The sequence below is a fragment of the Agromyces cerinus subsp. cerinus genome, from assembly GCF_900142065.1.
Taxonomy (GTDB): Bacteria; Actinomycetota; Actinomycetes; order Actinomycetales; family Microbacteriaceae; genus Agromyces; species Agromyces cerinus.
In genome coordinates, this window is the sequence record NZ_FSRJ01000006.1 from 114,602 (window position 1) to 157,464 (window position 42,863).

General features: G+C 69.0%; 33 protein-coding genes (1 of these 33 cut by a window edge). 8 read left to right on the plus strand and 25 right to left on the minus strand.

Features of this window, described 5'->3' with window-relative positions:
* From mmsB to BUR99_RS19270, 11 genes are all read right to left on the minus strand, one after another.
* Positions 1-1,330, minus strand: the 5' portion of a protein-coding gene (mmsB, locus tag BUR99_RS19220; RefSeq protein ID WP_074262011.1) for a multiple monosaccharide ABC transporter permease. 29 nt of this gene lie to the left of the window's left edge; the window shows 1,330 of its 1,359 coding nt (coding positions 1-1,330); it begins with the start codon at positions 1,328-1,330; its stop codon lies off the left edge, out of view.
* On the minus strand, positions 1,327-2,868 hold the full coding sequence (mmsA, locus tag BUR99_RS19225) for a multiple monosaccharide ABC transporter ATP-binding protein (protein WP_074262012.1): 1,542 nt from the start codon (positions 2,866-2,868) through the stop codon (positions 1,327-1,329). The genes mmsB and mmsA overlap by 4 nt, the downstream gene beginning before the upstream one ends.
* 156 nt (positions 2,869-3,024) lie before the next feature.
* The gene (locus BUR99_RS19230; protein ID WP_074262013.1) at positions 3,025-4,113 is read right to left on the minus strand and encodes a LacI family DNA-binding transcriptional regulator; all 1,089 of its coding nucleotides are present in this window, start codon (positions 4,111-4,113) and stop codon (positions 3,025-3,027) included.
* Positions 4,114-4,208: 95 nt separating this feature from the next.
* A complete protein-coding gene (locus BUR99_RS19235) occupies positions 4,209-5,681 on the minus strand; it encodes an MFS transporter (protein ID WP_234980930.1) in 1,473 nt (490 codons plus the stop codon).
* A gap of 88 nt (positions 5,682-5,769) precedes the next feature.
* Complete coding sequence (locus tag BUR99_RS19240) at positions 5,770-7,119, minus strand: phytase (RefSeq protein ID WP_074262014.1); 1,350 nt, start codon at positions 7,117-7,119, stop codon at positions 5,770-5,772.
* 84 nt (positions 7,120-7,203) lie between these two features.
* The gene (locus BUR99_RS19245) at positions 7,204-8,034 is read right to left on the minus strand and encodes an aldo/keto reductase (RefSeq protein ID WP_074262015.1); all 831 of its coding nucleotides are present in this window, start codon (positions 8,032-8,034) and stop codon (positions 7,204-7,206) included.
* Between the two features lie 80 nt (positions 8,035-8,114).
* Complete coding sequence (locus BUR99_RS19250) at positions 8,115-9,038, minus strand: cyclase family protein (protein WP_074262016.1); 924 nt, start codon at positions 9,036-9,038, stop codon at positions 8,115-8,117.
* On the minus strand, positions 9,035-10,444 hold the full coding sequence (locus BUR99_RS19255) for an APC family permease (RefSeq protein ID WP_234980931.1): 1,410 nt from the start codon (positions 10,442-10,444) through the stop codon (positions 9,035-9,037). The genes BUR99_RS19250 and BUR99_RS19255 overlap by 4 nt, the downstream gene beginning before the upstream one ends.
* Before the next feature lie 76 nt (positions 10,445-10,520).
* On the minus strand, positions 10,521-11,312 hold the full coding sequence (locus tag BUR99_RS19260) for a slipin family protein (RefSeq protein WP_074262017.1): 792 nt from the start codon (positions 11,310-11,312) through the stop codon (positions 10,521-10,523).
* 135 nt (positions 11,313-11,447) lie between these two features.
* Positions 11,448-12,644 (minus strand): cystathionine gamma-synthase, encoded by a 1,197-nt coding sequence (locus tag BUR99_RS19265; protein WP_074262018.1) that lies wholly within the window; start codon positions 12,642-12,644, stop codon positions 11,448-11,450.
* Between the two features lie 148 nt (positions 12,645-12,792).
* Positions 12,793-14,160, minus strand: a complete 1,368-nt coding sequence (locus BUR99_RS19270) for a cystathionine beta-synthase (protein WP_074262019.1) — start codon at positions 14,158-14,160, stop codon at positions 12,793-12,795.
* A 239-nt stretch (positions 14,161-14,399) separates the two neighbouring features.
* Here BUR99_RS19270 and BUR99_RS19275 point away from each other — a divergent pair, with 239 nt between their 5' ends.
* Positions 14,400-15,083 carry a DUF3105 domain-containing protein gene (locus tag BUR99_RS19275; protein ID WP_074262020.1) on the plus strand — a complete coding sequence of 228 codons (684 nt, stop codon included), beginning with the start codon at positions 14,400-14,402 and terminating at the stop codon, positions 15,081-15,083.
* A complete protein-coding gene (locus BUR99_RS19280; protein WP_234980932.1) occupies positions 15,080-15,835 on the plus strand; it encodes a DUF305 domain-containing protein in 756 nt (251 codons plus the stop codon). Before BUR99_RS19275 ends, BUR99_RS19280 begins: the two co-directional genes overlap by 4 nt.
* A 10-nt stretch (positions 15,836-15,845) precedes the next feature.
* Here BUR99_RS19280 and BUR99_RS19285 read toward each other — a convergent pair whose 3' ends face one another.
* The 6 genes from BUR99_RS19285 to BUR99_RS19310 all read right to left on the minus strand — a co-directional run bounded on the left by BUR99_RS19285 (position 15,846) and on the right by BUR99_RS19310 (position 25,112).
* Positions 15,846-17,273 (minus strand): mechanosensitive ion channel domain-containing protein, encoded by a 1,428-nt coding sequence (locus tag BUR99_RS19285; RefSeq protein ID WP_074262021.1) that lies wholly within the window; start codon positions 17,271-17,273, stop codon positions 15,846-15,848.
* A 3-nt stretch (positions 17,274-17,276) separates the two neighbouring features.
* Complete coding sequence (locus BUR99_RS19290; protein ID WP_074262022.1) at positions 17,277-19,517, minus strand: adenylate/guanylate cyclase domain-containing protein; 2,241 nt, start codon at positions 19,515-19,517, stop codon at positions 17,277-17,279.
* Positions 19,518-19,630: 113 nt separating this feature from the next.
* Complete coding sequence (locus tag BUR99_RS19295; protein ID WP_074262059.1) at positions 19,631-21,568, minus strand: ABC transporter ATP-binding protein; 1,938 nt, start codon at positions 21,566-21,568, stop codon at positions 19,631-19,633.
* A 118-nt stretch (positions 21,569-21,686) separates the two neighbouring features.
* Positions 21,687-22,676, minus strand: a complete 990-nt coding sequence (locus tag BUR99_RS19300; RefSeq protein ID WP_074262023.1) for a carbohydrate ABC transporter permease — start codon at positions 22,674-22,676, stop codon at positions 21,687-21,689.
* Positions 22,673-23,638, minus strand: coding sequence for a carbohydrate ABC transporter permease (locus BUR99_RS19305; RefSeq protein WP_074262024.1), 966 nt, complete (start codon positions 23,636-23,638; stop codon positions 22,673-22,675). Before BUR99_RS19305 ends, BUR99_RS19300 begins: the two co-directional genes overlap by 4 nt.
* A gap of 115 nt (positions 23,639-23,753) precedes the next feature.
* On the minus strand, positions 23,754-25,112 hold the full coding sequence (locus tag BUR99_RS19310) for an ABC transporter substrate-binding protein (protein WP_074262025.1): 1,359 nt from the start codon (positions 25,110-25,112) through the stop codon (positions 23,754-23,756).
* Between the two features lie 268 nt (positions 25,113-25,380).
* Here BUR99_RS19310 and BUR99_RS19315 point away from each other — a divergent pair, with 268 nt between their 5' ends.
* On the plus strand, positions 25,381-26,403 hold the full coding sequence (locus BUR99_RS19315; protein ID WP_074262026.1) for a LacI family DNA-binding transcriptional regulator: 1,023 nt from the start codon (positions 25,381-25,383) through the stop codon (positions 26,401-26,403).
* A 20-nt stretch (positions 26,404-26,423) separates the two neighbouring features.
* On the opposite strand, the gene BUR99_RS19320 is transcribed toward BUR99_RS19315, so the two are convergent.
* Complete coding sequence (locus BUR99_RS19320; RefSeq protein ID WP_074262027.1) at positions 26,424-27,701, minus strand: MFS transporter; 1,278 nt, start codon at positions 27,699-27,701, stop codon at positions 26,424-26,426.
* Positions 27,698-28,171 (minus strand): MarR family winged helix-turn-helix transcriptional regulator, encoded by a 474-nt coding sequence (locus BUR99_RS19325; protein ID WP_074262028.1) that lies wholly within the window; start codon positions 28,169-28,171, stop codon positions 27,698-27,700. Before BUR99_RS19325 ends, BUR99_RS19320 begins: the two co-directional genes overlap by 4 nt.
* 177 nt (positions 28,172-28,348) lie before the next feature.
* Here BUR99_RS19325 and BUR99_RS19330 point away from each other — a divergent pair, with 177 nt between their 5' ends.
* Positions 28,349-28,795, plus strand: coding sequence for a DUF805 domain-containing protein (locus tag BUR99_RS19330; protein WP_074262029.1), 447 nt, complete (start codon positions 28,349-28,351; stop codon positions 28,793-28,795).
* 116 nt (positions 28,796-28,911) lie between these two features.
* On the opposite strand, the gene rplL is transcribed toward BUR99_RS19330, so the two are convergent.
* Both rplL and rplJ read right to left on the minus strand, forming a co-directional pair.
* On the minus strand, positions 28,912-29,289 hold the full coding sequence (rplL, locus tag BUR99_RS19335) for a 50S ribosomal protein L7/L12 (protein WP_047412741.1): 378 nt from the start codon (positions 29,287-29,289) through the stop codon (positions 28,912-28,914).
* A 49-nt stretch (positions 29,290-29,338) separates the two neighbouring features.
* The gene (rplJ, locus tag BUR99_RS19340) at positions 29,339-29,824 is read right to left on the minus strand and encodes a 50S ribosomal protein L10 (protein ID WP_074262030.1); all 486 of its coding nucleotides are present in this window, start codon (positions 29,822-29,824) and stop codon (positions 29,339-29,341) included.
* Between the two features lie 333 nt (positions 29,825-30,157).
* Between rplJ and BUR99_RS19345 the strand changes: the two genes are divergently transcribed.
* The 3 genes from BUR99_RS19345 to BUR99_RS19355 all read left to right on the plus strand — a co-directional run bounded on the left by BUR99_RS19345 (position 30,158) and on the right by BUR99_RS19355 (position 32,868).
* Positions 30,158-30,547: a RidA family protein gene (locus BUR99_RS19345; protein WP_074262031.1), complete on the plus strand. Its 390-nt coding sequence runs from the start codon at positions 30,158-30,160 to the stop codon at positions 30,545-30,547.
* Positions 30,548-30,623: 76 nt separating this feature from the next.
* Entirely contained in the window at positions 30,624-32,423 is a 1,800-nt protein-coding gene (locus BUR99_RS19350; RefSeq protein ID WP_084184172.1) for an MDR family MFS transporter, read from the plus strand.
* 1 nt (position 32,424) lies between these two features.
* Complete coding sequence (locus BUR99_RS19355) at positions 32,425-32,868, plus strand: MarR family winged helix-turn-helix transcriptional regulator (protein ID WP_074262032.1); 444 nt, start codon at positions 32,425-32,427, stop codon at positions 32,866-32,868.
* 109 nt (positions 32,869-32,977) lie between these two features.
* On the opposite strand, the gene BUR99_RS19360 is transcribed toward BUR99_RS19355, so the two are convergent.
* The 4 genes from BUR99_RS19360 to BUR99_RS19375 form a co-directional block, all read right to left on the minus strand.
* A complete protein-coding gene (locus BUR99_RS19360) occupies positions 32,978-34,825 on the minus strand; it encodes a Xaa-Pro dipeptidyl-peptidase (RefSeq protein ID WP_074262033.1) in 1,848 nt (615 codons plus the stop codon).
* Positions 34,826-34,993: 168 nt separating this feature from the next.
* The gene (locus tag BUR99_RS19365) at positions 34,994-36,259 is read right to left on the minus strand and encodes a PucR family transcriptional regulator (RefSeq protein WP_143231732.1); all 1,266 of its coding nucleotides are present in this window, start codon (positions 36,257-36,259) and stop codon (positions 34,994-34,996) included.
* Between the two features lie 29 nt (positions 36,260-36,288).
* Complete coding sequence (locus BUR99_RS19370) at positions 36,289-36,897, minus strand: TetR/AcrR family transcriptional regulator (protein WP_074262035.1); 609 nt, start codon at positions 36,895-36,897, stop codon at positions 36,289-36,291.
* A 105-nt stretch (positions 36,898-37,002) separates the two neighbouring features.
* Complete coding sequence (locus BUR99_RS19375) at positions 37,003-37,914, minus strand: sugar phosphate isomerase/epimerase family protein (RefSeq protein ID WP_074262036.1); 912 nt, start codon at positions 37,912-37,914, stop codon at positions 37,003-37,005.
* A gap of 223 nt (positions 37,915-38,137) precedes the next feature.
* On the opposite strand from BUR99_RS19375, the gene BUR99_RS19380 reads away from it, so the two are divergent.
* Positions 38,138-42,574: a ThuA domain-containing protein gene (locus tag BUR99_RS19380; protein ID WP_074262037.1), complete on the plus strand. Its 4,437-nt coding sequence runs from the start codon at positions 38,138-38,140 to the stop codon at positions 42,572-42,574.
* Positions 42,575-42,863: the final 289 nt, after the last annotated feature.

Sequence of the window (42,863 nt, forward strand, 5' to 3'; positions counted from 1 at the left end):
AGGACACGTTGGCCTGGTTGGTGGGGGCGACGGTCGGAGCCTCGTCGGGGGCCTGGGTCTCGAGGCGCGCCTTGCGGCGGCCCGACCAGAGCCCGAGGATCGACGGGCGGCCCTGGCGCTTGCTCCAGACGTCGACGCCGACGGCGAGGAGGAGCACGAGACCCTTGATGATCTGCACCACGTCGGCGCCGGCGCCGATGAGCTGCAGGCCGTTGTTGAGGAAGGCCATCACGAGACCACCGACGATCGAGCCGATCACGGTGCCGATGCCGCCGGAGACCGCCGCGCCGCCGATGAAGACGGCCGCGATGGCGTCGAGCTCCCAGCCGTTGCCGTCCTGGGGGCCGGAGGCCGTGGCGCGCGCCACGTAGATCATGCCGGCGACGGAGGCGAGCACCGACATGTTCATCATCACGAAGAAGTCGACCCGGCGGTCCTTGACGCCCGAGAGCGTCGCGGCGAGGCGGTTGCCGCCGACCGCGTAGATGTGGCGGCCGAAGATCGTGTTGCGGGTGATGAACGAGTAGAGGATGACGAGCACCACGAGGATGATGCCCGAGATCGGGAAGCTCGTGCCGGGGCGGCCGGTGGCGAAGAGCCACGCTGCCCAGAGGATGACGCCCGCGAGCACGATGACCTTGACGACGCTCACCCAGAGGGGCGCCGAGTCGGAGCCCATCTTCTTCTGCTGACGGCGCAGGTGGATCTCGTTCCAGACGATCCAGCCGGCACCCACGAGGCCGAGCAGCATCGTCAGCACGTTGAAGTTGAATGGCAGCGCGAGCTCGGGCAGGTACCCTGCGCCGATCATGCCGAACTCCTGCGGTACGGGCGTGGTCGTCGACTGGCCGATGAGCTGGTTGCCGCCGCGGAAGATGAGCATGCCGGCCAGCGTCACGATGAACGCCGGCACTCCGACGAACGCGACCCACATGCCCTGCCAGGCACCGATCAACACGCCCACGCCGATGCCCAGGAGGATCGCGAGCGGCCACGGGAAGTTCCACTCCGCCATGGACTTGGCCACGATGATGCCCGTGAACGCCGCGACCGAGCCGACCGACAGGTCGATGTGGCCCATGATGATGACCATCACCATGCCGATCGCGAGGATCAGGATGTAGGAGTACTGGTTGACGACGTTGATCAGGTTCGTCGGCGAGAGCGTCAGCCCGTTCGTCCAGATCTGGAAGATCACGATGATGACGATGAGGCTGCCGAGGATGCCGAACTGTCGGAGGCTGGACTGGCCGCCTCCGAAGATCTTGCGGATGTCGGAGAGCCCGCCCTTCTTCTTCTGGGCGGCCGGGTCGTTCGCCGTCGTGCTCATGCGTTCGCCTTCTTCTTGGCGGAGGTCATGCTGCGCATGAGCGCCTCCGGGTTGGCTTCGGATGCGGGGATGTTGTCGGTGATCTGGCCTTCGAACACCGTGTAGATGCGGTCGGCGATGCCGAGCAGCTCGGGCAGCTCGCTCGAGATGAGGATGACGCCCTTGCCCTGCGCCGCGAGCGACTGGATGATCGTGTAGATCTCGTACTTGGCGCCGACGTCGATGCCGCGGGTGGGTTCGTCGAGGATGAGCAGGTCGGGGTCGGTGAACATCCACTTCGCCAGCACGACCTTCTGCTGGTTGCCGCCCGAGAGCTTGGAGACGCCCGCGTCGACGCTCGGGGTCTTGATGCGCAGCTGCTTGCGGTAGCCCTCGGCGATGCCGAACTCCTGCGAGTCGTCGACCACACCGCGCTTCGCGATCTTCGAGAGCTTCGCCGACACGACCGATCGCTTGATCGTGTCGAGCAGGTTCAGCCCGAGCTGCTTGCGGTCTTCGCTGACGTACGCGAGACCGTGGTCGATCGCCGATTCGACGTCCTTCAGCACGATCTCCTGGCCGTCCTTCACGATCGTGCCCGAGAGGTAGGTGCCGTAGGAGCGCCCGAAGATGCTCATCGCGAGCTCGGTGCGCCCTGCGCCCATGAGCCCGGCGAGGCCGACGATCTCACCGCGCCGCACGTTGAGGCTCGAACCCTTGACCACGAGCCGCTCGGCCACCTGCGGGTGCTGGATCGTCCAGTCCTTCACCTCGAAGAACACGTCGCCGATGTGCGGCGTGCGGTCGGGGAACCGACTCTCGAGCGAGCGGCCCACCATGCCCTTGATGATGCGGTCCTCGTCGACGCCGCCGGCGTGCACGTCGAGGGTCTCGATCGTGTGACCGTCGCGGATGATCGTGATCTCGTCGGCGACCGCTTCGATCTCGTTGAGCTTGTGCGAGATCATGATCGACGCGATGCCCTTGCCCTTCAGGCCGCGGATCAGGTCGAGCAGGTGCTGCGAGTCGTCTTCGTTGAGTGCGGCCGTCGGCTCGTCGAGGATCAGGAGCTTCACGTCCTTGACGAGCGCCTTCGCGATCTCGACGAGCTGCTGCTTGCCGACGCCGAGGTGCTTGATCTGCGTGTCGGGGTCTTCGTCGAGTCCGACTCGTGCGAGCAGGTCGATGGCCCGCACCTTCGCCGCGCGCCAGTCGATGCGACCGCCGTGGTTGATCTCGTTGCCGAGGAAGATGTTCTCGGTGATCGACAGCTCGGGGATGAGGGCGAGCTCCTGGTGGATGATCGCGATGCCGGCATTCTCGCTCTGGCGGATGTCGCGGAACTGCACCTCCTCGCCCCGGAAGATGATCTGCCCCGTGTACGTGCCGTGCGGGTAGACCCCGGAGAGCACCTTCATGAGGGTCGACTTGCCTGCGCCGTTCTCGCCGCAGATCGCGTGGATCTCGGCGGGCATCACGGTGAGCGAGACATCCGACAGCGCCTTCACGCCGGGGAACTCCTTGGTGATGGAGCGCATCTCGAGAATCGGCTGCGGCATCATCGGGTGCCTCCCGACCTGCGGGAGTCCGCAAGGGGTGTCGTCGGCGACTGGTTCACGTGCGACCTCGATGTCATTCGTTCGGGGGCGGTACCTGTGTGCGATCCGTGTGACCGTTCACATCGAGACCAATGGTGCATCCGAGATGCGGCGCTGTCAAGCCGAGTCAGTCACGCTTGTGTAACGGGGGCGGTGACCGGATGCCTGGGCCGACGAGCCGCGCACGACGAGCCGCGGCACGATCTCCTCGACCTCGAGCACCTCGCGCCCGTGCACCTGGTTCAGCAGCAGGGCCACTGCGCGGCGCCCGACCTCGCGGAAGTCCTGGTGCACGGTCGTGAGCGGCGGCCACACGTGCTGGGCCACGGGGATGTCGTCGAATCCGACCACGCTGATCTCACCCGGCACGTCGAGGCCGGCGTCGCGGAACGCGTGCATGAGGCCGATCGCCATCTGGTCGTTCGCCGCGAACACCGCGGTGAAGTCGCGGGTGCGACTGAGCTCGCGGCCTGCGAAATAGCCGAAGTCGGCGCTCCAGTCGCCGAGGATCGGCGGGTGCAGGGTGAGGTCGGCATCGTAGACCGCATCGAGGAATCCGCGCATGCGCGCCTCGGCCTCGATCCAGTCCTGCGGGCCGGCCAGGTGCACGATCTCGCGGTGCCCGAGGCTCACGAGGTGCTGCGTGGCGCGGCGTGCGCCCGTCACCTGATCCACCGAGAGGGCGAGGTGGTCGCTCCGCCCGGTCGACTGCAGGCTCACGAACGGCACGCCGATCGGCGCCGCCGCGAGCACGTCGAAGACCCGCACCTGCGGGGCGATGACGACGAGCCCCTCGATCGCCTGCAGCATGAGGTGCTCGAGGGCATCGGTGATGGCCTCCGGCGTCACGGTGGCGAGATTCGCGGTGTTGACGTAGTACCCGTGCTCCCGCGCGGCATCCTCGATCGCGGCGATGCTCGTCGCTGGGCCGTACTCGGAGCTGCGCGCCGCCAGCACCCCGATGGTGTGCGAACGGCTCGTCACGAGGGCTCGCGCCGCGCGGTTCGGCCGGTACTGCAGCGTCTCCATGGCGAGGAGGACGCGCTCCTTGGTCTCGGGCCGGATGCTCGGATGGTCGTTCAGCACCCGCGAGACGGTCTGGTGGGACACCTCGGCCAGGCGCGCGACATCACGGATGCTGGGCGCCCGCCCTTTGGGAGTCTCAGGAGTCACTGCCAACCCATTCACCCCGATGTGCACGTTCACATCAGCGGCGCTTCCATTATGCACGGGGAGGTCGTTTCGCGCGCCATCGAGACGTGTGACAGTCACATGGCGGGATCGGCGCACGGCCCCGAGGCTCAGCTCGCGACCGAGGACGCGCCGAGCGGTCGCACCCGACCGGCGAGCAGCACGGCGACCACCGCGATCGCGACGGTCACGGCGAAGTCCGCGGCGAACATTCCCGAACCCAGCGCGCTCGAGACGAGCGCCGTGATCGCGAGCGCGATAGCCGCGCCGAGCGACTCGGAGATGGTGAGGGCCGCGCTGTTGAAGCCCTGCGCGGAGACGGGCGAGAGGGCGAGCACCGCGACCGAGAACCGCGGGTACATGAAGCCCATGGCACCGCCCGCGAGCGTCCACGCCGTGAACGCGATCGCCGGCGCCAGCGTGAACAGGGCGACGACGAACACGACCGCGAGCGAGATCGCGAGCAGGATCGTGCCGATCACGACGGCCTGCGTGTTCGACACCCGAGTGAGCCGCCCCTGGAGCCACGACGCGGCCGCCCACGAGACGCCGGCACCGGTCAGCACCGCGCCGGCGAGGCTCGGCGAGAACTCGTAGCGCTCGATGAAGAGGTACGGCAGGTAGATCTCGCTGCCGAAGAACGCGCCGGCCACGATGAGCTTCAGCAGCACCGTCGCCGGCATGCCGCGCGCCGCGCGCAGGGTGCCCGGCGGCAGCAGCGGCCGCGCCGCCCACGCCGCGAGCGCGATCGCGGCGATCGCGACCACCCAGCGCCACGGGTCGCCGAGCTCCTTCGCGAGCGAGACGCCGAGTGCCGCGGCGGCCACGAGCACCGCCCAGCCCATGCGGCTGATGCTCCACTGCACCGAGGGATCACCCTGCACCTGGTCGCGCACGCGCAGCACGGGCGGCAGCATCATCGCGGCGGCGGGCACGACGAGCGCGATGACGCCGAGGAACACCCAGTGCCAGCTGAACGTCTCGGCGACGACACCGGCGAGCGCCGGGCCGATGATCGACGGGATCACCCAGGCCGCGGCGAAGCCGGCGAAGACCCGGGCCCGGAGCTCCGCCGGGTACACCCGGCCCACGATCACGTAGAGCGGCACGATGACCGCAGCGCCCGAGAGGCCGTGCACGAACCGGCCGACGATGAAGACCTCCATGTTCACCGCGGTGCCGGCGATCACGAGGCCGACGACGAACAGTGCGGCCGAGACCAGGAGCGACGGGATCGGCCCCGAGCGGTCGGTCCAGTTGCCCGCGATGACCATGCCGATGATGCCGGCGGCGAGCGGCACGGCGAAGGCGAGCGCGAAGAGCGATGCGCCGTCGAGCTGCTCGGCCACGAGCGGCATGATCGTCGTGACCGCCATCGCCTCGAACGCGGCGAGGAAGATGAGCGAGAACATGCCGATCGACAGCCACCGGTACGGCTTCGACAGCGGACCGGCGGCGGGCACGGGCGTCACCGGTTCGGCGATCGGCGCAGCGGATGCCGCGGCGCCCGCCGCGATCGCAGCGCTCGTCGCCTCGGGGTCGGTCGAGGGCGGCGCTGGCGTCTCTGCGGTGGGTTCGGTCACCCTGTCGAGCCTACGACTTCAAGCACGCTTGAACTCAAGGGGATGCCCCGGGTGGCGAAACCGCCGCCCGGGGCATCCGAACCGTCGACTACCGGAAGCGCGGGTCGTTGCCCGCGGCGGTGCTCACCTTCAGCTGCAGCGCCTCGGCGATGTCATCCCAGTCCACGTAGGAGAAGTTCGTCGCATCGCGGTCGCCGTCGACGCCCTCGCCGGTCTCGGGCTCGTCGTGCGTCACGAGCAGTCCCTCGCGGTAGTCGCCGACGACGCGATTGGTGACGGCGAGCCCGTCGGAGCCGTTGATCTCATCGGCACCCTCGACACCGTCGACGCGGAACGTGCCGACGAGGCGGTTGCGTCCCTGCCGTTCGTAGACGGCGAAGGTGTCGTCGCCCTGGCTCGAGACGATGAGGTATCCGGTGGCGCCGGGCCCGTAGTAGAGGTCGACGCCCTCTGCGTCGGCCTCGAGCACCGGGCCTCCGAAGCCTTCGTCACCCGCGTCGACGGGCGCGCATTCCTCGGTCTCGGGGTCGTACGCGTCGTGGACGCCGAAGTCCTTCACCCGGTCGATGAGCCGCGGCTCGGCCGCGCCGAAGGGGAGCTGCAGACGCCAGAGGCCGACATCCTCCTGCGCCGCGTACAGCACGCCGGTGCGCTGGTCGACGGTGAGACCCTCGAGGTGCGGTTCGATGCCGGGTTCGTCGCACGGCGTCCAGGTGGTGCCGTCGGGCAGCGGGAACGAGGCCGGCATGTCGGTCGTGGCGACGTCGGCGTACCCGAGCGCACCGTCGATCTCGACGATGCGGGCGGTCGCGAGGGTCGTGGCGCCCTCCTGCGTGACGACGGCGTACGCGTCGCCACCGCCGGCCGGCTGCCACATGGCGAGGCCGTAGGCGGTGTGCCCCTCGTCGACCGTCGCCCGGTCGGCACTGAAGAGGAACGGCTGTTCGGCCGCGGTGACCTCGACGAGCGGGGTCTCCGCCTCCGTGCCGGCGGGGTCGATCGTGAAGAAGCGCAACTGATCGTTGTAACGGTCGGAGACGACGGCGACGTCGACGCGCTCGCCGTCGAGCTCGACGCCGTAGGCGATGTCGACGTTGTTGTACCGGCCCTCGGTGCCGTCGGCGCGGGGCGCGACCGTGGCGGGCAGCGACTGCAGCTCGTCCGACTCGAGGTCGTAGACGCGGAGGCCGCCCTCCTTCGCCGTGACGATCACGATGGACTCGTCGGATTCGCCCGGGTGCACCCAGATCGCCGGGTCGTCGCCGACGGCGTTGCCGCCCGCCTCATCGTCGTAGAGCACGGGCGTCTCGTTGTCGGTCGTGACGACGGCCGGGGCGTCACCGGCGTGGCGAGGTGCGGCGGCCCACGCAGCGGGCGCGGTTGCGAGGAGCAGGGCGGCGACGGATGCCGTTGCGGCACCCTTCAGCAATGGGGTCATGCGACGAGACTCGCGGACACCGCGGAACAGCGGCTGGACGCCAGGTGAATTCGGCCCGACGAGGAGACCCCGCCGTGCCGCCGCTCAGAACTCCTCGTGCGTGTCGGGGTCGCCGCCCCAGATGCGCCCGCGCGACAACGCGGAGATGGCGTCGACCTCTTCGGTCGTGAGCGCGAACCCGAAGACGTCGAGGTTCTCACGGCGGCGCGCGGCATCCGACGACTTCGGAATCGGCACCGCCTCGAGCTCGACGTGCCAGCGCAGCACCGCCTGCGCCGGAGTGACGCCGTGGGCCGCAGCGACCTCGGCGACGACCGGCTCCTGCAGCAGTTCGGTGCGCTTGGCGAGCGGACTCCAGCTCATGGTGCGGATGTCGTGCTCGTCGTGGAAGGCGCGGAGCTCCTCCTGCGGGAAGTAGGGGTGCAGCTCGACCTGGTTCACGACGGGCACGATGCCCGTGCTGTCGATGAGTCGCGTGAGCATCTCGGCCGTGAAGTTCGAGACGCCGATCGCCCGCACGAGCCCCTTCTCACGCAGCGAGATCATCGCCCGCCAGCTCTCGAGGTACTTGCCGAGGCGCGGCAGGGGCCAATGGATCAGGTACAGGTCGACCCAGTCGAGGTCGAGCCGCAACCGCGACTGCTCGAAGCTCGCGATGGTCTCGTCGAAGCCATGGTGCTTGCCCGGCAGCTTCGTCGCGATCACGAGGTCGCTGCGGTCGACGTCGGTGCGACGGATCGCCTCGCCGACGGCCTCTTCGTTGCCGTAGTTGAAGGCCGTGTCGATGAGGCGGTAGCCCTCGGCGATGCCCGAAGTGATCGCGTCGATGCCCGCCTGGTCGTCGAGCCCGTACGTGCCGAGTCCGATCGCGGGAATCGTGTTGCCGTCGCGGAGTGCATACGCGGGAGCGATCATCTGTCCATCCTCACGCACACGAGCGCCTGATGCCAGATACGACGCCCCGCGGATTGCGGACGTCGGCGCTGCGGGCCACCTCAGTTCGGGGGGAGCTCCGCGAATGCGCGCACCGGGAAGGTGCCGAATCCGGCGACGCGCGGCGGCACCGCCGTGAAGCGGGCGCCGCGCACCGGCACTTCGGCGAGCGCGGTGAGGTGCTCCACGACGTGGATGCCCGCCGCGAGCAGGATCGAGTGCGCCGGGCGCTCGCCCGCCGACTCGGCGTCGTCGATGTTCAGCGAGTCGATGCCGACGATCGCGACGCCGGCGTCGGCGAGGTGCTGCGCGCCCGCCTCGGTCAGGAACGGCGCACCGTGGCCGTACTCGGGCGTGCCGAAGTGGCGGTTCCAGCCGGTGTGCAGCAGCACCGCCGTGCCCGCGAGTTCGCGGTCGAAGAAGACCTCTGCGGGAATGCCGCGCTCCGCGGCATCCGTCAATCTGAAGACCTCGGCCGGGATGCCGACGAGCGTCTCGAGCGACAGGCTCGCGAGGTCGCCGCCGTCGGCGTAGCGGTGGAACGGGCTGTCGAGGTAGGTGCCGGTGTTGCCCGCCATCGCGATGATGTCGATCTCGAACTCGGTGCCCGGTGCGTAGTGCTCACGCGAAGCCTCGCGCGTGAGGTGCGGCGTGATCACCGGCGCCGGGATGCCCGGGTAGGTCACGAGCCCCTCGCTGATCGTGTGGCTGAGGTCGACGAGTCGCCCGCGCTGCGTGCTGCCGGAAGCAGCGGATGCCTCGGCGCCGACGCCCCGCGAGCCCTTGTGCGCCTCTTCGACGATCTCGAGGTTCGAGAGCTCGACGCTGCCGACGAGCGCGAGCCCGAGGTGGCGCACGAGCAGCTCGCCGATCTGCGTCTCGGTGAGGTGCTGCGACGGCAGGTCGAGCCGGAACGCCTCGGCGCGCAGGCCTCCCCCGTTGACGAAGGCGATGTCGGCGTCGAAGTGGGCGCGGTACTCGGTCATTCGGTCTCCTGTGCGACGGGCTGGGCCGGGTGGGCGGCGGGTGTGGACTCGGCAGCGATCGGTTCACCACGGCGGCGGGCACGCACCCGGCGCACCACCGTCACGAGCACCGCGGCGGCGGCGAGCACGAGCGGCACGAGCAGGTTCGCCCAGGCCAGCACGAGGAGTCCCATGGTCATGACCGTCGCGACGACCGCGAGCCACCAGCCGAACGACCAGCGCTTCAGCAGGAGGGTCGCGGCGAGCATGCCCACGGCGTAGATCGCGACCATGTTGCTCGTGTGGACGAGGATGAACCCCGTGAGATCGAGGTCGTTCAGCAGCATGAGGCCGAAGTAGGCGACGATGAGCACCCCGGTGAGGGCGAGCGCGCGACGCGGCACCTCGCCGTCGGCGGCGCCCTTGGCGAAGAACTTGGGCAGGTCGCCGTCGCGCCCGAGTGCGGCGCCCAGCTTGCCGAACGCCGGCATGTAGGCGTTCATCACGCCGAGCGTGACGATCGCCGCGACGATCGCGACGAGCACGGGGCCGATGCCGGGCGCGGTCGTCTCGACGAGGTCGAGCAGCGGCACCTGGCCGTCGCCCGCCCGGTCGCCGAGCACCGCGACCGTGACGAACTGCAGGGCGAGGTAGCCGGCGCCGACCACGACGACGGCGATGCCCGTCGCGAGCGGGATGATCTTGCGCGGGTTCCTGAACTCCCCGGCGATGTGGGTGCCGACCTCCCAGCCGGCGAAGGCCCAGACGAAGAGGCTGATGGCGACGCCGACGCCGCCCCAGCCGTTCGGCAGGAACGGCGTGAAGTTGGATGCCTCGGCGGCCGGGAACGTGACCGCGACCACGCCGACGACCACGGCGATCAAGAGACCGGTGAGCACGAACTGCACCCAGCCCGCGACCCGCACACCGAACCAATTGACGATGAACGGGGGCACGAAGACCGCGAAGCCGATGATCGGCACCGCCGAGCGATCGATGCCGAGCACCGCGACCACGTACTCGCCGCCGAGCACGGCGAGCACCGGGGCGCCGATGCAGACGCCGAAGTAGAACCAGTACCCGGCCATGCGGGCGGCGGTGTCGCCGAGCGCACGGCGCGCGTAGCTCGCGACGCCGCCCGCATCTGGGTAACGCGAGGCGAGCGCTGCGAAGGTGCCGGCGAGCGGGATCGACAGCACGAGCACCACGGCGACCGCGACGACCGAGGCCGGACCGGCGGCCGAGGCGGCGAGGCCGGGCAGCACGAGGATGCCGGTGCCGAGTACGCTCGCGATATAGAGCGCCGTGCCCTGCACGAGCCCGAGGCTGCCGCGGTGCGGCTCGGAATCAGCGGTCGCCGCGGTGCCGGATGCCGGGTGCAGGGCAGGTGCCGCGCCGGCTGCCACGGCGGTCTGGTTCGAAGTCACCCGCTCATTCTGGGGCATCCCACCGTCATGCACCGCTGGCAGGATTGACACACTTCGTCGAAATACTGCCAGCCACTCAGCCGTGACGAACCTGGGCGACCGCTGCCTCCCGATCGATGAAGTTCGTGAGCTCGCCGATCGAGGCCATGAGCGGCGCCGGGAAGAGGACGAGCGTGTTCTTGTCGACCCCCACCTCGACGAGCGTCTGCAGGGTGCGCAACTGCAGGGCGAGCGGATGCGACATCATCGTGTCGCTCGCCACGCCGAGCTGCACGGCCGCGAGCGATTCGCCCTCGGCGGCGATGATCTTCGCCCGCTTCTCGCGCTCGGCCTCAGCCTGCTTCGCCATGGCGCGCTTCATCGAGTCGGGAAGGAGGATGTCCTTCAGCTCGACGAGCGTGACCTCGACGCCCCAGTCGAGCGTCGTGACATCCAGGATCTCGCGGATGTTGACGTTCAGCACAGCGGTGTCGGCGAGCGTCTCGTCGAGGTGGTGCTGGCCGACGACCCGTCGCAGCGTGGTCTGCGCGATCTGCTCGATCGCCGACTTCACGTTCTCGATGGCGATCACCGACTTCACCGCGTCGGCCACCCGGTAGTACGCCACGGCCGACACCCCGACGGTGACGTTGTCCTTCGTGATGATGCCCTGCGACTGGATCGGCAGCGTCACGATGCGCAGCGACACCTTGGTCATGACGTCGACGATCGGGATGATGAACCGGATGCCCGGCTCGCGCACACTGTGCAGCCGGCCGAAGCGCAGCACCACGCCGCGCTCGTACTGCTTCACGATCTTCACCGACATGAAGAAGAGGACGATCGCGAGGATTGCGACGACGACCACGGTGATCCAGAACCAGATCATGGGAGCTCATCTCCTGCGGCGCCGGTGACGTGCCGCGCGCCTGCTCCCATTCTCCCACCGTGGACGCCGGTCGAGCCTGCCGTCGAGGCAGCTCACAGCGAGCTGACGAGCAGGTGGCGCGACCGGCGGCTGCCGCTACAGGCGGGCGAGCGCCCCGTCGATGTCGGCGAGCAGGTCGGCGACGTCCTCGATGCCGACCGACAGACGCACGATCGACTCGGGCACCTCGGCGTCGGTGCCCTTCACCGAGGCGTGCGTCATCTCCGAGGGGTAGTTGACGAGCGACTCGACGCCGCCGAGCGACTCGGCGAGCTGGAACAGCTCGGTCGACTCCGCGAACCGGCGTGCCGCCTCGCCGCCGCCGGCGAGCGAGATCGAGAGCATGCCGCCGAAGCCCGACATCTGCCGGGCGGCGAGCTCGTGCCCCGGGTGCGACTCGAGCCCCGGGTAGTACACGCGCTCGATGCCGGCGTGCTCGTCGAGGCGCCGGGCGATCGCCATCGCGTTGCTGCTGTGGCGATCCATGCGCACCCCGAGCGTCTTGATGCCGCGCGAGGTGAGGAACGCGTCGAACGGACCCGAGACCGCGCCCGCCGCGAACTGCGTGAACGTCACGCGCTCGGCGAGGTCGGCGAGCTCCGAGCGACCGGCGCCCGCGCCCGCACCGTCACCGAGACCGGCGGCGAACACGAGCGCGCCGCCGACGACGTCGGAATGACCGCCGAGGTACTTCGTCGTCGAGTGCACGATGACGTCGGCACCGAGGGCGAGCGGCTGCTGCAGCGCGGGCGAGGCGAAGGTGTTGTCGACGACCACGAGCACGCCCGCGGCGCGGCCGAGTTCGGCGAGCGCCGCGACATCCGAGATCTTCATGAGGGGGTTCGACGGCGTCTCGATCCAGAGCACCTTCGTCGACGGCTCGATCGCGGCGCGCACGGCATCGAGGTCGCTCGTGTCGACGGTCGTGTGACGCACGCCCCAGGCGCCGTGCACGCGGCGGATCAGCCGGTGCGTGCCGCCGTAGACGTCGTTGCCGATGACGACGTGGTCTCCGGGGACGAGCACGGTGCGCAGCAGCGCGTCTTCGGCGGCGAGGCCCGAGGCGAACGAGAGCGCGCGTTCGCCGCCCTCGAGCGCGGCGAGCTGCGTCTCGAGCGCGGTGCGCGTGGGGTTGCCGCCGCGCGAGTACTCGTAGCCGCCGCGGAGCCCGCCGATGCCGTCCTGCACGTAGGTCGAGGTCTGGTAGATCGGCGGGATGACAGCGCCGGTGGTGGGGTCGAACTCCTGACCGGCGTGGATGGCGAGGGTGTCGAAGCGTGCGTGGTCGTGCATGGGATGGATCGCTTTCTGTGGTCGTGGTTCAGGAGGAGGTCGCGAGATCAGGACGACGTCGCCGACATCGGCCGAGCTCCGCGACGATCTCCTGAATCGATGACGACGGCGGGACGGCGGGCTGCGAGGAACGCATGAGTCGAGCCCGTCAGGCGGAGAGGTAGGCGAGCAGGTCGGTGCGTGTGATCACGCCGAGCGCCCGGCCGCCGTCGGTCACGAGCATCGCGGGCGTCGATGCGAACGACGAGCGAGCGGATGCCACGGGCTCATTGACCCCGATGAGCGGCAGCGACTCCCCCACGACCCCCGAGACCTTGTCGGTGAGCTTGACCTGACCCGAGAAGACGAGGTCGAGCAATGCCTCTTCGTGCAGCGCACCGAGCACCTCGCCGAGCACGACGGGCGGCTCGGCGGTCAGCACGAGCAACTGCGAGACCCCGGTCTCGGTCATGCGGTCGATCGCCTCGCGCACGGTGTCGTTCGGGTGCACGTAGACGAGCGGCGCCGTGCGGTCGGCCTTCGCCGCGAGCAGCTCGGCGATCGTGTGGCCTGCCGGGGCGTTCGAGAAGCCGTAGGCACGCATCCACTTGTCGTTGAAGATCTTGCCGAGGTAGCCGCGACCGCCGTCGGGCAGCAGCACCACGAACACGTCGTCGGGCCCGGCGGATGCCGCGGCCTTCAGCGCAGCGACCACGGCCATGCCGCTCGAGCCGCCGACCAGGATGCCCTCTTCACAGGCGAGGCGGCGGGTCATGTCGAACGACTCGGCGTCGGAGACGGCGATGATCTCGTGCGGCACGGCGGGATCGTAGGCGGTCGGCCAGAAGTCCTCGCCGACGCCCTCGACGAGGTACGGCCGACCGGTGCCGCCCGAGTAGACCGAGCCCTCGGGGTCGGCGCCGATGATGCGCACGCGATCTCCGGACACCTCACGCAGATACCGGCCGGTGCCGGTGATCGTGCCACCGGTGCCGACTCCCGCGACGAAGTGCGTGATCTCACCCTCGGTGTCGCGCCAGATCTCGGGACCGGTGGTCTCGTAGTGCGAGCGCGGCCCGTTGGGGTTGGAGTACTGGTCGGGCTTGAACGCCCCGGGGATCTCGCGGGCGAGCCGATCGGAGACCCCGTAGTACGACTCGGGGCTGTCGGGCGCGACGGCGGTCGGCGTCACGACGACCTCGGCGCCGTAGGCGGTGAGCACGTTTCGCTTGTCTTCACCGACCTTGTCGGGGCAGACGAAGATGCACTTGTAGCCGCGCTGCTGGGCCACGAGCGCGAGCCCGACCCCGGTGTTGCCCGAGGTCGGCTCCACGATCGTGCCGCCCGGCTTCAGCTTGCCCTCGCGTTCGGCGGCGTCGATGATGCGACCGGCGATGCGGTCCTTCGACGAGCCGCCGGGGTTCAGGTACTCGAGCTTCACGAGCACCGTCGCCGACGTCACGCCCTCGGTGACGTGGTGCAGCTTCACGAGCGGTGTGTCGCCGACGAGGTCGACGATGGTGTCTGCGTACTTCATGGCGGTGTCCTTGCTGTCGGCTCGTTCCGCTCGGTCTGCGGACGGGAGCGGCGAACGATCGTGGCGTGCGTGGGGTCGGTCGACGTCTTCGTCAGCGACAACACAGCGAGAGGATCACGAGGCCACTCTATCCGTTCGGGCGGCCATGGCGAAGAGCCGAGCGGATGCCTCGACCCGGCGTTCTCCCAGCGTGTACGTTCATATGATTGAAGCGACAACCATGCGAGAGAGGCCTACGTGTGAGCGCGACCCCGCCCGTTCCCCCCAAGGTGAAGCAGCAGAACACCGTCAAGCAGCAGCGCGCGGCTGAACGCGAACGCAAGCTCGCCGAGTTCAAGAAGCGCGAGGCCAAGGCCAAGCGCAACCGGCGCATCGGCATCTGGTCGGCGGTCGTCGGCGGCGTCGCCGTGGTGGGCGTCATCGTCGCGGCGATCGTGCTGACTCCGCAGCCGGCCTCGTACGGCGCCGGCGGCGAGGGCGCGAAGATCGAGGGCGTCGAGACCTTCGACAACGGCGCCGGTCACGTCGAGGGCGTCGTCGACTACGCGCAGACCCCGCCCACCGGCGGCGAGCACAACCAGATGTGGCTGAACTGCGGCGTCTACGAGCAGCCGGTGCCCAACGAGAACGCCGTGCACTCGCTCGAGCACGGAGCGATCTGGGTCACCTACGACCCCGAGCTGCCTGCGGCCGAGCTCGAGGCGCTGAAGGCGCACCTGCCGTCGACCTACGTCGTGCTCTCGCCCTTCGAGGGGCTTCCCTCCCCGATCGTGCTGAGCGGCTGGAACTCGCAGCTCGCGCTCGACAGCGCCGACGACGAGCGCATCCCCGCGTTCTTCGAGGAGTACTGGCAGAGCCAGAACGTGCCGGAGCCCGGCGCGCTCTGCACCGGCGCGTACGACGCCCCGGGCAAGGTGTCGTGACCCGAGACCCCGAGCGTTCGACCGCCGACATCGTGACCGATGCCGGCGACCCGACCGACCCGGTCGACCCGCCCGTCCCCGCCGCGCCCCGGCAGCGCCGGGGCGGCCGGGCGGCCGTCATCGCCGTGGCATCCGTGGCGCTCATCGTCGTGGCGGCCGTGGCCTTCTCGATCGGTCGCCTCTCGACACTCGCCGAGCCGACGCCCACGACGACGAGCGCCGAGGCCGGGTTCTCCCGCGACATGCAGGTGCACCACCTGCAGGGGGTCGAGCTCGCCATGATCGTGCGCGACGCGACCGACGACCCCGAGGTGCGGCTGCTCGGCTACGACATCGCGACGACGCAGGCGCAGCAGGCCGGCCAGATGTACGGATGGCTCGCCGAATGGGGCCTCCCGCAGGCCGGCTCCGAGCCGTCGATGACCTGGATGACACGCCCGGCGCTCGATGGCGCAGCGGGTCACGGCGACCATGCGGCCTCCGACCCGGACGCCCATGTGCCCGGTGCCCCCATGCCCGGCCTCGCGACACCGGCTCAGGTGGAAGAGCTGCGCGGCATGACCGGCATCGAGGCCGAACGCCGGTTCCTCGAGCTCATGATCGCGCACCACCAGGGCGCCGTCGAGATGGCCGACGCGGCGCTCGCGCGCTCGACGGACGACGTCGTCACGGCGCTCGCGCAGTCGATCGTCGACAGCCAGACCTCGGAGATCGAGCTCATGACCGGGATGCTCGCCGAACGCACCCCGTAGGCGCGGGCCGCTAACCGCGGCCGCCGAGTGCCCCGCGCACGATGCCGGCGGCGGCGAGCGCGTCGGATGCCGCGCGCCGGCGATTCTCGATCGCCTGACCGATGTCGCGCGCCACGGCGGGGTTCGAGCGCACGATCTCGTCGATCACGGTGAGCGGCATCACCAGGAGCGTCGTGACCTCGGCCGCGACGGCGCGCACGAACGACGGCTCACGGGTGAGCACCGTCTGGCCGACGGATTCGCCGACCTCGGCCCAGCCCGCGTCGATGGCTCCGCGATCGGTCACGATCGAGAGGGCGAGTCGGCCGTCGACGACGACCCGCAGCATGTCGGGCACCCGATCGGGCTGCTGCACGACCTCGCCGGTGCCGAAGCGCTCGAGATGGCACGCGGGCGCGAGTCTCGCCCGGTCCTCGGCACTCAGCCGGAAGGCGGGTGCGATCAGCTCGAACGCGGCGTCGAGCTGCGCCGGCTCGGCGACGGGGTCGGTCGAGTCGCCGTCGAGCGAGAGGCCCCGGCGCCTCGCGGCGTACCAGAGCCAGGCGAGCAGGAGCGACACCGCGTCATCCGCTGCCGCCGGCCCGGAGACCGGCACCTCGACCTCGTACTTCGCCGCGCCCAGGTATCGTGCTGCCGGTTGCTCGCCCGTTGCGGCCATGGGCAGGCCTCTCGCGACGTCGACGACGAGGTCGATCACCTCGTGCGGCGGGTCGTCGGTGGAGAAGGTCACGGTCGCCATGGCGCGGTGCAGTTCGGTCGGCAGGCTCAGGTTCGTGAAGGAGGCGTTCGCGAGCGAGGCGTTCGGCACGATCTGCACGCCGGCGCCGGTGTCGATGTGCACGGCTCGCCAGTTCACCTCGATGACCCGGCCCCGGACGCTCCCGGTGTCGAGCCAGTCGCCGAGCTTGAACGGCTGTTCGAAGAGCAGCAGCAGACCCGAGATGATGCCGCCGACCGCGTTCTGCAGCGCGAGGCCGATGACGATCGACGTGACGCCGAGCGCGGCGATGAGCCCGCCGACGTCGGCGTCCCACACCCAGGAGAAGAGGATCGCGAGGCCGACGACGATGAGCACGAGCCGGCCGAGGTCGACGAAGATCGACGGGATGCGCTCCCGCCAGCTGCCGGGCTTCGCGTTGGCGAAGAGGGCGACGTTCAAGGCGCTCAGCACCAGGAGGATCACGAGGAAGCCGAGCACCGTGGCGACGACCCTCGCCCACACCTGGTCGGCCGGCGACTGGAACGCGAAGATCAGCAGACCGAACAGCGCCCCGACCGGCACGACCCAGTTGCGCAGCAGCCGCACCGGGCCCGCCGCGGCGCTGCCCCGGCGGGTCAGCCAGCCGAGCACCTCGGTGAGCACCACGAGCAGCACCGGCACGCCGATGGCGAGCACGACGCCCCAGAAGAGCCATCCCTCGCCGAAGAGCTCATCCATGGGCTACTCCACCCGCCACACGGTCTCGGAGCCCTCTGCCGTCTCGATCCTGCCGGCCGACACGATGCGCACGCCGTCCTGCAGGCGGTCCTTCACCGCCTGGCTCACGTAGATGCCGGGCCGGCCGTCGACACTGCGCACCCGGTAGGCGAGGTTCACCGCGTCGCCCCACAGGTCGTAGGCGAGACTCGTGCGCCCGACGAGGCCGCTCGTCACGGTGCCGGTCGCGATGCCGGCGCGCAGTTCGACGGATGCCTCGTTCGATGCGTTGAACCGCTCGATGACGGTGCGCAGCTCGGTCGCGAACTCGACCGCACGTCGCACGTTGTCGACCCTCGGCACGATGAGGCCGGAACTCGCGAGATAGCCGCCGTGGAGCGTGCGCACCTTCTCGACGCCCGTGCGCTCGGCGGCCTCGTCGAAGCCGCGCATGAGCGCGTTGAGCTGCGCGATCTCATCGTCGCTCGACAGCGATTCCGTGAAGTCGTCGAAGCCGATGAGCTCGGCGAAGATGACCGAGACGTCCTGGTGCACCTCGGCGATCGTCTCCTCGCCGTCCTGATAGCGCTTGGCGACGGCCTCGGGCATGAGGGTGTGGAGCAGGCGTTCGTTCTCGACGCGCTGCTGCTCGATGAGCTCCTGCTTGATGCGCAGGCTCGAGCTCATGTCGTTGAAGGCGTTGCCGAGGTCGCCGAACTCGTCACGCGCCCCGGCCGGCACCTGCACCGTGAGATCGCCGCCGGCGACGCGGCGCACGGCGTCGGAGAGGCGCCGCACCGGCCGGGTGAAGACCTGCGCGAGCAGCATCGACAGCACGCTCACCGCGAGCAGGATGGCGAGCGTCGAGATCACGAGGTTGCGCGTGAAGTCGGCCACCGGGGCGAACGCCTCCTCGGTGTCGATGCGTGCGACCGCGACCCAGTTGAGTCCGTCGATGTCGACCGGGGTGTATGCCGTGATGTTGTCGCGGCCCAGATAGCCCCTCGAGATCGTGGTGCCCGACTTGCCCTGCTGCGCCAGCCGCACCGAATCCGTGGTGACCGGCTGCAGCAGCACCGTGCCGCCGACCTCGACCTCGCGCTCGACGAGGTCGGATGGCGTGCCGTTCGCCACCGCGAGCTTCGCGTACGCCTCGGGATCCTCGACGAGCAGGCGCGAGGTGCTGCGCATGAGGTCGTCGCTGCCGACGATGTAGACCTCGCCGGTATCGCCGAGACCCTGCTCCTTCCAGCGCTCGTCGCCCGTGAGCACGTCGTTGATGATGTCGATGGGAATCTGCACCGCCAGGGCGCCGGTGATCCGCTCCGAGTTGCCAACGGGCGAGACCACCCAGATCGCGGGCACATTCAGTGACGGGATGTACCGCTCGTAGTCGGTCGTCGCGAGCGCGTTGACCGAGTTCGTGGCCATCACGTCGCGGTAGGCCTGCGCAAGCCCGGAGTCCTTGAACGGCCCCGTCATCACGTTCATGCCGAGGTCGGGGCCGGAGTAGGCGGCGTAGACGACATTGCCCTCGGTGTCGAGCATGAGCACGTCGTCGTACCCCGAGGCATCGATGATCCGCTGGAAGTAGTCGTGGTACCGCGCGCGTGCGGCCGACCACGGGCTGCCGTCGCCGGCATCGCCGGCGTCGAGCGCGGTGTCGAAGTCGAGCTCACCGCCCGGGAACCGGTAGGCCTTCGAGGTGTACTGGTACTGGAGGTACTGGCCGGCGGTGGACTCGGGGATGAAGGCGCTCGCCGCATAGGTTCCGCCGGCGCGATCCGACAGGGCCGCGTTGAACTCGTCGACGTAGTACGCCTCGAGCTCCGCCCGCTGCGCCTCACTGAGCGGGCGCGACTGCGCCTCCTCGAACGCGGCGTTCAGCGCGATCGACGCGTTCTGCGCGCTGAGGTTGCGCGAGTCGAGGGTGACCCCGGTCTGTACCCCTCCGAAGACCCGCTCGAGCTCGCCCGTGCGCAGCTCCCGGATCGTGGTGAGCTGGTCCACGGCGGCGGCCCGGAGCGACTCGCGACCGCTGACGAACCCGATGACTCCGACGATGACCGACGAGACGAGGCTCACCCCGAGCAGCATGATGAGCAGCTTCGACTGGATGCTGAGCCCGACGCGGCGCGGCTTCGAGGATCGCGGTTTCTGCTCTCGCGGCCGACGCGGCGGAGCGGGCGGTGCGGCAGGCGGCGGAGTCGCGGCGTCGTCTTCGGCGGATGCCTCGGGCGGCGCCCCTCGTTCGGTCGTCGACACGTCGCCCCTCTCGGCCCCCCGGCAAGATGCTCCACACTCTACTGGCGGAGGGTGCCCCGATCGCAAGAGGTTCGAGCGAAGTCGTGTCCCCCGATATCGCCCGGATCGGGCCTTCAGCCCTCGAGCACCGGACGCTCCTCCTGCTGCCGGTACAGCGAGGCATAGACACCCTCGGCGCCCACGAGCTCGGCGTGCGTGCCCTGCTCGACGATGCGGCCGGCGACCACCACGAAGATGACGTCGGCCGACACCACGGTCGAGAGCCGGTGCGCGATCGCGATGGTCGTGCGGCCGCGGGCCGCGTCGTCGAGCGCCTCCTGCACGACCCGCTCCGAGATCGTGTCGAGCGCGCTCGTCGCCTCGTCGAGCACGAGCACGGCCGGGTCCTTCAGCAGCACACGGGCGATCGCGATGCGCTGCTTCTCTCCGCCCGACAGCCGGTAGCCGCGCTCGCCGACCACGGTGTCGTAGCCGTCGGGGAACGAGGCGATCGTCTCGTGGATGTTGGCGGCCCGCGCCGCCGCCTCGAGCTCGGCATCGCTCGCGTCAGGCCGTGCGTAGCGGAGGTTCTCGCCGATCGAGGCGTGGAACAGATAGGTCTCCTGGCTGACGATGCCGATGTGCGAGACGAGCGACTCCTGATCGAGCTCGCGCACGTCGACGCCAGCGAATCGGACGACGCCGCCGGATGCCTCATAGAGCCGCGGCACGAGGTAGGACACGGTCGTCTTGCCGGCGCCCGACGGCCCGACGAAGGCCGCGAACTGCCCCGGCTCGATCGAGAAGCTCACCGCGTCGAGGGTCGGCCGCGAGTCGTCGTCGGCATCGGGGTAACGGAACGACACCTCGTCGAACTCCACCCGACCGAGCGCGGGGCCGAGCGGAACCTCACGTGCGTCGGGCCGGTCCACGATCGCCGGCTTCAGGTCGAGGTACTCGAAGATGCGCGCGAAGAGGGCACTCGAGGTCTGCAGGTCGAGGGCGACCCGCATGAGCCCCATGAGGGGGAACAGCAGGCGCGCCTGCACGGTCGTGAATGCGACGATCGTGCCCGCCGTGACATCCGCTGTGCCGCCGGCGATGAGCCAGCCGGCGACCAGGTAGACGATCGCGGGGATGGACGACATGAAGATGTTGACCATCGCGAAGAACCACTGGCCCGTCATCTGCTGCTTGACCTGCAGCTGGATCTGGTTGGCGTTCTCGTCGGCGTACCGCTCGATCTCGCTCTTCTGCCGGGTGAAGCTCTTCGAGAGCAGGATGCCGGAGACCGACAGCGTCTCCTGCGTGATCGCCGTCATCTCCGAGAGCGACTCCTGCGTCTTGCCGGCGATGCGCGCCCGCACCTGGCCGACGCGGCGCTGCGCGATGACCATGAACGGCATGAGCACGAGCGCGATGATCGTGAGCTGCCAGTTGAGGATCAGCATCGCGATGAACGCCGAGATCACGGTCACGGTGTTGCCGAGCACGCTCGACACCGTGTTCGTCAGCACGCCCGCGACGCCGCCGACGTCGTTCTGCAGGCGCGACTGGATGACGCCCGTCTTCGTGCGGGTGAAGAAGCTCAGCTCCATGGCCTGGAGGTGCGTGAAGAGCCGCACGCGCAGCGTGCCCATGACGCTGTTGCCGATCGTCGCGGTGAGCCAGGTCTGCCAGACCCCGAGCAGGGCCGAGACGACGAACACGGCGATCATCGCGATGACGATCCACACGAGCACCGGCAGGTTCGGGCCAGACACCTCTCCGCTCGCATCGACCGGGAAGAGTCCGTCGTCGAAGGCGCGCTGGGTCAGCAGCGGCGGGATGATGGCGAGCGCCGCGCCGATGAGCACGAGCACGACCGTCGTGACGAGCGCGGCCTTGTGCCCGGCGAAGAGTTCGGCGATTCGCCCGAGCAGGTTCGGGATCTTCGGCGCCTCGGCGTTCGCGGCCCGCTGCGCCTCCACGTCGACGGCGAACCCCCGGCGGGGCCCGCCCCCGGTTCCGCCACCGCCTCCGCCGCCGCGGGCTCCACCGCCGCCCCCACCACGTGGCGTTCCCCCGTGCATGCTCATGGCATCACCCTATGCCGGGGCCCCGATGCGTCACCCGCCGTTCGCCGGAAGCGCAGCACAGCGGATGCCGCGGGCATCGGCCCGCGGCATCCGCTCATTGTTCGCCGCTCGCCTACCCCTTCGTGGAGCCTGCGAGCAGTCCGCGCACGAAGTAGCGCTGCAGTCCGAAGAAGACGCCGAGCGGGATCACGATGGAGATGAACGCCGCGGCGGTGAGGCGCTGCCAGTCCTGACCGCGCGAGCCGACCATCTCGGCCAATCGCTGGGTGAGCGGCGCGACGTCCTGCGTGCCGCCGGAGAAGATCAGGGCGACGAGCAGGTCGTTCCACACCCAGATGAACTGGAAGATAGCGAACGACGCGAGCGCCGGCGTCGCGAGCGGCAGCACGATGCGGAAGAAGATCTGGCCGTGCGTCGCACCGTCGACCCGCGCCGCCTCGATGACGTCGGACGGGATCTCCGAGATGAAGTTGTGCAGCAGGAAGATCGCGAGCGGAAGCGCGAACATCGAGTGCGCGAGCCAGAGCGGCAGGTAGTTCTGCTCGGGGATGATCGGCACCACGTCGTGCAACCAGGCTTGCATCGGCCGCAGCCACGTCGAGAAGATCTGCAGCAGCGGAACGAGGGCCATCTGCAGCGGGATGATCTGCAGCGCGAACACGAAGATGAAGAGCCAGTTGACCCATTTGAAGCGGATCCACGCGAACGCGTACGCAGCCATCGACGCGAAGACGAGCGGGATCAGCGTGGCGATCAGCGCGATCGCGATCGAGTTCACGATGTACGCACCGAGCTGCGGTGACGACGACGAGGTCGAGAACAGCACGTCTCGATAGTTGTCGAGGGTGAAGCCCGGGTTCTGGAAGATCGTCCACCAGCCGGTGGTGCGGATCAGCTCGGCCGGCCGGAACGACGAGACGAGCAGGCCGAAGGTCGGGATGGTCCAGACCACCGCGATGATCAGCGCGATGACCGTCGCGGTGCGCGAGGTCAGCCGCTTCTTCACCCGCGCAGTCTTCGTGCCGTACTCACTGCGCTCTGCTGCCTCGATCGAGCCGAGGTTCTCACCGACCGGGAGGTCGGCGGGGGCGACGCTGCTCATCGGATCTCCCTCTGCTTGCGGAGCACATTGACGTTGTAGATGACGATCGGCAGTACGAGCACGAAGAGGATCAGGGCGAGGGCCGAACCGCGCCCCACCTCACTCGCTCGGAAGGCCTGGGTGTACATCTCATTGGCGATGACGCTCGTGTTGAAGTTTCCGGCGGTCATCGTGCGGACGATGTCGAAGACCTTCAGCGTCGCGATCGAGATCGTCGTGAGCACCACGACGAGGGCGCCGCGGATGCCGGGCACCGTCACGTTCATGAAGCGCTGCCAACCGTTCGTGCCGTCGAGCTGGGCCGCCTCGATCTGCTCGGTCGGCACCCCCTTGATGGCCGCGCTCAGGAGCACCATGGCGAAGCCGGTCTGGATCCAGATCATGACGACGATCAGCAGGAACGTGTTGATCGGGTCGGTCTGCAACCACTGCACCGGTTCGCCGCCGGCAGCGACGACCAATGCGTTCAGCAGGCCGATCTGCTCGCCGACCCCGTTGTAGTCGTAGACGAAGCCCCAGATGACGCCCGCGCCGACGAACGAGATCGCGATCGGCATGAAGAGGATCACCTTGTAGTACTTCTCACCCCGCGAGCGGTCGATGAAGACGGCGTAGGCGAGGCCGATCGCCGTCGCGAGCGTCGGCACGAGCAGCACCCAGATGATCGTGTTGATCAGCGTGCGGATGGCCGCGGGCTGCGTGAAGGTCCAGACGAAGTTGTCGAGCGTCCAGTCACCGCTCGAGTCCTGGAACGCGAGCAGGCTCGTGCGGATCGCGGGATAGACGAGCCCGACGGTGATGAAGAGCATGGCCGGCAGCAGGAACAGGGCGAGCTGCCAGTAGTCGCGACCCTTCTTGGGCGCCTTGTCGATGAAGAAGATGAGGAGGCCGACCACCGCGGCGAACACCGCGAGCCCCATCACCACCTGTAGCAGCTTGCCGAGCAGATCGGCGGTGGTCATCGTGCCTCCCAATGTTCGTCATTGAATCGGGGTCGTCGTCGACGGCGGGTGACGGAGGGCGGGGACTTCGCATCCCCGCCCTCCGATCATGCCCCTCGGGCGTGAGTCGCGCCAGCTAGCCCTTCGGCCAGCTCGACTCGATGGTGTCGAGCACCTGCGCGGTGTCTTCACCCGTGACCCAGGCGACGATGCCCTTCCAGAAGGAGTCGGCGCCCACGGCACCGGGCATCAGGTCGGAACCGTCGAACCGGAACGTGGTCTCGGGATCCTGCAGGATCTCGATCGACTGCGTGAGCAGCTCGCTCGAGGCGACCTGCGGGTCGAGGCCCTTGTTCGCGCTGATGACGCCGCCGAGGCTCACCCGGTTGTTGGCCCAGGTGTCGCTCGAGAGGTAGGTGCGGAACGCCTCGACCTCTTCTGCGTCGCGGAATGCGACCGGGAACTCGCCGCCGCCGGTCACCGACAGCGGGTCGTCGGCGTTGACGGGCGGGAGCAGGAACGCGAAGACGCTGCCGTCGGACGCGACGGTGTTCTCGTCGCCGCCCTCGGGGTTCCAGAAGGTCTCGTAGAACGAGGCCTGGTGGTGCAGCGAGCACGTTCCGTCGAGGATCGGCAGACCGGCCGTCTGGAACGCCTCGGTGACCTGCGTCGACACGTCTCCGATGCCGCCGTTGACCATGTCGTCGTTCTTCAGGTACGCACCGACGGCGTCGAAGGCCTCGGCCACCTGCGGGTCGTTGAACGGGATCCCGTGCGTGACCCACTGGTCGTACACGTCGGCGCCGTGCAGGCGCAGCATGTAGTCCTCGACCCAGTCGGTGCCCGGCCATCCGGTGGCGTCGCCCGATTCGAGGCCGACGCACCAGGGCTTGTGGTCGCCGTCTGCCGCGATCTGCTCGGAGAGGGCGGTCAGCTCGTCGAGGGTCTTGGGGATCTCGTACCCCTTCTCTTCGAACTCGGCCGGCGAGTACCAGACGTAACCCTTGATGCTCGCCATGAGCGGGGCGGCGTAGAAGGTGTCCTCGTAGGTGCCGTACTGCTTCCAGTCTGCGGACCACCACTCGTCGACATTGGCCTCGACATCGGCGGACGCGGGGATCAGCCAGCCACCGGCTGCGAGTCGACCGAGGAGACCGGGCTGCGGCACGATGCCGACGTCGGGAGCGTTGCCGCCCTCGGCGAGCACGGCGATCTGCGCCTCGAATTCGCTCGAACCCTGGTAGTCGACCTCGATGCCCGTGCAGGTCTCGAAGTCGGCCCACGACTCGCTGAGGCGGTCGGCCTCGAGGTCGAGGATGGTGCCGGCGACCGAGACCGACTTGCCTTCGAAGGTGCCGTACTGCTCGTAATCGGCGCAGTCGACGTCGGCAGCGTCTTGCTCTGCGGCGTCTCCAGTGCAGCCCGTGAGGGCGAGTCCAACCGCCGCGGCCGCCACCACGGGGGCCATCCAACGGCGATGCCGTCTGATTCTCATGTCATCTCCTCGTCGAGTGAATGTGGTGCAGGCGAAGCCGGGAACCGGTTCCAGCCTCAACGGTAGAACACCCGCCGCCCTCCTCACAAGGGATGGGAGGTCACGGTTCGGCCACTCCCCCATTCCTCGGCACCAACTGGTGGAGAGCGCTCCCATCGATTCGGGGTCGGGGCGCACCCGCCGCGCGCACCCGGCCGGAAACGGTTCCACATTCCCTCGCGCGGGCAGTACACTCTGGCTCGAGGCAGCCCGACGAGGGGAGGCGCGCATGGCCGCAATCGGCGATGTCGCACGCCTCGCCGGAGTCTCGAAGGCCACGGCCTCCAGGGCTCTGTCCGGCAACGGCTACGTCGCCGAGGAGACCCGCCGCCGCGTCGAATCCGCCGCCGCCGAGATCGGCTACATCGTCTCGCCCGACGCCGCGAGCCTCGTCACCGGACGCACGAAGAACGTCGGGGTGGTCATCCCGTTCGTCAACCGCTGGTTCTTCGGCGAGGTGCTCGAGGGCATCGAGCGCTCACTCCTCGGCGCCGGCTACGACCTGACGCTCTACAACCTCTCCGGCAGCGGCCGCGATCGGGCGCGCGTGTTCGAGTTCTTCCTCGCTCGCAAGCGCGTCGACGCGGTCATCGCGGTGGGCGTCGACCTCGCCGGGCACGAGGTCTCCGCGCTCGACCGCCGCGAGAAGCCGCTCGTGTGCCTCGGCGGAACCGGCGGCACCGCGGCGCGGCTCTCGATCGATGATCGAGCCGTCGGCCAGCTCGCCACCGAGCACCTGCTGCACCTCGGCCACACCCGCATCGCGCACCTCGCAGGCAGCGGAGCGAGCGGGCAGCCCGACACCGTGCAGGGCCTCCGCCGACAGGGGTTCCTCGACGCGATGGACGCGGCCGGCCATGCCCCCTCGCCTGCCGACGTCGTCGAGACCGAGATGACCATGCCCGGCGGCTACCGCGCCGCCCTGCAGTTGCTCGGGCACCCCGGCCCGCGGCCCACCGCGGTGTTCGCGGCATCCGACGAGGTCGCGTTCGGCGCCCTCCGCGCCGCCGAGCGCCTCGGCATCGCGGTGCCCAGGGAGCTCTCGGTCGTCGGCGTCGACGGTCACGAGTACGCCGAGATGTTCGACCTCACGACCGTCGAGCAGTACCCGGGCGAGCAGGGGCGCTCGGCCGTCGGCGTGGTGCTGCGTCTGCTCGGCGAGGGCGCCGACGCCGACCCGCTCCCCGACTCGGGTGCGCCGATGCCGACCCGCCTGGTCGTGCGCGCGAGTTCGACGGCCGCCCCGCGCTGAGTGCGGCGACGGCTCGCCGATCAGGCGGCGTCGCCGATGCCGATCGCCTCCGCCTCGCCCTCCGACGTCTCGGCGACGCCGTCGGCGGCCGCGAGCTTCGAGCGACCGAGCACGACGATCGCCGCGGCGACGAGCACCGCGATCGCCCCGGCGATGAACGGACTCGACGGCGACACCGTCGCGGCCAGCACCGCCGCGGCGGGCGGGGCGATCGCGCCACCGAGGAAGCGCACGCCGGAGTAGGCGCTCGACGCGACGGAGCGGGGCAGGTCGGTCGCGTCCATCACGCATTCGGTGAGCACGGTGTTCAGGATGCCGAGCAGGAGTCCGCCCACGACGACCCCGACGATGACCGCGACCGCCGAGTCGATGAGGGCCGCGAGCGCGAGCAGGTCGAGGGCGAGCAGCGGCAGCACGAACCAGAGCACCCGGGTGCGCCGCATGCGCGCCGTCAGCAGCGGCGCGACCCAGACCGAGGTCACGGCGACCGCGACACCCCATCCGAAGAACACGAAGCCGAGTGCGATGGCGCTGTGGATGCCGAGCGGCACGAGCGCGAACGGCGTGTAGGCGAGCAGTACGAAGAAGCCCATGTTGTAGAACAGCGCGGCCGCGGCGAGGATGCCGAGCGCGGGCCGGGCGAGCGCCCGGAACGGGGCCGAGAGCTTCGTCGGCACGGGTCGCTCGACGCCGTCGGTGCGCAACAGGGCGACGATCGCGATGAACCCGATCGCCATGAGCGCCGCGGTGCCGAAGAACGGGCCGCGCCAGCTCCACGAACCGAGCAGCCCGCCGACGAGCGGGCCGATCGCGAGACCGAGGCCGAGGGCCGCCTCGTAGAGGATGATCGCCGAGCTGCTGCCGCCGGCGGCAGCACCGACGATCGTCGCGAGCGCCGTCGAGATGAAGAGCGCGTTGCCGAGGCCCCAGCCGGCACGGAATCCGATGATCGACTCGACGTCGCCCGAGAATCCGGCGAGCGTGGCGAACACGACGATCACGCCGAGGCCGATGAGCAGGGTCCGCTTGGCGCCGATGCGACTCGAGATCCAGCTCGTGAAGAACATCGCGATGCCGGTGATCACGAGGTAGCTCGTGAAGAGCAGCTCGGTCTCGGTCGGCGTCGCCTCGAGGTCGGCGGCGATCGCGGGAAGGATCGGATCGACGAGGCCGATGCCCATGAACGCGACGACGCACGAGAACGCGACCGCCCAGACGGCCTTGGGCTGCTGCAGTATCGAGGCTCCGGATGCCGCGTGGCCGGCCTGCACAGGTACCGCCCTGGTGTCGACGCTCATGCGACGTGCCCGGTGCTCGCGGCGGCCTCGACCAGCGCGGCGCGAGAGCGCTCGAGGCGCGTGCGCACGATCTCGACGGCCGAGGCGAGGGTCTCGAGCTCGTCGTCGTCGAGGTCGGCGAACGTCGGGGTGAGCGAGTTCGCGAGTTCGATCCGCCAGGCGTCGAGTGCGGCGATCCCATGCGGATCGGCGGAGATGAGCATCGCCCTGGCGTCGTCGCGGTCGACGATGCGGCGGATCCATCCCCGCTCGTCGAGCGCGTGCACGAGCTTCGTCATGGTCGGCTGGGTGACGCGGCTGACCTTCGCGAGTTCGCCGAGCCGCATGGGCCCGAGATCGCGCAGCACACTGAGGGTGCGCCAGACGGCGGGCGATTCGGTGTTTCCCGTCACGGTCGCGGCGAGTCTGGTGAGGCGGTGGTTCACGGAGACGAGGTCTCCGATGACCGTGGGGAGGTCGAGCTGCGTCATACCGCCAGTATACATAGCTTGGCTATGCATATCGCCGGACGGCCACCGGCACCGGCGCGCCGCCGCGCCAGCCGACGCCATCGCGGCCATGATGTCATCGCGCAGCACGGCACGCCGCCGCCGCCGCGGCGTCACCCGACGCACCATCACGGCATCGTTCGACCGAAGGAGTCATCCATGACCGACAGCACCGCAGCCGTTCCGCTCTCCGCCCCGCTGTACGGAGCGTCGTTCGGACAGGCGATCAGCAGGTTCTTCAAGAAGTACGCCACGTTCTCGGGCCGGGCGAGCCGCAGCGAGTTCTGGTGGTGGTTCCTCTTCAACCTCATCGTCGGCGGCGTGCTCTACGGGATCGCCGCCATCGGCGGCGCCTCGGGCGCCACTGTCTCCGACAACGGCATGATGGTGCCCGGCCCCGGCTTCGCGGTCGCCGTGATCCCCTACAGCATCTGGCTGCTTGCGACGATCATCCCCTGGCTCGCCCTCGCGTGGCGCCGCCTGCACGACACGAACCGCTCGGGCGGCTGGTACTTCATCGGCCTCGTCCCGCTCGTCGGCGGCATCATCCTGCTGGTGTTCTTCCTCCTGGACTCGGACCCCGCGGGCGCGCGCTTCGACCGCTGACGCTGCACCCACCACGAAACGACGGATGCCCCGTGGCTCATTCGAGCCACGGGGCATCCGTTTCGTTCAGGTGACGCGAGTCACCTCAAGCTGCAACCCTCGCGAGAGGGCGGCGACTACTTGAGGGTGACGGTTGCGCCGGCTTCCTCGAGGGCAGCCTTCGCCTTCTCGGCGGTCTCCTTGTTCGCGCCCTCGAGCACGGCCTTGGGAGCACCGTCGACGACGGCCTTGGCCTCGCCGAGGCCGAGCGAGGTGAGCTCGCGGACGGTCTTGATGACCTGGATCTTCTTGTCGCCGGCAGCCTCGAGGATGACGTCGAAGGAGTCCTTCTCCTCAACCTCTTCAGCAGCGGCGCCAGCGCCACCGGCAGCGGCGACGGGAGCGGCCGCGGTGACCTCGAACTTCTCTTCGAACGCCTTCACGAACTCGCTGAGCTCGACAAGCGTCAGACCGGAAAACTGCTCGAGCAGCTCTTCAGTGGTGAGCTTCGCCATGATGTATCTCCTAGATTTCTTGGTGTTGTAGAACGAGAACGTCGGGCGCTTACGCGGCCGCAGTCTCCAGCTTTTCGCGAAGCGCGTCGATGGTGGCGGCAGCCTTGCCCATCGTCGCCTTCATCATTCCCGCTGCCTTCGCAAGCAGAACCTCACGGCTCTCGAGCGAGGCGTACTTGTTGACCTCGTCGGCGTCGAGAGCCTTGCCCTCGAAGACACCACCCTTGATCACAAGATTCGGGTTTGCCTTGGCGAAGTCACGAACGGCCTTGGCAGTGGCGACGAAGTCGCCGTGCACGAAGGCGACGGCGGACGGACCGACGAGGTCGGCGTCCAGCGTCGAGATACCCGCGTTGTTCGCGGCGATCTTGGTCAGCGTGTTCTTCACCACGGCGTAGTTCGCGTCCTGACGGATGTTGTTGCGCAGCTGCTTGAGCTGGGCAACCGTCAGGCCGCGGTATTCGGTCAGCAGAACGGCAGTCGAGCTCTCGAACAGGTTCGTGAGTTCGGCAACCGAGGCTTCCTTGTTCGCCATGGCCACTCCTTGTGTACTCAACGTGCATCGCGATGGCGGTGCACGGCTTCGGATCGCGGCTCAAGTGGCGAGGTGATGCGGGCAACAAAAAAGCTCCGGCGCAGTTGCGCGGAGCCTGGCCCGATTGCATCGGAAAGTCTTCGTCACACCTGCGCGGGCCCTTGCTTTCGCAAGACTTCGGTCGCATCCCACAGTGATCAACACAGATAGGCGCACGACAACCAGCGGTCTTCGGCTCCGTACAGGCTAACGGATGCCCCGGCCGCTCGCAAATCGCGGCGGATCGGGCCGTTCCCCTCGCCGATGTCGGCAGGCGGGGGCAGACTCGCGACCATGGAGATCACACACCTGAACCCAGAGACGCTGCACGCGAACCCGGCCTTCAGCCAGGGTGTGCTCGTGAGCGGCGCCCACCGCACCGTGCACGTCGGAGGCCAGAACGGCACCGACCCCTCGGGCGCGATCGTGCCCGGCGGCCTCGGCCCGCAGACCGAGCAGGCGATCAAAAACGTGCTGGCCGTGCTCGCCGAGGTCGGCGCCGATCAGACGAACGTGGTGCGACTGGCCGTCTACCTCGTCGCCGGCCAATCCGTCGACGACGGGTACGCGGCATCCGCTCGCGTGTGGGGCGCGCAGCCGACGGCGCTGACGGTGCTCATGGTCGCGGGCCTCGGCCGCCCCGACGCCCTCGTCGAGCTGGAGGCGACCGCCGTCATCGAGTGACGATCGTCGATCCGCGGCATCCGCTCGGCCATTTCGCCACGTCGGGAATAGTTGACCGAAGTCCAAAGTTGACTCAATGCAACCAATTATATATAGTTGTCGAATATCAACTTGTAGAGACGTAAGGAACCACGTGACTTCTGTGGCAGACAAGCCCGCGACCGGCTCAGTTCCGGCCGCGCCGGCGCAACGCACCCCCCGTGAGGTGATCATCGCCATCTCCGGCCTCGTCGTGGCGATGTTCGTCGCCGTCATCTCCGGCACGGTCGTCTCGACCTCGATGCCGCTCATCATCGCCGACCTCGGCGGCGACCAGACCGCCTACACCTGGGTCATCACCGCGAGCCTGCTCGCCATGGCCGTCTCGACCCCGATCTGGGGCAAGCTCGCCGACCTCGTGAACCGCAAGGCGCTGCTCATGACGGCCATCGGGCTGTTCGTCGTGGGCACCGCGATCGCCGGCTTCGCTCAAGACACCACGACCCTCATCGCCGTGCGCGTGATCCAGGGCCTCGGCGCGGGCGGCCTCATGTCGCTCGTCATGATCCTCATCGCCGTCATCATCTCGCCGCGCGAGCGCGGCAAGTACATGGGCTTCGTCGGCGGCATCATGGCCGTCGCAACCATCGGCGGCCCGCTGCTCGGCGGCGTCATCACCGACGCCTGGGGCTGGCGCGCCAACTTCTTCCTGCCGGTCCCGCTCGCGATCATCGCGCTCATCGTCATCTCGCGCACGCTGCACCTGCCCCCCATGCCCAAGCGCGCCGTGAAGATCGACTACCTCGGCATCGTGCTGCTCTCGGTCGGCGTCTCCCTGCTGCTCATCTGGGTCTCGCTCGGCGGCAGCCAGTTCGAGTGGGACTCGATGACGAGCTTCGTCACGATCGGCATCTCCGCCGCGGCCATCATCGGCTTCATCATCACCGAGTTCTTCGTGCCCGAGCCGATCGTGCCGATGACGCTCTTCAAGAACCGCACCTTCACGCTCTCGGTCGTCGCCTCGGTCTCGATCGGCGTCGCGATGTTCGCGACGAGCGTCTTCCTCGCGCAGTACTTCCAGCTCGCACGTGGCGCGACCCCGACCGAGTCGGGTCTCATGACGATCCCCATGATCGTCGGCCAGATGGGCGCCTCGATCCTCATCGGCGCACTCATCAGCAAGTTCGGCAAGTGGAAGCGCTTCATGCTCGTCGGGTCGCTGCTCGTCGTCGCCGGCAGCTACCTCATGACGACGCTCAGCTACGACACCGACTACTTCTGGGTCAGCGTCTACATGGTCGTGCTCGGCGCAGGTCTCGGCATGGTCATGCAGAACCTCACGCTCGTCGTGCAGAACGACACTCCCGCCTCGCAGCTGGGTGCCGCGAGCTCGAACGTGAACTTCTTCCGCACGATCGCGGGCACGATCGGCGTCACCATCATGGGCTCGCTGCTGGCCACGCAGGTCACCACGCACATCACGTCGGGGCTGAAGGGCTACACGCCCACCTCGCCCGACGACGTCGAGGCGCTGAAGGGCCTCGCCGGCGGCGGCATCCCCCACGTCTCGGAGCTGCCCGACGGCATCCGCGTCATCATCGAGAACGCCTACGGCAACGGCATCGCCGACGTCTTCTGGATCGCCGTGCCGCTCGCGGTGCTGAGCGTGATCGCCATCGCCTTCCTGCCGAACAAGGCGCTCTCGACGAAGACCTCGGCCGAGCAGCTGAAGGAGGAGCTCGAGCAGGTCGCGATCGACCTGGCCGAAGCCGAGATCGGTGCACCCGTCACCTCGTCGATCCAGCTCGTCGAAGCGGATGCCGCGGCTGAGCGCTCCACGACGACGACCAGTTCGCGCGGCGCCGGCGACACTCCGTCCGCAGGCGGCGACCGATAACATGACCATCGTGACCGAGGCATCCGCAGCCGTCGATGAGGCAATCGCCGAAGTCGAAGTACAGATGAGCCTGCTCTTCAACCGGGCCCGCCTCATCTGGAAGGAGGCGGCGCAGAAGGTCCATCCCGACCTGCAGCCCGCGGCCTACAAGCTGCTGTCGACGATCGTGCGGCTCGGCTCGGCCAACGCCCACGTGCTCGCGGAGATGTTCGAGATGGACAAGTCCGTGGTGAGCCGCCAGGTGCGCACGCTCGAGGAGCTCGGTCTCGTCGACACCCGTGCCGACGAGCGCGACGGGCGCGTGCGCGTGCTCGTCGCGACGCCGGTCGCCGAAGAGCGGGTGCGCGAGGGCAACCAGCAGCGGCTGCGCGACGTGCTGCGCGACCACCCCGAGACGGAGCTGCGCAGCTTCGCCGAGCTGCTCCGGAGCATCGCCGAGGCCTGAACCCGGTCGCCGACCACCAGCGAAGGCCCGCACCACTCGGGGTGCGGGCCTTCGTCGCGTTCGCAGCGACTCGCAGTGCGCCTGCGCCGCGGTTGCGAGCTGTACCGAGCTAGCCCGCCGCGCGCAGCGACGCCTGCAGCGCGCCCATCCCGCCGACCAGGGGCAGGTGCACCGTCGATGCCGACGGCTGGAGGGTGAGCTCGGTGCCAGGCGCGGGGCGCACGGTGTACTCGGAGTCGGACGACATGATCACGACGCCGATCCGCGAACCTGCCGAGAACACGTAGTCCTTCGGCTCGAAGTCGAACCCGAAGGAGTACGACGTCCCCGGCACGACCGGCTCGGTCACGGCCGTCGAGCTGCGGTTCTCGACGTCGGTCCAGCCACGCGTGATGATCTTCGGCGCACCGGTCGCCGGGTACTCGACGAGCAGCGCCGTGAGGTTGGCCTTGGCGCGATCGACCGAGAGCTTCAGCTCCACCGACGGCGTGCCCGAGAGGCGCATGGGCTCGCCGAGCACTGCGGTGCGATATGCGAGCCGGTTCGGAGAGGTCTCCGCCGCCGCGAGAGCGTTCGCACCCTTGCTCGCGTCGTCGATCAGGTTCTCAGTGGCGCGCGAGCCGTCGCGCGAGACGGTGAGCCCGCCGACGCCGTCGGCCGCAGCGGCCGGACCGAACTTCAGCTTGACCTGCTCCATGGCGGGGTCGGGCCACTCGGGGTACTCGGTGAGGGTGCGGTCCTCGCGGACGATGTAGGCCTTCGGCAGCTGCTCCACGCCGTTCTCGACGTCGTAGAGGTAGCGCGTGAACCAGCGGTTGAGCAGCGTGTCGTTCGGGTTGCCGCCGTGGCCGCCCTGGTGGAGGTAGATCTGGTGCGGCACGCCGTTCGCCTTCAGCGCCTCGTAGAGGTCGGAGGCGTTCTTCGTCATCACGTTCCAGTCGTTCAGCCCGTGCGCGACGAGCGTGGCCGCCGTGATCTTGTCGGCGGAGGCGAGGTAGTCGCGCTCATCCCAGAACGCGCTCGAGTCGCCGGTGACGCGATCCTGGTTCGCGCGGAGCTCGTCGATGATCGGCTGGCAGATCTCCTGGTCGAACCGCGTGTACACGTAGTCGGCCAGCACATCGAGGTCTTCACCCTGGTAGCCACCCGGTGCTCGCACGGCGCCGTTCGAGCGGTAGTAGTTGTACCAGCTCGAGATCGCCGACACCGGCACGATCGCCTCGAGGCCCTCGACACCCGTGCTCGCCACGCCGATCGGCAGCGTGCCGTTGTACGACGTGCCGATCATGCCGACCCGGCCGGTCGTCCAGTCGGCCGAGACCTCGGTCGCGCGGTCGATGCCCGTGTACGCGGTCGCCCGGCCGTTCAGCCAGTCGATCACGGCCTTGCCGGCGAGCGACTCGTTCAGGCCGCCCGACGTCGGGCACCCCTCGGACCAACCGCTGCCGAGGCCCTCGGCGTGCACGACGGCGAATCCGCGCGGCACCCAGGTGTTCTCGAGTGATCCCGAGATGCGCGGGCTCGTGCGATTCGTCGGCGTGAACGCCGGCCACGGCTCCTTCTCGGTCGGCGGGACGCCGATCTCGTGGTCGACTCCCCAGTTGGTGACCTCGGTGCCGCCGGCGTAGTACGGGCTCATCTCCATGAGCACCGGCACCTTCAGGCCGGCTGCGGTCTCGGGCACGCGCGTCACGTCGATGTGCACGAGGTCGGGCTTGCCGTCGCGGTCCGAATCGACCTCGCTCTCGACCCACGCCTCCTCGTTGATCCACTCGGACGCCACTCTCGTGAAGACCGCTTGCGAGAGGCCGTCCTGGAAGGTCGGCTCGGCGGGCATCGGTGCCGCGTACGCGGGGGTCGCCGCGATGACGAGGCCGCCGGCGAGAACCGACGTCAGGGCGACGGCGACGACACGACTGCGCCGTCGACGATCTGCGTGTAGGGCCGCTGAAGTCATGTGGAGCTCCTTCGATCGAGATCGGGGCCTGTCGGCTCGCCGCCGCATGCGGACGGAGCGAGGACCCGCTGGCTCACAGGCTAGGCACAGCCGGGGCACGGGTCACGCGTCAGATGTCGCGGCGGGAAGGCGCGGTGGTCGACAGATGTCGATGCCGACGGCGATCGGTCACCGGGCCGTGGGATCGCCGTCGTCGCTCGTCGCCTCGCCCGCACGCAGCAGGAGCGAGATGTGCACCCCGAGACGATCGAGGCCATCGTCGAGGTCGATGCCGAGGATCCGCTGCGCGCGATTCAGCCGGTTGTAGAGCGAGGTGCGGTGCACGCCCAGACGCGCCGCCGCGGTCTGCACGTGGCCGGCGGCCGCGAGATACGACGTGAGCGTGTCGATGAGCACGTCGCCGTCGCGTTCCGCCGCCAGTCGCTCCAGGCCGGGCTGGAAGTCGCCGGACCGCAGACCCGCGGCCGCCGCCGAGTCCAACCCGCGGTACACGCCGAGGCGATCCCAGTGCAGCACGCGCGGCGCGAGCCGGAACGAGGCGGCGATGCCGAGCGCGCGGCGAGCCTCCCGATAGCTCTCGCGCGCCGCGACGACGGATGCCTCGCCGCCGACCGCGACGCGCGGTGCGACGGTGTTCGCGCCGAACGCCTCGGCCGCCGACTCGGCGACGACGCCCGCGATGCGGTCGGTGTCCGTGAAGCGACCGGTCGCCGATGGCACGACGACGACCGCGTGGTCGCGCCTCGCCAACGCCAGCACGCCTCGACCGCCGAGGGCCTGCCGTGCCCGGCGCGCTGCGCGCTCGAGCGGCTCCGCGGCAGGCCCCCGGCTCGACGCGGGCGCACCCGGGCTCAGCACGTAGGCGCGCAGCAGTCCGCTCTCGAACCGGCCGGACTCGACCAGCTCTGCGGCGGCGGCGCGCCGCACCTCGGCGCGACCGAGCATCAGCTCTCGGGCCAACTCGTCTTCCCGCGCAGACTCCCCCTCCAGCGACATCCGAACGCGCGCCCATTCTTCGGCGACCAGTTCGGCCGAAGCGCTGGCGCGTGCGAGATCGAGCGGCGTCTCGCGCCCGGCTGGCTCGACGGGCTCGATGAACCAGAGGTGACCGAACACGATGCCCGATCGGCCGATCGGCACGCAGATGCGCGGCAGCATTCCGAGCTCGGGATTGCCCGGGACGCGCACCGCGGATGTCGCGGCGTAGACGCCGAGCCGGCTGAGCCAGCTGTGGACGGCTGGATCTGCGCGATGCTCGAGGATCGAGCGACGACGAACCTCGTCGATCTCGTCGGGATGCGGACTATAGGCGACGACGGAACGCCGATGGTCCTCGACCAGGGCCGGGCGCCCGAGCTCGGCGGCGATACGGGTGATCGTCTGCTGGAGGCTCATGGGCGTCTCGGTCACGGCTCGTGCGGGTGGGGATGCCACCAGCCTAAGCCGACGAGGCCATGACCGGATCAGACCGGCACGTGCACCGGCACCCGCTCGCCCATCAGCGACATGAGCCGCCGGCAGGTGCGCTGCTCGTTCTCGGGAAGGCACGACTGCGGGCGGAAGAGGGCGATCTGCTTGATGCCCTCCATCGAGGCCATCAGCAGGTCGACGGCGCGATCGACGTCGTCGCACCGGAACTCGCCGGCGCCGACCGCCCGGTGGGTGAGGCCGAGGAAGAACCGCTCGGTCTCGTCGAGGAAGCCCGTCCAGCTCGCGCGCACGTCGGCGTCGTACAGCGACATCGCCACGATCTCCGTGGTGAACACCCGGTTCGCGTCGTCGAGCAGGCAGCTTCGCACCGAGAAGGCGACCGCGGCCTCGAGCTGGTCGGCGAGCCGCTCGTGCACTTCGGTCGCGCCCGCGATCTGGATCCGCCAGGCGCTGTAGTAGAGGTTGCACGCCGCGAGGATGACCTCCTTCTTCGAGGCGTAGTGCCAGTACAGGCTGCCCTTGGTCACGCCCGCGCCCGCTGCGATCTCGTCCATGTTGACGCCCGCGATGCCGCGCGTCGAGAACAGTGCGAACGCCGCAGCAGCGAGTTCGTCGGGTTTCGCCGAGGAGATGGTGGCCATGCCGCTACCGTAGCACCGCGCCATACCGACCGGTATTGAGCGCCATACCGCCCGGGGTTGAAAGGACCGGCTCCGACCGGGGAACCACCGGCCGGAGCCGATCGGTCATACGCCGGCGGGAACGCGGGCGAAGCTCGGGACGCGCTCGGTGAAGCCGGCTTCCACGATCTCCTTGCGCAGCCACTGCACGGATTCGGCGAGCATCGGGCCGCCCTGCCCCTCGCACTCGATGTTCAGCACGCCGTCGAACCCGTGGGCGCTGAGGCGTCGCAGGATGGCACGGATGTTGTCGGCGTTGACGCCGTCGCCGGCCGCCACATGGCTGATCGCGATACCGGTGGCACCGCCGCGAGCCGCCTCGGCGAGCGACGCCGAGACATCCTTGATGTGCACATGCGCGATGCGATCGATGAACCGATCGGCGAAGGCGACCGGGTCGTTGCCGGCGATGAAGGTGTTGCCCGTGTCGAGGTTGAGGCGCAGCCACGGCGTCTCGCCGCAGAAGTCGAGCATCTCGGCGAGGTACTCGGGCCGGGTCGTGAAGTAGCCGTGCGTCTCGATGGTCACGACCACCTGGTGCGCTTCGGCGACGCGGATGATCTCGGTGTAGCTGCGCTTCATCTGGTCGAGCGCCTCGCGGTCCGACAGGCCCTCGGGCTTGTACAGCCCGTCGGTGGTGGCCACCCGCGGGCAACCCGCCTGCGCCGCCCAGGCGATCGCGCGCTGCACGTAGGGCACGCCGATCGACGGACCATCGAGCCCCGACAACGGGTAGGCGGCGTCGATCTGGGAGAACTCGACGCCGTAGCCCTCCATCTTGCGACGGAGCAGCACCGGGTCCTCGAGGAACGAGACATGCGGGAAGTAGCCGAGGCCCTGGATCCAGCACGCGCCGTCGATCGTGCCGGGCTCGATGTAGTGCACGTCGTGCTCCTGCGCCCAGGCCAGTGCCTGCTCGAACGACTTGTGGCTGGAGTTGAACGCGTCGGTGTGGAAGCCGATTCCGATCTCCGGCATGGGGAACCTCTCTCTCGATCGAATCGACCGTCGATCAGGTTGAGCAGACGGCCGGTATGGAGTACTGCAACGCATGACCGCCATCATTGTGCGGCCTGCGGTCGATCGCCATACTAGCCAGTATTGACGTTTCGATGCTGCTGACCATAGCATGCAGAACGTCGGCTTATGCCAACTCCATGACTGAAGTTGCCCATTCACTGTTGAAAGGCGCGGTAGCACGATGAAGTCCAACCGAAAGACCCCGGTCCTCGCGACCGGACTCGCACTGGCGGCGGCGCTGACCGTCGGATTGGTGAGTCCGGCATCAGCGCATCCGAACCACGACGCCGAGCCCGAGTTCCGGGCCCTGATCTTCTCCGAGACGGCCGGATTCGTGCACGACTCGGTCGCCGAGGCGAAGGCGATGTGGGACGAGCTCGCGGCGGAGAACCACTTCGAGGTCGTCCAAGCCACGGATTCCGCGCTCTTCACCGACGCGGGGCTCGCCGATTTCGACGTGATCGTGCTCGCACAGGCGTCGGGCGACTTCTGGAACGCCTCGGAGGAAGCGGCATTCGAGAAGTACGTCCGCGGCGGCGGCGGCGTCGTGGCGATGCACAACCCGATCGACAGCGAGCAGGGCAACGCCTTCTACCGATCGCTCATCGGCACCGAGTTCACCGCGCACTCGGCAGCGAACACCCCCGGTGTGCTCGACGTCGTCGACGGCGACCACCCGTCGACCACCGAGCTGCCCGACAGCATCACCCGCAATGAGGAGTGGTACGGCTACACGAAGTCGGTGCGCGGCGACAAGCACGTGCTCACCGAGCTCGACCCCACGAGCGTGCCGGCGAACACCGCCGGTCGCATGCTCGACCACCCGGTCACCTGGTGCGCCCCGTATGAGGGCGGCCGCACCTGGATCACCTCGATCGGGCACTCCAAGGCGTCGTACAGCGAGGCCCTCGTGCGCCAGCACGCCCTCGGCGGCATCCGCTACGCAGCCGGTGTCGTCGAAGGCGACTGCACGGCGACCGACTGGGACAACTTCGACAAGGTGCCGCTCGACACCGAGACCTCGGCGCCGTGGGGCATTGCGATCGCTCCCGACGAGCGCGTGTTCTTCACCGAACTCGTGCGCGGCCAGGTGCGCATCTACGACCCCGCCCTGCAGTCGACCGTGACCGCAGCGACGATCCCGGTCTACGGCGACGGCGAGAACGGCATGACCGGCCTCACCCTCGACCCCGACTTCGAGACCAACGGCTGGGTGTACCTGTACTACTCGCCCGTCGGCACCCCCGTGAACCGGCTCTCCCGCTTCACGATGGCGGGCAACACCATGCAGCTCGACACCGAGAAGGTCATGCTCGAGGTGCCGGCGACCCGCGTCGCCGGTGAGATCGGCCACACGGGCGGCACCCTGCGCATCGACGGCCAGGGCGACCTCTGGCTCTCGGTCGGCGACGACGTCGTGCCGTTCGAGTCCTCGGGCTACACCCCGATCGACGAGCGACCCGGGCGCGGCCACTTCGACGCCCAGCGCACCTCGTCGAACACGAACGACCTTCGCGGCAAGCTCCTGCGCATCCACCCCGAAGACGACGGCACCTACTCGATTCCCGAGGGCAACATGTTCGCCCCCGGCACCGAGAAGACGCGCCCCGAGATCTTCGCGATGGGCTTCCGCAACCCGTTCCGCTTCAGCGTCGACCTCGACGGCACGGTGTATCTGGCCGACTACGGCCCCGACGCCGGCAGCGCGAACGCGAACCGCGGACCGGCGGGCTACGTCGAGTGGCAGGTCATCCGCGGGCCCGGCAACTACGGCTGGCCGTACTGCCACGCGAACAACATCGCGTACAACGACTTCAACTTCGCGACCAACGCCTCCGGAGCGAAGTTCGACTGCGCGAACCCGGTGAACGACTCGCCGAACAACACGGGTCTCACCCAGCTGCCTGCGTCGATCCCGGCCGAGGTGTACTACTCCTACGGCGCATCGGCGGAGTTCCCGCAGCTCGGCAGCGGTTCCGGCTCCCCCATGGCAGGGCCCGTCTACCACTTCGACGAGGCGCTCGAATCCGACCGCAAGTGGCCGAAGTACTTCGACGGCACGCCGCTCTTCTACGAGTGGGGACGCAACTACATCAAGGAGTTCCAGCTCGACGGCGACGGCAAGCTCAAGGCCATCAACCCCGTGCTGAACAACCTGCAGTTCCTCTCACCGCTCGACCTGCAGTTCGGCCCCGACGGCGCGCTCTACCTGCTCGAATGGGGCGGCGGCTACGGCCGTGACAACCCGAACTCGGGCCTCTACCGCATCGACTACTCGTCGACCGGCCGCGCGCCCACCGCATCGGCGTCGGCCGACGTCACCTCGGGCGGCGCGCCGCTCACCGTCGAGTTCTCGAGCGAGGGCACCGTCGACCACGACGGCGACGAGTTCGAGTACCTCTGGGAGTTCGGCGACGGCGCCACCTCGACCGAGGCGAACCCGAGCCACACGTACGCGGAGAACGGCAACTACGAGGCCCGCCTCACGGTCACCGAACTCACCGAGTACGCGAAGACGGGCACCGCGACGGTCGCGATCGTCGTGGGCAACACCGCTCCGACGGTGACGATCACGACGCCCCCGAACGGCGGCTTCTTCGGCTGGGGCGACACCCTGCCGTGGAAGGTCGAGGTGACCGACCCCGAAGACGGCGAGATCGACTGCGCCGACCTCGCGGTGCAGCCGGCCCTCGGCCACGACGACCACGCCCACCCGGTCGATGCGGTGCACGCCTGCGAGGGCGACGCGCTGACGATCCTCGACGAGGGCCACGCCGCGGCCGACGCCTTCTGGGTGATCGACGCCCGCTACACCGACAAGGGCGGCGACGGCGGCATCCAGCCGCTGACCTCGAGCGACACCAACGTCTACCGTGCGAAGCGATTCCAGGCGCACTATTGGGACGAAGTCGACGACGTCGCCGTGGAGAACAATGCGGCGGCGGAGCAGGGACAGTACGTCGGTGACATCCAGGACGGCGACTGGCTGCGCTACGGCGACGTGAACTTCCAGGGCATCGACGCCGTGCGCTACCGCGTCTCCGCCGGCCCCGAGGGCGGCGGCACCATCGAGCTGCGCCTCGACTCGCCGACCGGCGAGCTGCTGGCGAGCACCCCCGTCGCGAGCACGGGCGGATGGTTCACCTTCAAGGAGACCGACCCCACCCCGATCGAGGCACCCGAGGGCACGCACGACGTCTATCTCGTCTTCGAGTCGAACCCCGGTGTCAACTGGTCGATGACCCTCGACGTGTTCGAGGCGATCGGCGCCGGTGTCGGTGAGCCGCCCGCCGGCACTCCGGTCATCGACAACGCGACGCAGGGCAACTGGATCGGCACGTACGGCGAACTCGGCTACGCGATTCCGAACGTCGGAACCGATCTGCCGACCGGCGTCACCGTGGCCCCGGCCGCCGGCACCGCGGCGTACACGTGGGAGCAGACCGCGACGAATGCGGCCGCGCTGCAGTTGCCGCCCGCCGGCACGTCGCGGCGAGCCTCGACGTGGTTCAGTCCCACCACCGCGCAGGTCGATGTCGGCATTCCGGCAGGCGAGGCGTACGAGCTGTCGGTGTACTACAACAGCTTCGATGCCAGCCGCCAGGCGACGATCACCCTGGTGCGGCCCGATGGATCCCTCATCGGTCCCGCCCAGTCGGTCACCGACAACAAGCACGGCGTGTGGCTCACCTACCAGGTCGCGGGCCCGGTGCAGATCCGCACAGCGAAGGGCACGGGACCGAACGCGGTCATCGGCGGCATCTTCCTCGACGAGGCGGACTCCCCGAACGACGAGGTCGCCCCGACCGTGTCGGCCGACGCCGGTCAGCCCGGCACCTCCGGATGGTTCACCGACGACGTCAGCGTCGAACTGACCGCCGACGACGGGGCCGGATCAGGCGTCGAATCGATCGAGTACTCGATCGGCGACGGCGACTGGGTGAGCTACGACGAGCCCGTCGCGGTCACCGATGACGGCGAGACGCTCGTTCGATACCGTGCGACCGACCAGGCCGGCAACGTCAGCCAGGTCGGCGAGCTCACGGTGAAGATCGACGCCGCTGTTCCGACCGTGATCGCGACGACCGTGGAAGCACCGGCCGACAGCCAGTGGGCCACACGTGGAATCACGCTCACCCTCACCGCCGACGACGGGGCCGGTTCCGGCATCGCCGACGTGCAGTACGCGGTCGGAGACGGCGAGTGGGTCGCCTACACGACTCCCGTCCGTATCTCGGCGGAGGGTCCGAGCACGATCCGGTACCGCGCCCTCGATGTCGCCGGCAATGAGAGCGCACCTGCCGAATTCGAGATGCCCGGCCCGCCGGCGCTCGATGTGACGGCGGTGGCGAGCACGCGGTGCATCTCCGGCAAGGTGCTCGTCTCGGTGAAGGCGACGAACAACGAGGACGTGCCGGTGGCAGTGACCCTCGAGTCGGCGTACGGCATCAAGACGTTCGCCGCCGTCGCTCCCGGCAAGAACGCCGTGCACTCGTTCACGACACGTGCCGCGGAGGTGCCGGCGGGAACGATCGCCGTGACGGCGACCTCGGTCGTCAACGGCGCACCGGTCACCGCGTCGTTCGACACGGCGTACGCTGCGGCATCCTGCAACTGAACGAAAGCTGATCCACCGGTCGGTGGCCCGTCGTCCTCGACGGGCCACCGACCCATTCCCCCGCAACATCACCAGCCCGGCTCGACGCCGGAACACGCTAGGAGACATGAAATGCGCAAGTCAGGATTCGCCGCACGATGCACCGCGGTCACGATCGGCACCGCACTGCTGGTCGGCGTCGCCGGCATCGCCGTGGCAGAAGAGAACCACGGCGACGCCGGCGTCGACGTCAACGTCGCCATCACCGAGATCACCGAACCCGGCGTCCTCGCCATGACCGTCGCCGACA

Excerpts from the sequence above, each read along its gene's own strand:
- mmsA (WP_074262012.1), bottom strand. The coding sequence starts at position 2,868 with ATGCCGCAGCCGATTCTCGAGATGCGCTCCATCACCAAGGAGTTCCCC.
- BUR99_RS19240 (WP_074262014.1), bottom strand. The coding sequence starts at position 7,119 with ATGACCCCATTGCTGAAGGGTGCCGCAACGGCATCCGTCGCCGCCCTG.
- BUR99_RS19245 (WP_074262015.1), bottom strand. The coding sequence starts at position 8,034 with ATGATCGCTCCCGCGTATGCACTCCGCGACGGCAACACGATTCCCGCG.
- BUR99_RS19250 (WP_074262016.1), bottom strand. The coding sequence starts at position 9,038 with ATGACCGAGTACCGCGCCCACTTCGACGCCGACATCGCCTTCGTCAAC.
- BUR99_RS19260 (WP_074262017.1), bottom strand. The coding sequence starts at position 11,312 with ATGATCTGGTTCTGGATCACCGTGGTCGTCGTCGCAATCCTCGCGATC.
- BUR99_RS19265 (WP_074262018.1), bottom strand. The coding sequence starts at position 12,644 with ATGCACGACCACGCACGCTTCGACACCCTCGCCATCCACGCCGGTCAG.
- BUR99_RS19270 (WP_074262019.1), bottom strand. The coding sequence starts at position 14,160 with ATGAAGTACGCAGACACCATCGTCGACCTCGTCGGCGACACACCGCTC.
- BUR99_RS19285 (WP_074262021.1), bottom strand. The coding sequence starts at position 17,273 with ATGGATGAGCTCTTCGGCGAGGGATGGCTCTTCTGGGGCGTCGTGCTC.
- BUR99_RS19295 (WP_074262059.1), bottom strand. The coding sequence starts at position 21,568 with ATGCACGGGGGAACGCCACGTGGTGGGGGCGGCGGTGGAGCCCGCGGC.
- BUR99_RS19300 (WP_074262023.1), bottom strand. The coding sequence starts at position 22,676 with ATGAGCAGCGTCGCCCCCGCCGACCTCCCGGTCGGTGAGAACCTCGGC.
- BUR99_RS19305 (WP_074262024.1), bottom strand. The coding sequence starts at position 23,638 with ATGACCACCGCCGATCTGCTCGGCAAGCTGCTACAGGTGGTGATGGGG.
- BUR99_RS19310 (WP_074262025.1), bottom strand. The coding sequence starts at position 25,112 with ATGAGAATCAGACGGCATCGCCGTTGGATGGCCCCCGTGGTGGCGGCC.
- BUR99_RS19315 (WP_074262026.1), top strand. The coding sequence starts at position 25,381 with ATGGCCGCAATCGGCGATGTCGCACGCCTCGCCGGAGTCTCGAAGGCC.
- BUR99_RS19320 (WP_074262027.1), bottom strand. The coding sequence starts at position 27,701 with ATGAGCGTCGACACCAGGGCGGTACCTGTGCAGGCCGGCCACGCGGCA.
- BUR99_RS19325 (WP_074262028.1), bottom strand. The coding sequence starts at position 28,171 with ATGACGCAGCTCGACCTCCCCACGGTCATCGGAGACCTCGTCTCCGTG.
- BUR99_RS19330 (WP_074262029.1), top strand. The coding sequence starts at position 28,349 with ATGACCGACAGCACCGCAGCCGTTCCGCTCTCCGCCCCGCTGTACGGA.
- rplL (WP_047412741.1), bottom strand. The coding sequence starts at position 29,289 with ATGGCGAAGCTCACCACTGAAGAGCTGCTCGAGCAGTTTTCCGGTCTG.
- rplJ (WP_074262030.1), bottom strand. The coding sequence starts at position 29,824 with ATGGCGAACAAGGAAGCCTCGGTTGCCGAACTCACGAACCTGTTCGAG.
- BUR99_RS19345 (WP_074262031.1), top strand. The coding sequence starts at position 30,158 with ATGGAGATCACACACCTGAACCCAGAGACGCTGCACGCGAACCCGGCC.
- BUR99_RS19350 (WP_084184172.1), top strand. The coding sequence starts at position 30,624 with ATGCAACCAATTATATATAGTTGTCGAATATCAACTTGTAGAGACGTA.
- BUR99_RS19355 (WP_074262032.1), top strand. The coding sequence starts at position 32,425 with ATGACCATCGTGACCGAGGCATCCGCAGCCGTCGATGAGGCAATCGCC.
- BUR99_RS19360 (WP_074262033.1), bottom strand. The coding sequence starts at position 34,825 with ATGACTTCAGCGGCCCTACACGCAGATCGTCGACGGCGCAGTCGTGTC.
- BUR99_RS19370 (WP_074262035.1), bottom strand. The coding sequence starts at position 36,897 with ATGGCCACCATCTCCTCGGCGAAACCCGACGAACTCGCTGCTGCGGCG.
- BUR99_RS19375 (WP_074262036.1), bottom strand. The coding sequence starts at position 37,914 with ATGCCGGAGATCGGAATCGGCTTCCACACCGACGCGTTCAACTCCAGC.
- BUR99_RS19380 (WP_074262037.1), top strand. The coding sequence starts at position 38,138 with ATGAAGTCCAACCGAAAGACCCCGGTCCTCGCGACCGGACTCGCACTG.